At 71.6% G+C, this 56,108-nt stretch carries 50 protein-coding genes, 1 tRNA gene and 2 pseudogenes (1 of these 53 running past the window's edge); 15 read left to right on the top strand and 38 right to left on the bottom strand.

What is annotated here, in order from left to right:
- The 9 genes from SCWH03_RS12625 to ribA form a co-directional block, all read right to left on the bottom strand.
- Positions 1-975: the 5' portion of a magnesium and cobalt transport protein CorA gene (locus SCWH03_RS12625; RefSeq protein WP_173264279.1), read on the bottom strand. It extends 186 nt beyond the left edge of the window; the window shows 975 of its 1,161 coding nt (coding positions 1-975); it begins with the start codon at positions 973-975; its stop codon lies off the left edge, out of view.
- A 325-nt stretch (positions 976-1,300) separates the two neighbouring features.
- The gene (locus SCWH03_RS12620) at positions 1,301-1,852 is read right to left on the bottom strand and encodes a DoxX family protein (protein ID WP_173264278.1); all 552 of its coding nucleotides are present in this window, start codon (positions 1,850-1,852) and stop codon (positions 1,301-1,303) included.
- Positions 1,853-2,177: 325 nt separating this feature from the next.
- The gene (gene pstB, locus SCWH03_RS12615) at positions 2,178-3,029 is read right to left on the bottom strand and encodes a phosphate ABC transporter ATP-binding protein PstB (protein ID WP_254076719.1); all 852 of its coding nucleotides are present in this window, start codon (positions 3,027-3,029) and stop codon (positions 2,178-2,180) included.
- A 43-nt stretch (positions 3,030-3,072) separates the two neighbouring features.
- Entirely contained in the window at positions 3,073-3,972 is a 900-nt protein-coding gene (gene pstA / locus SCWH03_RS12610; RefSeq protein ID WP_173264277.1) for a phosphate ABC transporter permease PstA, read from the bottom strand.
- A complete protein-coding gene (gene pstC, locus SCWH03_RS12605; RefSeq protein ID WP_173264276.1) occupies positions 3,969-4,919 on the bottom strand; it encodes a phosphate ABC transporter permease subunit PstC in 951 nt (316 codons plus the stop codon). Before pstC ends, pstA begins: the two co-directional genes overlap by 4 nt.
- Positions 4,916-5,896 carry a PstS family phosphate ABC transporter substrate-binding protein gene (locus tag SCWH03_RS12600; protein WP_173264275.1) on the bottom strand — a complete coding sequence of 327 codons (981 nt, stop codon included), beginning with the start codon at positions 5,894-5,896 and terminating at the stop codon, positions 4,916-4,918. Before SCWH03_RS12600 ends, pstC begins: the two co-directional genes overlap by 4 nt.
- A 742-nt stretch (positions 5,897-6,638) precedes the next feature.
- The gene (locus SCWH03_RS12595; RefSeq protein WP_254076745.1) at positions 6,639-6,839 is read right to left on the bottom strand and encodes a hypothetical protein; all 201 of its coding nucleotides are present in this window, start codon (positions 6,837-6,839) and stop codon (positions 6,639-6,641) included.
- 53 nt (positions 6,840-6,892) lie between these two features.
- Positions 6,893-7,246: an ArsR/SmtB family transcription factor gene (locus SCWH03_RS12590; RefSeq protein WP_173264508.1), complete on the bottom strand. Its 354-nt coding sequence runs from the start codon at positions 7,244-7,246 to the stop codon at positions 6,893-6,895.
- A gap of 212 nt (positions 7,247-7,458) precedes the next feature.
- Complete coding sequence (gene ribA / locus SCWH03_RS12585) at positions 7,459-8,103, bottom strand: GTP cyclohydrolase II (RefSeq protein ID WP_173264507.1); 645 nt, start codon at positions 8,101-8,103, stop codon at positions 7,459-7,461.
- Between the two features lie 164 nt (positions 8,104-8,267).
- On the opposite strand from ribA, the gene SCWH03_RS12580 reads away from it, so the two are divergent.
- A complete protein-coding gene (locus tag SCWH03_RS12580) occupies positions 8,268-9,041 on the top strand; it encodes a creatininase family protein (protein ID WP_173264273.1) in 774 nt (257 codons plus the stop codon).
- Positions 9,038-9,961: a RibD family protein gene (locus tag SCWH03_RS29010; protein WP_254076718.1), complete on the top strand. Its 924-nt coding sequence runs from the start codon at positions 9,038-9,040 to the stop codon at positions 9,959-9,961. Before SCWH03_RS12580 ends, SCWH03_RS29010 begins: the two co-directional genes overlap by 4 nt.
- Positions 9,962-10,003: 42 nt before the next feature.
- Here the strand turns inward: SCWH03_RS29010 and SCWH03_RS12575 are convergent.
- The 5 genes and pseudogenes from SCWH03_RS12575 to SCWH03_RS12555 form a co-directional block, all read right to left on the bottom strand.
- Positions 10,004-10,816: pseudogene (locus SCWH03_RS12575) on the bottom strand (lysylphosphatidylglycerol synthase transmembrane domain-containing protein); the annotation flags it as partial.
- Between the two features lie 464 nt (positions 10,817-11,280).
- Entirely contained in the window at positions 11,281-12,300 is a 1,020-nt protein-coding gene (locus tag SCWH03_RS12570; protein WP_173264272.1) for a class I SAM-dependent methyltransferase, read from the bottom strand.
- Positions 12,297-13,607, bottom strand: coding sequence for a glycosyltransferase family 4 protein (locus SCWH03_RS12565; protein ID WP_173264271.1), 1,311 nt, complete (start codon positions 13,605-13,607; stop codon positions 12,297-12,299). Before SCWH03_RS12565 ends, SCWH03_RS12570 begins: the two co-directional genes overlap by 4 nt.
- Positions 13,604-14,002, bottom strand: a complete 399-nt coding sequence (locus SCWH03_RS12560; RefSeq protein WP_173264270.1) for a 6-pyruvoyl trahydropterin synthase family protein — start codon at positions 14,000-14,002, stop codon at positions 13,604-13,606. Before SCWH03_RS12560 ends, SCWH03_RS12565 begins: the two co-directional genes overlap by 4 nt.
- 137 nt (positions 14,003-14,139) lie before the next feature.
- Positions 14,140-15,120, bottom strand: a complete 981-nt coding sequence (locus SCWH03_RS12555) for a zinc-dependent alcohol dehydrogenase (RefSeq protein ID WP_173264269.1) — start codon at positions 15,118-15,120, stop codon at positions 14,140-14,142.
- Between the two features lie 116 nt (positions 15,121-15,236).
- Here SCWH03_RS12555 and SCWH03_RS12550 point away from each other — a divergent pair, with 116 nt between their 5' ends.
- The gene (locus tag SCWH03_RS12550) at positions 15,237-16,028 is read left to right on the top strand and encodes a CDP-alcohol phosphatidyltransferase family protein (protein WP_173264268.1); all 792 of its coding nucleotides are present in this window, start codon (positions 15,237-15,239) and stop codon (positions 16,026-16,028) included.
- A gap of 758 nt (positions 16,029-16,786) precedes the next feature.
- On the opposite strand, the gene SCWH03_RS12545 is transcribed toward SCWH03_RS12550, so the two are convergent.
- Positions 16,787-19,090, bottom strand: coding sequence for a sulfatase (locus tag SCWH03_RS12545; protein ID WP_308788866.1), 2,304 nt, complete (start codon positions 19,088-19,090; stop codon positions 16,787-16,789).
- 798 nt (positions 19,091-19,888) lie between these two features.
- On the opposite strand from SCWH03_RS12545, the gene SCWH03_RS12540 reads away from it, so the two are divergent.
- Complete coding sequence (locus SCWH03_RS12540; RefSeq protein ID WP_173264267.1) at positions 19,889-20,719, top strand: histidine phosphatase family protein; 831 nt, start codon at positions 19,889-19,891, stop codon at positions 20,717-20,719.
- A 243-nt stretch (positions 20,720-20,962) separates the two neighbouring features.
- Here SCWH03_RS12540 and SCWH03_RS12535 read toward each other — a convergent pair whose 3' ends face one another.
- Entirely contained in the window at positions 20,963-21,949 is a 987-nt protein-coding gene (locus SCWH03_RS12535) for a serine hydrolase (RefSeq protein ID WP_254076717.1), read from the bottom strand.
- 397 nt (positions 21,950-22,346) lie between these two features.
- Here SCWH03_RS12535 and SCWH03_RS12530 point away from each other — a divergent pair, with 397 nt between their 5' ends.
- A complete protein-coding gene (locus SCWH03_RS12530) occupies positions 22,347-22,673 on the top strand; it encodes a carboxymuconolactone decarboxylase family protein (RefSeq protein ID WP_173264266.1) in 327 nt (108 codons plus the stop codon).
- Between the two features lie 184 nt (positions 22,674-22,857).
- Here SCWH03_RS12530 and SCWH03_RS12525 read toward each other — a convergent pair whose 3' ends face one another.
- Positions 22,858-23,847, bottom strand: a complete 990-nt coding sequence (locus SCWH03_RS12525; RefSeq protein ID WP_173264265.1) for a hypothetical protein — start codon at positions 23,845-23,847, stop codon at positions 22,858-22,860.
- Positions 23,848-24,420: 573 nt separating this feature from the next.
- Here SCWH03_RS12525 and SCWH03_RS12520 point away from each other — a divergent pair.
- The gene (locus SCWH03_RS12520; RefSeq protein ID WP_173264264.1) at positions 24,421-25,881 is read left to right on the top strand and encodes a glycosyltransferase family 39 protein; all 1,461 of its coding nucleotides are present in this window, start codon (positions 24,421-24,423) and stop codon (positions 25,879-25,881) included.
- 299 nt (positions 25,882-26,180) lie between these two features.
- Here SCWH03_RS12520 and SCWH03_RS29005 read toward each other — a convergent pair whose 3' ends face one another.
- Positions 26,181-26,834: a hypothetical protein gene (locus SCWH03_RS29005; protein ID WP_254076716.1), complete on the bottom strand. Its 654-nt coding sequence runs from the start codon at positions 26,832-26,834 to the stop codon at positions 26,181-26,183.
- A gap of 154 nt (positions 26,835-26,988) precedes the next feature.
- Here SCWH03_RS29005 and SCWH03_RS12505 point away from each other — a divergent pair, with 154 nt between their 5' ends.
- Positions 26,989-28,311 carry an IS701 family transposase gene (locus tag SCWH03_RS12505; RefSeq protein WP_443098660.1) on the top strand — a complete coding sequence of 441 codons (1,323 nt, stop codon included), beginning with the start codon at positions 26,989-26,991 and terminating at the stop codon, positions 28,309-28,311.
- A 204-nt stretch (positions 28,312-28,515) separates the two neighbouring features.
- On the opposite strand, the gene SCWH03_RS12500 is transcribed toward SCWH03_RS12505, so the two are convergent.
- The 13 genes from SCWH03_RS12500 to SCWH03_RS12440 all read right to left on the bottom strand — a co-directional run bounded on the left by SCWH03_RS12500 (position 28,516) and on the right by SCWH03_RS12440 (position 41,409).
- Complete coding sequence (locus SCWH03_RS12500) at positions 28,516-28,821, bottom strand: transposase (protein ID WP_254076715.1); 306 nt, start codon at positions 28,819-28,821, stop codon at positions 28,516-28,518.
- A 91-nt stretch (positions 28,822-28,912) separates the two neighbouring features.
- On the bottom strand, positions 28,913-29,554 hold the full coding sequence (locus tag SCWH03_RS12495) for a hemerythrin domain-containing protein (protein ID WP_173264261.1): 642 nt from the start codon (positions 29,552-29,554) through the stop codon (positions 28,913-28,915).
- Between the two features lie 65 nt (positions 29,555-29,619).
- Positions 29,620-29,769 (bottom strand): hypothetical protein, encoded by a 150-nt coding sequence (locus SCWH03_RS12490; RefSeq protein ID WP_173264260.1) that lies wholly within the window; start codon positions 29,767-29,769, stop codon positions 29,620-29,622.
- Positions 29,766-31,412 (bottom strand): transposase, encoded by a 1,647-nt coding sequence (locus SCWH03_RS12485; RefSeq protein WP_254076714.1) that lies wholly within the window; start codon positions 31,410-31,412, stop codon positions 29,766-29,768. Before SCWH03_RS12485 ends, SCWH03_RS12490 begins: the two co-directional genes overlap by 4 nt.
- A 159-nt stretch (positions 31,413-31,571) precedes the next feature.
- Positions 31,572-32,675, bottom strand: coding sequence for an RNA-guided endonuclease TnpB family protein (locus tag SCWH03_RS29000; RefSeq protein ID WP_254076713.1), 1,104 nt, complete (start codon positions 32,673-32,675; stop codon positions 31,572-31,574).
- Between the two features lie 62 nt (positions 32,676-32,737).
- Positions 32,738-34,381: an AMP-binding protein gene (locus tag SCWH03_RS12475; protein WP_173264258.1), complete on the bottom strand. Its 1,644-nt coding sequence runs from the start codon at positions 34,379-34,381 to the stop codon at positions 32,738-32,740.
- Positions 34,382-34,383: 2 nt separating this feature from the next.
- Positions 34,384-35,394, bottom strand: a complete 1,011-nt coding sequence (locus SCWH03_RS12470) for an acyl-CoA desaturase (RefSeq protein WP_173264257.1) — start codon at positions 35,392-35,394, stop codon at positions 34,384-34,386.
- Between the two features lie 60 nt (positions 35,395-35,454).
- Positions 35,455-36,924: an MFS transporter gene (locus tag SCWH03_RS12465; protein WP_173264256.1), complete on the bottom strand. Its 1,470-nt coding sequence runs from the start codon at positions 36,922-36,924 to the stop codon at positions 35,455-35,457.
- 73 nt (positions 36,925-36,997) lie between these two features.
- On the bottom strand, positions 36,998-37,912 hold the full coding sequence (locus SCWH03_RS12460; RefSeq protein ID WP_173264255.1) for an SDR family NAD(P)-dependent oxidoreductase: 915 nt from the start codon (positions 37,910-37,912) through the stop codon (positions 36,998-37,000).
- Between the two features lie 11 nt (positions 37,913-37,923).
- Positions 37,924-38,943 (bottom strand): SDR family oxidoreductase, encoded by a 1,020-nt coding sequence (locus tag SCWH03_RS12455; protein ID WP_173264254.1) that lies wholly within the window; start codon positions 38,941-38,943, stop codon positions 37,924-37,926.
- Positions 38,940-40,265: an NAD(P)/FAD-dependent oxidoreductase gene (locus SCWH03_RS12450; protein ID WP_173264253.1), complete on the bottom strand. Its 1,326-nt coding sequence runs from the start codon at positions 40,263-40,265 to the stop codon at positions 38,940-38,942. Before SCWH03_RS12450 ends, SCWH03_RS12455 begins: the two co-directional genes overlap by 4 nt.
- Positions 40,265-41,161 carry an SAM-dependent methyltransferase gene (locus SCWH03_RS12445; protein WP_173264252.1) on the bottom strand — a complete coding sequence of 299 codons (897 nt, stop codon included), beginning with the start codon at positions 41,159-41,161 and terminating at the stop codon, positions 40,265-40,267. Before SCWH03_RS12445 ends, SCWH03_RS12450 begins: the two co-directional genes overlap by 1 nt.
- A complete protein-coding gene (locus SCWH03_RS12440) occupies positions 41,158-41,409 on the bottom strand; it encodes an acyl carrier protein (RefSeq protein WP_173264251.1) in 252 nt (83 codons plus the stop codon). The genes SCWH03_RS12445 and SCWH03_RS12440 overlap by 4 nt, the downstream gene beginning before the upstream one ends.
- Positions 41,410-41,657: 248 nt before the next feature.
- On the opposite strand from SCWH03_RS12440, the gene SCWH03_RS12435 reads away from it, so the two are divergent.
- Genes SCWH03_RS12435 through SCWH03_RS12425 form a run of 3 tightly spaced genes read left to right on the top strand, consistent with a single transcriptional unit; the run spans position 41,658 to position 45,072 of the window.
- Positions 41,658-43,349, top strand: coding sequence for a thiamine pyrophosphate-binding protein (locus SCWH03_RS12435; RefSeq protein ID WP_173264250.1), 1,692 nt, complete (start codon positions 41,658-41,660; stop codon positions 43,347-43,349).
- A gap of 29 nt (positions 43,350-43,378) precedes the next feature.
- A complete protein-coding gene (locus SCWH03_RS12430) occupies positions 43,379-44,050 on the top strand; it encodes an SRPBCC family protein (protein ID WP_173264249.1) in 672 nt (223 codons plus the stop codon).
- Positions 44,047-45,072, top strand: a complete 1,026-nt coding sequence (locus SCWH03_RS12425; protein ID WP_173264248.1) for a 3-oxoacyl-ACP synthase III family protein — start codon at positions 44,047-44,049, stop codon at positions 45,070-45,072. Before SCWH03_RS12430 ends, SCWH03_RS12425 begins: the two co-directional genes overlap by 4 nt.
- 84 nt (positions 45,073-45,156) lie before the next feature.
- On the opposite strand, the pseudogene SCWH03_RS28995 reads toward SCWH03_RS12425, so the two are convergent.
- Positions 45,157-45,600, bottom strand: a pseudogene (locus SCWH03_RS28995) (transposase); the annotation flags it as partial.
- Between SCWH03_RS28995 and SCWH03_RS28990 the strand changes: the two are divergent.
- Both SCWH03_RS28990 and SCWH03_RS12415 read left to right on the top strand, forming a co-directional pair.
- Entirely contained in the window at positions 45,568-45,990 is a 423-nt protein-coding gene (locus tag SCWH03_RS28990; protein WP_308788865.1) for an FAD-dependent oxidoreductase, read from the top strand. The pseudogene SCWH03_RS28995 and the gene SCWH03_RS28990 sit on opposite strands and share 33 nt — an antisense overlap.
- Before the next feature lie 67 nt (positions 45,991-46,057).
- Positions 46,058-46,555: a hypothetical protein gene (locus tag SCWH03_RS12415; RefSeq protein WP_173264246.1), complete on the top strand. Its 498-nt coding sequence runs from the start codon at positions 46,058-46,060 to the stop codon at positions 46,553-46,555.
- 16 nt (positions 46,556-46,571) lie between these two features.
- Here SCWH03_RS12415 and SCWH03_RS12410 read toward each other — a convergent pair whose 3' ends face one another.
- The 5 genes from SCWH03_RS12410 to SCWH03_RS12390 form a co-directional block, all read right to left on the bottom strand.
- Positions 46,572-47,318, bottom strand: a complete 747-nt coding sequence (locus SCWH03_RS12410) for a 4'-phosphopantetheinyl transferase family protein (protein WP_173264245.1) — start codon at positions 47,316-47,318, stop codon at positions 46,572-46,574.
- The gene (locus SCWH03_RS12405; RefSeq protein ID WP_173264244.1) at positions 47,315-49,702 is read right to left on the bottom strand and encodes a helix-turn-helix transcriptional regulator; all 2,388 of its coding nucleotides are present in this window, start codon (positions 49,700-49,702) and stop codon (positions 47,315-47,317) included. Before SCWH03_RS12405 ends, SCWH03_RS12410 begins: the two co-directional genes overlap by 4 nt.
- A complete protein-coding gene (locus tag SCWH03_RS12400; protein ID WP_254076711.1) occupies positions 49,699-50,475 on the bottom strand; it encodes a thioesterase II family protein in 777 nt (258 codons plus the stop codon). Before SCWH03_RS12400 ends, SCWH03_RS12405 begins: the two co-directional genes overlap by 4 nt.
- Before the next feature lie 23 nt (positions 50,476-50,498).
- Positions 50,499-50,921 carry an ester cyclase gene (locus tag SCWH03_RS12395; RefSeq protein WP_173264243.1) on the bottom strand — a complete coding sequence of 141 codons (423 nt, stop codon included), beginning with the start codon at positions 50,919-50,921 and terminating at the stop codon, positions 50,499-50,501.
- A 1,136-nt stretch (positions 50,922-52,057) separates the two neighbouring features.
- Positions 52,058-52,131 (bottom strand) — tRNA-Gly (locus tag SCWH03_RS12390).
- A gap of 402 nt (positions 52,132-52,533) precedes the next feature.
- Here SCWH03_RS12390 and SCWH03_RS12385 point away from each other — a divergent pair.
- From SCWH03_RS12385 to SCWH03_RS12375, 3 genes are all read left to right on the top strand, one after another.
- Complete coding sequence (locus SCWH03_RS12385; protein ID WP_254076710.1) at positions 52,534-52,743, top strand: hypothetical protein; 210 nt, start codon at positions 52,534-52,536, stop codon at positions 52,741-52,743.
- Positions 52,744-53,135: 392 nt separating this feature from the next.
- Positions 53,136-53,711 (top strand): dCTP deaminase, encoded by a 576-nt coding sequence (dcd, locus tag SCWH03_RS12380; protein WP_173264242.1) that lies wholly within the window; start codon positions 53,136-53,138, stop codon positions 53,709-53,711.
- A gap of 318 nt (positions 53,712-54,029) precedes the next feature.
- A complete protein-coding gene (locus SCWH03_RS12375; RefSeq protein ID WP_173264241.1) occupies positions 54,030-54,848 on the top strand; it encodes an SAM-dependent methyltransferase in 819 nt (272 codons plus the stop codon).
- Positions 54,849-55,064: 216 nt separating this feature from the next.
- On the opposite strand, the gene SCWH03_RS12370 is transcribed toward SCWH03_RS12375, so the two are convergent.
- Complete coding sequence (locus SCWH03_RS12370) at positions 55,065-56,024, bottom strand: Yip1 family protein (protein WP_173264240.1); 960 nt, start codon at positions 56,022-56,024, stop codon at positions 55,065-55,067.
- Positions 56,025-56,108 lie beyond the last annotated feature (84 nt).

The raw sequence follows: 56,108 nt of genomic DNA, 5'->3' as shown, positions 1-56,108 counted from the left end.
CTCGTTGCTCTGGGCGTGGCCGGCCTCGGCGAGCATCTTCATCTCCTCGTTCTGCGCCTGCGAGACGAGGGTCGCGTTGACGGTGAGGATGTCGCCGAGCGCCTGGCGGAAACCGTTGACCCGCTCGGCCACGGTGGTGGCGTGGTCCGCGACGTCCCGGAGATAGCGCTGGAGCTCCTCGTCCGTGCCGTACTTCTGGAAGCCCGCCTGCAGCCCGTTCATGATCGTCAGCAGTGGCCGGGTGGCCCGCTGGAAGTCGACGACCTCGCGGGACAGCTCGTAGATCCGCCGGGACACCCTGGGGTCGCCGCCGAAGACCTCGGTCTCGATCTCGTCGATGTCGTGCAGCAGGCCCGCGATCACCGGGGCGTAGCCGTCCACGACCGCGTCCAGGATGGCGTACAGCACCGCCTCGGGGCCGAGGGCCAGCAGCTCCGGGTCGGCCTCCAGCCGCCGTCGGACGACCGCCAGGTCCGGGGTCTGGCTGTGCCGTACGGTCAGGACGAACTCCGGGCCGACGAAGACGTGGATCTCGCCGAAGTCGACCTCCTCGGCCTCGTCCAGATAGCGGGCCGGGCGCAGCACGACGAACAGCGTCTTGCCGTATCGCTCCAGCTTGGGGCGCTGATGGGCGACGATGGCGTCCTCGACGGCCAGTTCGTGCAGCCCGAACTGCCCGGCAGCCTCCCAGAGCTGGGCCGGAGAGGGCCGGAACAGCCCGATCCAGGCCATCGTGCCCGGCTCTCCGGGAAGCCGGTGGTAGATCTCCGCCAGCGACGCCGGCGTCTCCACCCGGCGCCCGTCGCGGTACAGGGCGGCGTCCACGAGGCTGCGTTCCAGCGGGGCGCGGTCCGGGGACCCGTGCTCCGCCCGCGGATCCATCGACTGCTCGGGAACGGGGTCGACCTGCCGGGCGGGCCCGGCCCGCAGCGGCCATCTGGCCGCCCGCGGCGCGCGCGGACGCTTGTCGGACATCGTCTGCACCTCGTCCTGCGGGATCGCTCGACCGCCGCATCCCTGGGCGATACGGCATGAACAGCCTAATTCGCGGCCGACGTGACCGCGATCACGGAGATGCGGGGCGGGGCGATCCCACCGGTTCCGGGTGCGGCCGCGGGCTCCGCGGTGGAGCGGGCGCGCGATCCCGCGGCCGGGGCGGGGCCGCCGTGGCCGCGGGGTGCGGCCGCGCTCCGGACCCGGCGGCGGTCCGGTGGGGGCGCGGTGCAGATGCGGGCCCCGCCGTCCGCCGCGGCCGGTGGCCCCCCGCCGTCCGCCGCGGCCGCCGGCGCGGCGGCACCGGCTACCTCAGCGCCAGGACGACGAACGCCCCGGCCAGCCCCAGCACCAGGGCGAACCCCGCGGGGGCCCAGCCGCCGTCCCGCCAGGGCAAGCGCGCGTCGAGCGACAGCCGCAGCGGTCCCACCGCGGCGACGGTGAGCGCGCCGGCGGCCAGGACCATCGGATAGACGAAGGCGGTGCCCGCGGCGGGCCACAGGCTGATCTCCGGGGCGAGCGCCATGGCGCCGGCCATGACCCCGATGCAGGCGGCCGCCGAGAGCGGGGTGAGCAGGCCGGCGGCAAGGCCCAGGCCGCCCAGCAGCTCGGCTGCCCCGGCCAGGCCCGCGTAGAAGACGCCGGGGTCCCAGCCGAACTGGGAGAAGCCCCGGCCCGCACCGTCCAGGCCCCGGCCGTCGAACCAGCCGAACAGCTTCCGGGCCCCGTGCCCGGCCAGGATCAGGCCGACGGCCAGCCGGAGCAGCAGCATGCCCGCGTCGGCCGCGCCCACCGCGGGGCGCGCCGGGCGCCCTCCGGGATCCTCGGGACGCCGGACACCTCCGGTCGGGAGTTTCATGGCGGTGTCACCTCCTGGGCCGATGCCGCGGCTCCCCGGGGGCCGCGGGTCGCCGGGGCCGCGGGTCGCCGGGGCAGCGGGTCGCCGGGGCGGTCGGGTGGAAAGCGGTCGTGGGCGCGCACCGGCGCATTCGCGCCTCACTGTCGATACTGCCCCTCCCCGCGGAGGTCGGCCACGTGCCGCGTGCCCGGCGTCCACCCGCGGACACCGGGCGCCGCGCACGGTCACGCTGTGCGCGGGAAGGGCACGGCACGCCGGGGACGGCGGCCATGAGCGTCCGCCGTCGGCCCGCCGGCGGGGAACCGCCGTGTATCAGCGCCGGCGGTCAGCCGAAGCGGCCCGAGATGTAGTCCTCCGTGCGATGGTCGGACGGGTTGCTGAAGAGCGTGCCCGTCTCGTCGAGCTCGATCAGCCTGCCATGGCGCACCCCGTCCCGGTCGATCTCCGAGCCGAAGAACGCGGTCCGCTCCGACACCCGCGCCGCCTGCTGCATGTTGTGGGTGACGACGACGATGGTGAACTGCTGGGCCAGGCGCTCCATGAGGTCCTCGATCTTCGCCGTGGCGATCGGGTCCAGGGAGGAGCAGGGCTCGTCCATCAGGATCACCTCCGGCTCGACGGCGATGGTGCGGGCGATGCACAGCCGCTGCTGCTGCCCGCCCGAGAGCGCAAGCGCCGAGGTCCTGAGCTTGTCCTTGACCTCGTCCCACAGCGCCGCGTGGGTCAGCGTCTCCTCGACGAGGTCGTCCAGGTTCCCCCTGAAGCCGCCGACCCGGGGACCGTAGGCGATGTTGTCGTAGACGGACTTGGGGAACGGGTTGGGTTTCTGGAAGACCATGCCGATGCGGCGGCGTACCTCGATGGGGTCGACCTCCCGGCTGTAGAGGTCCTCGTTGTGGTAGCGGACCTTGCCGACCACGCGGGCGTCCGGCAGCAGGTCGTTCATCCGGTTGAAGCAGCGCAGCACGGTGGACTTGCCGCAGCCCGAGGGCCCGATCATCGCCGTGATCTGGCGGGCCCCGATGTTCATGTTGACGTCGCGTACGGCCTCGTGGCCGCCGTAGAACACGGACAGGCCACCGACCTCGAAGACCGTCTCGGAGGGCGGTGGGGCGGCGAGGTGGGCCGGCAGCGGCGGAGGGGTGCCGCCGGGTCCGTGGCGGGAGGGTGGGTTCATGGGGCTTCCTCGTGGGGGCCGGGGTCCTTCGGTGGCGGGGCGCTCACCAGCGGTGGGTGAAGTGGTTGCGCAGCCAGATCGCCAGCGAGTTCATCAGCAGCAGGATCACCAGCAGGACGACGATGGCGGCGGAGGCGAGCGCGGTGAACTCGGCGCGGGACTGGCTGATCCAGTTGAAGATCTGGATCGGCAGCACCGTGAACTGGCTGTGCACACCGGTCGGGTTGAAGGTGATGAAGGTCAGTCCGCCGAGCAGCAGCAGCGGCGCGGCCTCCCCGATGGCGCGGGACAGCGCGAGGATGGAGCCGGTCGCCATGCCGGGCACGGCGGCCGGCAGTACCTGGCGCCGGATGGTCTGCCACCGGGTGGCGCCCAGCGAGAGCGAGGCCTGGCGGATGGACTGGGGGACCGCCCGGATCGCCTCCCTGGAGGAGATGATCACGATGGGCAGTACCAGCAGGGACAGCGTCAGCGAGGCGGTGAGCACGGTCTGGCCGAAGCCCAGTCCTCGGGAGATCACACCGAGGCCGAGGATTCCGTAGACGATGGAGGGGACGGCCGCCAGGTTCTGGATGTTGATCTCGATCGCCCGGTTCCACCACCGGTCCCGGTCGGCGTACTCCTCCAGATAGACCGCGGTGAGCACACCGGTCGGCAGGCAGTACAGGGCGGTGAGGGAGATGACCCAGACCGTGCCCGTGATCGCGGACCGGGCGCCGGCGCGGGACGGGTCGATGATGTCCGGGAAGTTGGTCCACAGCTTCGCGTCCAACCGGGGCCAGCCCTCGACCACCACATACGTGAGCAGGCCCGCCAGGAAGAGCACTCCGACGGCCAGCGAAGCCCGGAGGCCGAGCCGGAAGAACCGCTCGCGCAGCGGTGTGCCCCGCCCGGCGAGGCGGGGGACACCGGGCGGGTCGGAGGTGACCGCGGTGGGGATCATTCGTACACCTCCCGGTAGCGGCGCACCAGGCGGATGCTGATCAGGTTCATCACCAGGGTGAGGGCGAAGAGCAGCAGGCCCACGGCGAAGATCGTCTGGTAGCCGGTGGAGCCGGTGGGCAGGTCGCCGATGCCGGCCGCGGCGATGAACGCGGTCATCGTCTGCATGCCCTCGAGCGGGTTGAGGGTGAGGTTCGGCCGGCCGCCGGCCGCGATGGCCACGATCATCGTCTCCCCGATGGCGCGGGAGATCCCGAGGACGACGGCGGCGACGATGCCGGAGAGGGCCGCGGGGAACACGACCCTGGTGGAGACCTGCATACGGGAGGAGCCCAGCGCGTAGGCGCCGTCGCGCAGCGGGCGGGGCACCGCGGCCATGGAGTCCTCGGCGAGCGAGGCGATGGTCGGGATGATCATGATGCCCATGACGAAGCCGGCCGAGAGGGCGTTGAAGACCTCCGGTGGGTCGCCGCCCGGCCAGCTCCGCTGGAGGAACGGGGTGATGGCCCTGAGCGCGAAGAAGCCGTAGACCACGGTCGGGATGCCGGCGAGGACCTCCAGCACCGGCTTGAAGACCCCGCGGACCCGGTGACCGGCGTACTCGCTGAGGTACACGGCCGCCCCCAGCCCCAGCGGCACGGCCACGAGCAGGGCGATGACCGTGATCACCAGTGTGGCCGTCACCAGTGGCAGGACGCCGAACCGCGGCGGCTCGAACAGCGGGGACCAGTCGGTGCCGGTGATGAACGCCCCGAAGTCCACCTTGCCGAAGAACTCCACGGCCGGCGGGATGAGCGCGACGACGATACCGATCGTGGTCAGTACCGAGACGAGTGCGGCGGCCACGAGCAGGACCCTGACCGCGCGCTCGGACCAGCGCGACTGCGAGCGCCGCAGGAAGCCGGGGCTGCCGGGAGCGGTCCGGCGGCGCTGCGGCCGGGCGGTCACGGCGTGCGCTCCTCGCGCAGCCTCGCGAGATCCCGCCGCAGCTCTGCCTCCTGGCCGGGGCCGAGCGGGACGAACTGGGCGGCCCTGGCGATGTCGGCGCTGTCGTCGACGTAGGCCTCGACGAACGCCTCGACCTCCCTGCGGTCGAGGGCGGCGGCGCTGGGGTAGATGAGGAGGGGCCGTGACAGGGGCCGGTAGGTGCCGTTCTGGACGGTGGTCCGGGTGGGCGCGACACAGCCGTTCCCGCCGTCGATCTCCAGGAGTCGCAGTTCGTCCTTGTTCTCCTCGTAGTACGACAGGCCGAAGTAGCCCATGCCGCCCTCGGAGCCTGAGACGCCCCGCACGGTGACGTTGTCGTCCTCGCTCGGGGAGTAGTCGGTCCGGGAGCGGCCCTCCCCGCCGTTGACGGCGTGGGTGAAGTAGTCGAAGGTGCCGGAGTCGGGGCCGGGGCCGAACAGCTCCAGTGCGACATCGGGGAAGGCGGCGTCGACCTGGTTCCAGTTGTCGACCCGGGAGCCCGGCTCCCAGATCCGGTGCAGCTGCTCGACGGTGAGGCAGTCGGCGAAGTCGTTGTCCTTGCTCACCACGACGGACAGCCCGTCGTTGGCGATCCGCAGCTCCCCGTATGCCACGCCCTTCTCCGCGCAGTGGGCCTGCTCCTCGGCGGTGATCTTCCGCGAGGCGTCGGCGATGTCGGTCTCGCCGTTGCAGAGCTTCTCGAAGCCGCCTCCGGTCCCTGAGGTGCCGACGGTGATCCGCACGCCGGGGTGGTGCTGCTGGAAGAGCTGGGCGGCCGCCGTGGAGAGCGGGGCCACCGTGCTGGAGCCGTCCACCCTGACCGTGCCAGAGAGCCCGTCGCCTCCGGTGCCGGTGCCGGTGCCGGCGTCGGCACCGCCGCACGCGCCCGCTGCCGCCACGGCGGCTGCGGAGAGGAGTGCGCATGCCGCGGCTCGGCGCGGGGAACGGGGAATGTTCACGTCAGCTCTCGTCCTCGTCTGCGCACTCGCCGGTCGTCCGTGCCGTAGCCCGTCCAGTGGCCGCCAGAAGCGACAAAATACCCCATAAGGTTACGAACAGCCAGGGGTTCCCGCGACTGCCGGCAGCTGACTGCTGGTGCTGGGGCAGGTGTGGGGGCAGGTGTGGGTGTGGGGGTGGCATCAGGGGCGGCGCCGAGGCGCGTCCGGGAGGGGAGGGCGGGCGACGGCTGAGACCGGCGGATCGGCGATCGGCGATTCGGCGATCTGCGTGGTGGGCGTGGGCGGTGTGTGGCGTGCGGTGCGCGGAGCCGGGGCGTCGTGGCTCAGGTCGTCCCTCACGGGACATGGCCGGGATCCGCCGCTCCCGGGGGTGGCGTCCGTCGGTGCGGGTGCGGGTGCGGGTGCGGGTGCGGGTGCGGTGGGGCTCCGGCAGCCCTGCGGGCCCCGGCCGGTGCCGGTGGCCCCGGAGGTGGTGTCCGTGGGGCGCGGTGCCGCCGGTCCCGGTGGTCCCGCGGCCCCGACAACCCCGGTGGTGCCGGTGGTGCCGCCGGTCCCGGTGGTCCCGCGGCCCCGACAACCCCGGTGGTGCCGGTGGTCCCGGCGGGGCCGGAGGTGGCGTTCCGTTCGCGCGGTGCGGTTCCGGTGCTCCTGCCGGCCCCGGGGCGGCGTTCGGCGGCGTGGTGCCGGTGGTCCCGCTGCTCCCGGGGGCGGCGCCCTGGCGGTACCTTCCGGCTGGTCCGCGTTACTCCACGGAGCGCATCATGTTCTCCATCGAGGTGATCGAGGCCCGCGTCGTCGTCAGCTCCTCCAGGGTGCGCCGATGCAGTTCGACGTTGTCCTCAAGCAGTTCGGCGTACCTGGCCGCGAGCTGCTTGTACTGCTCCTCACGGGCCGCGAGCATCCTGGCCCGCCAGGTCGCGGCGACCTGCCACGCGACGACCATCAGGAAGAGGAAGACGCCGCCGGCGCCGATCGCTCCTGGCCAGTCCGTGTAGTTCACTTCGCCGACTCCTTCATGTGCTTCTCCTCCTGGGTGATGGTCGCGGCCGCTCGTACGACCGCTTCCGGGGTGAGGCCGATGGCGAACGGGGTGACCTCGACGTACTTCACGGCCTTGCCGTCCGCCGCCTGTTCGAGCGAGCCGGTGACGAGCCCGGCGGCCTCCAGTCGCTGCAGGTGCATATGCAGCAGGGGCCGTCCGATGCCCAGCCGGCGGGCGAGGCTGCTGACGTAGTCGCGGCCGCCCTCGGCGAGCGTCGCGACGATCCGCAGCCGGTGCGGGTTGCCGAGCGCCGCGAGGATCCGCAGCAGTTCGTCCCCGGTCGGGTGTGGGGCCGTGCCTCCGGTCATCACGTCCTCTCGCGGCTGCCTGTCAGCCAAAGCTGACACCTCAAGGGCGTGTGAGTAAAGGAGATCCGGCACATCTCAGGGGCGGAGGAGGGAGATCTCAGGGATGCCTCGGGGTGGCGGGGGTGACGAGAAGGCCCCTGGAATCCGGCGCTTCGGCGGATTCCAGGGGCCTTCCGGCCGGCGCGGGACACGGCCCGCCGGGCCGTCCCCGATCAGGACTGGTCCGCCGTGCGGTCCAGCGGCGGGTGGTCGAGGTGGGGAAGGAGGTGGCCCATGCGCTCCCGCTTGGCCCGCAGATAGACGATGTTCTCCTCGCGGGGCGGCGTCAGCAGCGGCACCCGCTCGCTCACCGCGATGCCGTGCCGCAGCAGCGCCTCCCGCTTCAGCGGGTTGTTCGACATCAGACGTACCGACCTGACGCCGAGGTCGTGCAGCATGTCCGCGGCGACGCCGTAGTCACGGGAGTCGACGGGGAGGCCGAGTGCGAGGTTCGCCTCGACGGTGTCCATACCCTCCGCCTGGAGCTGCATCGCCTGGAGCTTGGCGAGCAGGCCGATACCGCGTCCCTCGTGGCCCTGGAGGTACACCAGGACGCCGCGGCCTTCGCTCACGATCGCACGCAGCGCCGCGGACAGCTGGTCGCCGCACTCGCAATGGCGCGACCCGAAGGCGTCGCCGGTCAGGCACTCCGAATGCAGCCGGGTGAGGACGTCCTCTCCCGTGATGTCGCCGTATACCAGCGCGACCTGCTCGTCACCCCGAATGCGATCCAGGTAGCCGATGGCGCGGAAAACACCGTATGTGGTGGACAGTTGGACAGTTGCCATGCGCTCGGTGTTCTTGGCGTGAGCATCCATGTGGAGAGTGACATCGCTGTCTGTCATGGCCGGATCCTATCGGGTAGCCTCTGGCGGGAGTTGTCTTCACTGTGGAGATCTCGGCTGACGGGTTTTCGAAACCGGTTCGGATCGGCCGTATCCCAGGGAACGCGAAAAGTACAGGGAAGGAAAGGGGAGGGAACATGACCGATCCGCAGGAAAGGCCGCCGGAACAAGGACCGTTGCCGTGGGACAGCTCCGGTGACGCGGGTGCCCGGCGGGCCGGCGTCGCGGTCCTGCCAATCGGCAGCTACGAGCAGCACGGCCCGTATCTCCCGCTGGCCACCGACACGTTGATCGCCTGTGCGATCGCGCGGGAGGTCGCGGCCGCGTACCCGGTCCTCCGGTTGCCGCCGCTGACCTTCTCCTGTTCGCACGAGCACTCCGCCTGGCCGGGGACCGTCAGCATTTCCGCCATGACGCTCGGTGCCGTGGTGCGGGACATCGCCGAATCGCTCCGGCGGTCCGGCGTCCCGAATCTCGTACTGGTCAACGGGCACGGCGGAAACTATGTGCTGCGCAACGTGGTTCAGGAATCCCTCGGTACCGGTACCCGTATGGCGCTTTTCCCGGGTTCGGCCGACTGGGGTGCCGCCCGAGAAAGCGCAGGCGTGGAAACACCGTCGCACAGCGATATGCACGCGGGTGAGGTGGAGACATCGATTCTTCTGCATGACAGTCCCGAACTCGTCCGCCCCGGTCATATGACCTCCGATTTCCTCGCCGACGGCCGGGAGCATTTGCTCACCGTCGGTCTGCGCCCCTACACGGATACCGGTGTGGTCGGCCGGCCTTCCCTGGCATCGGCCGAGAAGGGCAAGGAGTTGCTCGCCTCTCTCACCGGCTCCTTCGGCGCGTACTTCTCGCTGCTGGGAGCGGAACGTTCCGCCGACCCGGACGGGGAGGGGGCCCGGTGAGCGGCCTTCCCACCGGCCGGCCGGCCGGCGCACTGGACGCGCGGAGCGCCTGGCAGCGGCTGCTGACCGTACGGACCGGGGCCCAGGCCGAGGCCGCAGGACTGCGCCCCGACGGGCACGGCCGCTACCGGTGGAGGGAGTCCGCCTCCGCCTCCGCCGAGGCGGACCTCCTCGCCGAGCGCTATCTGCCGCTCTGCCTGGCCGGCCCCCGCTTCGCCTTCGCCCAACTCGGCCAGAGCCTCGACGGGTTCATCGCGACCCGCGAGGGCGACGCCGACTACGTCACCGGCCCCGAGGACCGCGAACACCTGCACCGGCTGCGGGCGCTCTCCGACGCGGTGGTCGTCGGCGCAGGGACCGCCGTCGCCGACGACCCCCGGCTGACGGTCCGCGCCTGCGCCGGCCCGGACCCGGTACGGGTGGTCCTCGATCCGCACGGCCGGGTCCCGTCCGCACGGCGGCTGTTCACCGACGGCGCGGCCCCCACTCTCTGGGTGGTCGGCGCGGGCAGCGTCCCCGGGCGGGCCGGTGCGGACGGCACGGCGGACGCGGGTGTGGACGTGCTGGTCCTCCCCGACACCGCGGCGTTCGCCCCCCGCCGCCTGGTGCACGAACTCGCGCGCCGGGGCCTGGGCCGGGTACTCGTCGAGGGCGGCGGGGTGACCGTGTCCCGCTTCCTGCACGAGGGCGCCCTGGACCGGCTGTACATCACCGTGGCGCCGGTACTGATCGGCGACGGGGTGCCGGGCCTCGCCTTCCCCGGCCCGGACGCCATGCGGGACGCGCTCCGGCCGCCCGTGCGCCGTGCCTTCCTCGGCGACGACACCCTCTACGAACTCGACCTGCGCGCCCCGCGGTCCGGCGAGCCACTGGACGGCGAGCACGACGGCACCGGGAAGCGCGGCGGCGAAGGCCAGTAGCCCGTAGGTCACGGCAGTGCTCAGCCCCTGGGCACTGCCCAGGCCCGCGGCTCCGAAGGCCCAGGCGGTGACGCCCTCCCTGGGCCCCCAGCCGCCCACGTTCAGCGGCAGCGCCATCGCGAGCAGCGCCAGCACCATCAGCGGCAGCAGCTCGGTCGCCGCGGCTCTCGAGCCCGCGGCCCTGGCGGCGAGGAGGAACATGCCGAGATGCCCCGCAAGCACCGCGACGGACGAGATCAGCACGCCGGGACCGTGGCGCCGGCCGAGGTACGCCTCCCGCACCTCGGCCAGCGTGCCGCGGACCGCGCGGCCCCACCGGGAGGCCGCGGGACCTCCGCGGCGCCGCATGGCGACCACGGTCACCACGGTCACCAACAAGGCCGCTGCCGCGAGGGCCGCGGCAGGACCGGGCACCGCTGCGAACTCCAGGAGAGCGCCGCCCGCCCGGTCCAGCGGCCGGGACGGGTGCGCCACCAGCAGGGCGGCGCCGGCGGCCACCAGGACCGCCTGCCCGGCCACCCGTTCGAGGACGACCGCGCGCACCCCCCGGCCCATGGCCCCCGCGCTCCGCCCGTGCCGCACCGCCCGGTGCACATCGCCGGCCACTCCACCGGGCAGCGCGGCGTTCAGGAACAGGGAGCGGTAGTAGTCGGCGACGGCGGTACCGAGCGGGAGCCGGATGTCCAGCGCCCGTGCCACCAGGCACCATCGCCAGGCGCTCAGCACCGTGGTGAACAGGCCGATGCCGAGAGCGGCCAGCAGCGTGGCCGCGTCGATGCCGCGCATCCCGGCCACGAACGCGCTGGTGCCCTGCCACCACAGCGTCGCAGCGACCAGTGCGACCCCGGCGAGCATGCCCAGGCGTCCCCTGAGCGCTCTGGCAGCGAGGTGCCATGGGGCCGCGAGGGGGCGCCGGGCCGCGAGGCTCCCTGAGGTCGCGAGGCGGCGCCCGGTCGGGAGGAGGCGGCGTCGCGCCGGGAGGCGGTGCCCGGTCGTGAGCCGGTGTTCGGCCGTGTGACGGCGCCCTGCGGTGAGCCGGCTCTTGACCGCCGGGTGCTCGGTCGCCGAGGACTTGACCGCCGAGGGCCTGATCGAGGGCCTGATCGAGGGCCTGATCGAGGGAAGCCCGATCGCGGGCAGCCCGTTTGTGTGGTGTCCCGGGGCCGGCCGGTGCTGCCGCTCGGCCCCGAGCCGCGGTCCGGCCCCCGGGTGGCGTCCGGTGCCGAGGCCCCATCCGGTCATGGAGCGCCATCCGGTCATGGGGGCCGCCCCTGCCGCGGGGGGACGGCCTACCGCCGGGTGCGCCGGGTGCCGCGCGGTCACGGGGCGCCGCCGGTCCGCCCGGGCAGCGCCAGAACATCGCTGTGATGCACGGCCACGCGCAACTCCCCCGCCTCGCACGCCTCCAGCCGACGCCGCAGATAGGCGCCGGACCGGTCGGCGAGGTCCGGGCGCTGCTCGCACGCCGCGCCGACCCAGCCCCGCAGCCACTCCGCCGTCAGCCGCCGCGACAACCGTCCGTTCGGCGCGACGCCGCCACCGCCCGCGACTCCCGGGTCCGCGGCGGCCCCCGGAGTTCCGGGAGCTGCGGGAGCTGCGGGAGTTGCGGGGGTCCCGGCGGCGGGCTCGCCCGTCCAGCTGCCGAGCCGCCACGGACTGGTCTCCACCCGCACGGTCATGCCCTGGCGGGCGAAGGCGACCGAGGCCGCGGCGACCGCGTCCGGCCCGAGCAGCCGGCGGCCGTGCTCCTCCCGGCGCTGGTGCGCGTTGAAGGCGTCGGTGATCTCGTCGTCCATCGGGTCCGCCGGGGTGAGGTCCACCCGCCCCACGACCGACAGCGCGAGCAGTGCCGGGCAGCCGGCTCCGGCGCAGGCGGCGACCAGCCCGTCCAGCTCCTCCCTGGTGAGCAGGTCCAGCAGCGCGGACGCCGTGACCAGCGAGGTTCCCATGAGCCGTTCCGCCGTGAGCCGGGAGACGTCCCCGCGTTCCGTCGTGACCGTGACGGGGCTTCCGTCCGCGGCTCTGCGGGGCAGCCGGGAGGAGGCGAGTTCGAGCAGCCGGGGGTCGTGGTCGTGCAGGATCCAGTGCTGGCGGCCGCCCAGCCGGGGCGCCAGCCAGCGCCCCATCGAACCGGTGCCGCAGCCGAGATCCCGGATCACCAGCGGGGTGACCCGGTGGTGCCGTTGTGCAGAAGCGGCGCCGGGGCGCCGTTCCTGCGCCGCGCCGGGGAGATGGAGCCGCAGCGGCTCCAGGAGTTCGGGGGCGCGGGCCGCCGCATCGGCGGCCTCCCGGAGCGCCAGCCACTCCGGTGCGAAACGCGTGACATCGGTCGTACTCACACGGCCTCCAGGGGATTGTTCCGGAGCTGTTCCAGTGCTCTGGCCAGGTTCCGGGAGGTCGTTTCCCAGCCGGCCAGTGCGGTACGCCGCCGTCGCGCGGCCGTCTTGGAGCGGTGCCGCTCACCGGGCTCGGTGAGCCAGCGCCGCAGTGCCGCGGCGAGTGCCGCCGGGTCCCCCGGCGGCACCAGGGTGCCGGGCACGCTGCCGTCGGGCGCCCGCCCCACGGCTTCCGGGAGTCCGCCGGCGGCCGTTGCCACCACGGGGACCCCGCGGGCGAGCGCCTCGGTGGCGACCATTCCGTACGTCTCGGTGTGCGAGGCGAGTACGAGGAGGTCCGCGGCCGCGTAGCTCGCGTTCAGGGCGGGCCCGGACCGGGGACCGGCGAGGTGCACCCGTTCGCCGAGGCCGTGTTCGCCGATCAGCTCCCGGAGCCTGGCGGCATAGGCGGGGGCGTGGCCCGTCCCGCCGACGAGTTCGCATGTCCAGGGTAGTCCGGCGAGGGACGCCAGAGCCTCGATGAGGAGGTGCTGCCCCTTGCGCGGCGTCACGGAGGCCACGCAGAGCAGCCGGGGAGCACTACCGTCGCGGGCCGCACCGCTCCGCGCCTCACTTTTCCGCATGTCACTTTTCCGCATGTCACTTTTCCGCGTGTCACCGTTCCGGGCGGGGCCGTTCCGGGCGGCACCCGGTCCGGGGAGGGCGGGTGCCCCCGTCGCCGTCCCGGGTGCCAGCGGTGCGGGATCCGCGCCGGGAGCGGCGGCGTGCACCCGGCGCGGGTCGAGCCCGTGGTGCTCCACGAGCCGCCGCGCCGCCCACTCGCCGGGAGCCACGACCACCGCGGCGGCGCGCAGTGTCGTGCGCTCCGCTGCGTCCAGCTCCGCGGCCACGGCCGGGGCGAGGCCGGTCTCGTCCCCCAGCGGCAGGTGCACCAGCACCGCCAGCCGCAGCCGGTCGGCCTCGGGCACGACGACGTCGGGAACCCCGCACGCGACGAGCCCGTCCAGGAGGACCAGGCTGCCGTCCGCCGACTCGCGCAGGCCCCGCGCCAGTTCGGACCGCGGCCCGGCGCCGGGCCGCGGCCACGCGCCCGCGACGGCGTGCTCGTGGACCTGCCAGCCGATCCTGGGCAGCTCGCGGCACATCCGCCGGTCGTAGATGTTTCCGCCGCTCGGCGAGGTCGGGTCGTCCACGCCCCCCGGCATGACGAACCGGACGGCCCGGTCGGCCCGGACGGCCCGGACGTCCCGGTCGGGCCCATCGGCGGTGGTGCGGTGCCGGGAGCGGGCGCCCACGGCGTCCGCACTCACAGATCCCGCTCGTAACTCGCCCACGCGATGTGCGACTCGTGCAGCGTGACCGAGATCCCGGCCAGTCCGCGCGCGCCCTCGCCGAGTGCCCCCGCGTGCACCCGGTCCGCGAGCCGGTCGGCGATGACCCTGGCCAGGAACTCGGTCGAGGTGTTGGTCCCGGCGAACTCGGGCAGCTCGTCCAGATTGCGATAGGTGAACTCGCTCACCACATGACCCAGTTCGGTGGTGGCGAGGCCGATGTCGACGACGAGATTGTCGGCGTCCAGCTCGGCGCGGCGGAAGGAGGCGTCCACGAGGTAGGTCGCTCCGTGCAGACGCTGTGCGGGTCCGAAGACCTCGCCCTGGAAGCTGTGAGCGATCATCAGGTGCTCACGGACGGTGACGCTGAACAACGGCGGTGACCTCCCGGTCCTACGGCTCGGCCACCGACGGGCGGCCGTGTCCATCAGTACGGCCGGAGAGTACTGCGTGTTCAGGGGCGCAGGTCGTTCCGATGCCCGCGGGGTCCGGGGGGCGTCAGCCGCCTCCGCTACGGGGCGCCGTACACCACCCGGTGGCACAGGCCGGGGAGTTCGCCCGCGGCGATCCGGGACAGCACCGAGGGCAGTTCCTCGAAGGCGCACTCGCCGGTGATCAGCGCGTCGAACACGGGGTCGGCGAGCAGTTCGAGCGAGAGCGCCAGCCGGTCGGCGTAGCTGCGGCGGGAACGGCGGGCCTCGGCCACCCGCCCGACCTGGCTGCCGCGCAGGACCAGCCGGCCGGAGTGGAAGGCCTCGCCGAGCGGCACGCTGACCCGGCGGTCGCCGTACCAGCTCAGTTCCAGCACCGTGCCCTCCGGCGCGAGCAGTTCCAGCGAACGGGTCAGCCCGGCCTCGGTCGCGCTGGCGTGGACGGCGAGGTCGCAGCCGCCGAGAGCTTCCTCCGGGAGGGCGAAACCGACGCCCAGTGCCTCGGCCAGGGCGGCTCGCGCCGGGTTCGGGTCGACCAGCTGCACCCGCACGCCCGGATACCGGGCGAGCAGGGCGGCGACCGAGCCGCCCACCATGCCGGCGCCGACGACCGCGATCCGGTCGCCCACCAGGGGCGCGGCGTCCCACAGGGCGTTGACGGCGGTCTCCACCGTCCCCGCAAGTACCGCCCGTCCGGCGGGCACCGTGTCCGGCACCGGGGTGACCGCGTGCGCCGGAACGACGTAGCGGCTCTGGTGCGGATGGAGGCAGAACACCGTCCGGCCGAGCAGGTCGGCCGGTCCCTCCTCGACGACACCGACGCTGAGATAGCCGTACTTGACCGGCCCGGGGAACTCGCCCTCCTGGAACGGCGCCCGCATCGCCGTGTACTGGCCCTTCGGTACCCCGCCGCGGAAGACGAGGCTCTCCGTACCGCGGCTCACCCCGGAGCAGAGGCTGCGCACGACCACGTCGCCCTCGCCGGGCTCCGCCAGCCGGACTTTGCGAATCTCGCCCCGACCCGGGGAATTGAGCCAGAAAGCGCGTGCGACGCGCTCCATCCGCGACCTCCCGCTGAACACTCACGCGACGGATTACGTTCTGAAAATCATGAGAACCGCGCACACCGTACGCGGCGCTCGTCGACTCTGTCACACGTCCGGAGGGTGGTACCGCGGTGGCCCTGATCGGCACATACGAGGTTCGGCTGCTGCGTCCGGAGACGGCGGCGGGCGCGGGCGGGCTGGCCGTCCTGCTGGTCCTGCTGGACGCGGCGACCGGACTGGGCGCCGCCGGCTGGCTCGCGGGCGGGGTGTTCACGGTCGGAATGTGGGCGCTGCTGACGCGTGCCCTGCACCGGTCGTGGCCACCGGAGCCGTTCGGCCCCGCGAACACGGTCACGCTGGTCAGGACGGCGCTCGCCGGCGGGGTGGCCGCGCTGGTCGCGGAGTCCTCCGCGAGCGGGCCCCGGACCGCCGCGCTGGTCGCGCTGACCGCGGTGGCGCTGGTCCTCGACGCGGTCGACGGCCGGGTCGCCCGGCGCACCGGCACGGAGTCCGCGCTCGGCGCGCGCTTCGACATGGAGGCCGACGCCTTTCTCATCCTGGTGCTCAGCGTTCATGTGGCGCTCTCCCTGGGCGCCTGGGTGCTGGCCATCGGCGCGATGCGGTACGTGTTCGTCGCCGCGGCGCGGATGCTGCCGTGGCTGAACGGCCCGCTGCCCCCGAGCACGGCCCGCAAGACCGTGGCCGCCCTCCAGGGCGTCGTCCTGCTCGCCGCCGCCACCGGCCTTCTGCCGCCCGTCGCCGCCCTGCTGCTCGTCCTCGGCGCGCTGGGGGCCCTCGTCTGGTCCTTCGGCCGTGACATCCGGGGCCTGTGGTACGTCGGGACCCGCGAGGGCGGCCCGGTCGCGGGCACCTTCCGGCACCGCTCGGCGGTGGTCCGGGGGCGGGCGCGCGAGGGGGTCTGATCCGTCGGCCGGGTGAGGGGGTGGCGGGCGCGGGGGGCCTGCCACCCCCTCACCGTGCCGCTCGGCGAGGCCCGGCCGCCGGCGTTCCGGCTTGTCGTACCGGCCTGTCGTACCGGCCTGTCGTGCCGGCTTTTCGCGTGGGCCTTGCGCGTGGGCCTTGCGCGTCGGCCGCGGACCGGCGGATCCGACGGAAGTCTGCGGCGCGGTACCGCGTCCGGACATCAGCCCTGCGGCGTGCAGATGCGTGCCCGTGTCCGGTCTCTCGCGCACGGGCACGCGCACGCGCAGCCGACCGTCCCGGCCAGGGGCGGGCGCGGGACGGTCGGTGCGCGGAGCACGGTGAGCGGGCAGGGTCCTGGAGGTGGTGCCCCGGGCTGTGTCCGGTCCGGCAGGGACGGGCGCTCCGACCGCCCCGCTCGCCGCCGATCCACGACGGGTGCGTTCCCGGCGGGGGCCCGGCGCAGACACGGTCCCCCGGGCCCGGTGATTCCCCCGGGCACGCCTGCTCCCAGGGGGCCGGCAGGCAGCGCCCGGTCCGTGTCCCGGATGCCCGGCACGCGGGCGTGCGTGCCTGCGGGGTCACCCATCCGTGAACGCCCGAGCCCGGACGCGGTGTGCGGACGGGCCCGGGTCCGGTCGTGTCCCCTGCGTGTCCGAGCGGCGCTGCAACCGGGAACCGGCGGGGACCCGCGGGTGGGGACCCGCGAGTCTCCGCGGGTGGGATCGGCGGGGACCCGTGCCCGTACCGGCGGAGTGGCTCAGCCTCCCGCCGGTGCCACCGTCGCCGCCGCCGACCGGTCCCCGTACGCGGACAGGAACCTGTCGCGGAAGGCGTCCATGGGCCAGACCGGGGCGTCCGGACCGGGCTTGAGCCCGGGCTGCCAGCCCCAGCCGGCTATCCGGTCCAGCACGGCCGGATCGCGGGCGAGGATCGTGGCGGGCACGTCCCGGCCGAGTCTGTCCCCGGTGACCGTGGACACCGGCTGATGGTCGCCGAGGAACACGAGCACGGTGTTCTCGCCGCCGTACTCCTCCACGTACGAAAGGAGGCTCGTCAGCGAGTACTCGATGGCACGCCCGTACTCCGTGCGGACCCGCGACGGGTCCTTCCACACCTCCCCGGGGTCCTCGCCCTCCTCCTTCACCGAGTCGTACACCGACCCGTCGCCGATCTCGTCCCAGCCGAGCGTCCTCGGGAGCGGAGCCCACGGGTTGTGGCTCGAGGCGAGCATGATCTCCGCCATCATCGGGCCGCGACCCGGCTTTCCGTGCTCCAGCCGTTCGAACGCGGACAGGCTGTACTGGTCAGGCACCGGAGTCCAGCTGAACTTCGGTCCCTTGTAGCCCATGCTGCGCGAGTCGTAGACATGGTCGAGGCCGTAGAACTTCCCCTCGGGCCAGGACCGGGTCACGCCGGGCATGATGCCGACCGTGCGCCAGGCCCCCGTCTTCCGGAAGGCTTCGGTGAGCGTCATCCGGTCGCCGGAGGTGAGGGTGCGGTACCGCTGCTGGTTCTTGATCCACAGGCCCGAGTTGAAGGTGGAGTGCGCCAGCCAGCTCCCGCCACCGTACGTCGGGGAGGTGAGGAACCCGCTCCGGGAGGACCAGCCGGCGCCGCGAAGCCGGCGGTCGGTGTCCGCGAGCAGCGCGGAGACCGACGGGGCGATCTCCGGGTCCTCGAGCGCGCTGCGCCCGTAGCTCTCGATGAAAGCGAAGATCACGTCCTTCCCGCGCAGCCCGGTGAGCAGCCGGTCCGCCGGCAGGTCGGCGAAGTCGTCGTCGGCGGCCACCCGGGCGAACTCCTCCTTGTCCCGCAGCCCGGCACGCACCTGCTGCACCCGGTCCTGGAGGAACTCGGCCGAACTGTCCGCCGCGACGGGCACGGCCGTGTTCCGCACGCCCAGCGCGGCGCACACGACCCACACGGTCCCCAGCACGAGCGTGCCCCCCACAGCCGCGGCACTGTGACGTGCCAGGACACGGTTCAGCCGGACGGCCGCCCAGGTCGTGAGGCAGAGCACCAGGACGACGAGGAGGAGGGCTCCGACCACGACGCCGATCGCGCCCGCGGAGCCGACGGAGTCCTTGAGGAACGACTGGCCGTAGTCCAGGAGAACCCAGTCGAGCACGAGGTCGAAGGGCCGTTTGTAGACGCCGTCGAACCCCAGGTCGAGCAGCTTGAGCACGGCCATCAGGCCGAGACCCACGCCCGCGAGCGCCGGTATGGCGCGCCTCAGCCGGCCGGGCCCGCCCGGCCCCAGGAGCAGGAGTACGGCGACGCCGAAGATCCCTTCCACCGGTATGCGCAGGAACACGGGCGCCGTGAGATGCCCGAGCTTGGACGGCAGCAGCAGCGCGGCGGCCACGACCGCGGCTGCCAGGGCGGTGGCGCCATGGCGGAGGACACGCGCAGCGACCGGGAGCCGGCTCCGCCAGCCGCCGGGCTCGGCGACCGCGGCACGGTCGCCTTCACCGTCGGGGCGGGGGCGTCCCTCCGGCGCGCCGTGCGTCCCGCCGTCCGTCCCAGCGTCCGTACCGCGGTCCGTACCGCCGTGTGTCTCGGCATCGGCCCGTCCGTTCTCGGCATCGGCCCTGCCGTCCGTCCCTCCGTCCGTCCCGGCATGGGCCCCGACTTCGTGGCGGGGACGCCTCTCCGGTGTGCTGCCGGTGCCGGTGCCGGTGCCGTGCGTGCCGCCGTCGCTCCCGCCGTCGCGAGGGGTGCCCTGGTCGCTGTCCCGGTCGCCGTCCTGACGGGGATCGCGAGTGACGGACTGCCGGTCCCCGTCCTGGCCGCCGCCCCGGCTTTCGTCCTGACTGCCGCTCGACCGGTGCGCGGCCGTCTCCGCCGCGGGGCCGCTGTTCGGACGGCCTTCCCGGGGGCCCTCCAGCGACCCGACGGGCGCGGGCCGACCGGCGGCTTCACCGCCGCTTCCCTTGCCGCGTTCCGTGCCACAAGCTGTGCCGCCGGCAGCGCCACCATCGGTGCCGCCGCCAGGCGGGGTCTCCGCGGCCGGGGCCGCGGCCTGGGCCGGCAGCCGGCCAGAACGTGTCCAGAGCGCCACCCGAAGGTCCTTCCGCGCAGGGCCGTTGATCGGCATGACGGCAGAGGCCGCCACGCCCGCGACTACCTGTACGGATCGACGACGGCATCAGTTCAAGTGCACGGGTGACCGGGGACACAGCGCCTCGCGCCCGCCGGTTCCGCAGCGCGCTTCAGCCCGGCTCCCCGGACTGCGCGCTCACCGGGGCAGCCCGTGGTCCGGGCCTCCCCGGACCGCTCCCGCCACCTCCCCCGCCGCGCGGCTGCTCCGGGCCGTGGTCCGGGGCACGGCCCGGAGCACGGGCAAACCGCCGTCTCCACGGTGGTACGGCCACCTCCTCCGTCCCTCCGTCCCTCCGCCCCACCGTCCCTCCGTCCCTCCGTCCCTCCGCCCCTCCGCCCCACCGTCCCACCGTCCCTCCGCTCAGTGCCACTGCACCTCCTCCGCCCCTCCCCCTGTCCCCTCCATCCGTGCACCACCCCGACCGGCCACTCGGCGGGGGAGGTCCGGACATCTGCCGGATGGCCGGCCCAGGCGGCTTTGGCCGACGCTGGAGCGCATGAGGGCCGACGCACAGCAGGCCGTGCCGCCCGCCGCAGCCGCGGTGGACGGCTCCCGTACGTCCCCGCCGCCGGCGAGCCGGATTCTCGGGATCGCCCCCGTCCGGCCCCGCGTGGTCCCGGGCATGCCCGGGACCACCACGGGTGAGGTCGCGACCGCTCGCGTACCGGCTGTGCCCGTCCGGGCACCCCTGCCGGTCGGCTGACCGGCGGCAGGAGCCCGGTACACCCCGCCGGGCCCGGAAGGAGGTCCATCGCCATGACGGTCCGCCTGACATTCCTCTGCGCGGCCGCGGGGATCCGCGAGGCCGCGGGGGACAGACTCCGAGGCGCGCGGAACACTGTTCTCGGCGACGGGCTGCCGAGCGAGCGCGTCCTGCGGGAAGCGGGCGCCGCCAGAGCGGCCATGCCCCCGTACCTGCCCTCCCTGCGGGCGCCGTCGATGCGCTGCGCGGCCGTGGCTACCGCCCTCGGCCTGAAGCCCGAGGTCGAGCCCGTGCTGCGCGATCTCGACTACGGCGCCTGGCGGGGCCGCACCGTCGAGGAGGTGGCGACCGCCGATCCCGACGGCTTCTCGGCCTGGCTCCGGGACCCGGACGCCACGCCGCACGGCGGTGAGTCCGTACGCGGGCTGTGCCGCCGTACCGCCGACTGGCTGGAGAACCTCCCGGCCGATGCCGGGCACGCCCTGGTGATCGCCGAGGAGGCGGTCGTCCGGACCCTGCTCGTGCACGCGCTCTCGGCCCCGGCTCGGGCCTTCTGGCGCGTCGACGCCCCCGCACTCTGCACGATCTCGTCCCTCGCGCACGACGGCCGCCAAGCCGTCCGCTCCGGCCGCAACCCCGGCCGCAACCCCGGCCGCTTGTCCGGCCGTGCCCCCGGCCGTATGTCCGGCCGCGCTCCCGTCCCGTGCCCTCCCGGCCCGGGCGCCTGGGGCGTCTCCGGCGTGGCGGACGTCTCCGCCGTCGTCCGGTATGTCGGGGCCGCGCGGGCGACGGAGGCGAGGAGCACGGCCCGCGCCTCGCGGCGCGGGATCGTCTCCGGGGCGCGTTCCCGCACCGACCGGACGGACGTGGGCGCCGCCGGATGAGCCGGACAGCCGGGGCAACACGGTGGTTGAGGCAACACGGTGTTTGGCAACACGGCGGCCGGGCCCGAGGCCGGGGCGACACGTCAGCGGCTCCGTGCTCGGCTGCTCGGCAGCCAGGCGCAGCGGACACGGAGAGTGGCGGCTGCCGCCCTCCGCCGCGTGCCCGGCGGGCGGCCCGAGGCCGCGGTGGCGACAGCCGCGACTGCCGCCCGTACCCGCCGAACGGCACTCACGGGCGGCTGTTCACGCCTGGTGGACCTCGATCGCCTCCGCCGGGTGCAGATCGCGGTGAATCGCCCTGGCCACCCGCTCGATGGTCTCCATGCCGTAGTCGCACCCCGCTTCCGGTGAAGCACCCTCGGGCGCTCTGTTGTTCTCGGTCATCACCACGAGCCCGTAGTCGTAGGAACGTCCGGTGACCGCACTTATGCTGTGGACCTTCCAGTCCCCTCGGTCCCAGGAACTCCCGGCCCCCTTCTCGGACCGCTGCAGCCATCCGTTCTTGACCTGCACGACGGCGTCGGACGGAGCACCCGACGGCGTCCCCCAGCGCTGGTCCTCCTGCACCTCCCGCATCAGCCGCAGAACGTAGGCGCGTTCCGTCGAGCCGAGCACGGACCCGTCCGCACCCGTCAGAAGCTGAAGCACCTTCGCCTGCTCGCGTGCGGTGATCTGCGTCAGCCCCATGAAGCCGGCGTCGTTCAGGCTGGTGTCCTCCAGCCCCGCCCTGTCGAGGAACTCCTGGATCCTCTCCCTCCCCAGCAGGTCCCACAGGGCGTACGTGGCATCGTTGTCCGAGTTCACGATCATCTCCCTTGCCAGGGACCTCTCCTCCCCGGTCAGAGCGAGGCCGGTGCCCCTGGCCAGGAGCAAGGCCCCGAGGACGATGGGTTTGACCGTGCTGGCGGAGTCGTAGTGCACATCGGCGCGGTAGGTGCACGAGGTACGGGAGCTGCGGTCGTAGAGCGCGATCGAGACCCGACTCGACCGTCTCTCCAGCGACGTCACCATGTGCCGGACGAGTGTCTGGGCAAGTCCGGGCCGACCGGAGGTGCATTCGACGGTTCGGCCCTTGAGCCGCTGGGTCGCGTGCTCCGTTCTCGGGGTGTGCGGGGGGCCGGACTGCGGGGCGAGCGGGAGCACCGGGTTGAGGGCGACTGCGAGGACAACGGCGGTGAACAAGACCAGCGATGCGGTCCTGCCGCGTGTCAACTCTGCTCCTCCCCGCATCGATCGCTCCCTCTCTTCCGTGTCTCTCCGGGCCGCTCCGTGTCCGTTCCCGCCTCTCCGCGAGTGCGGACACGGCACCGCGGGCCGTCGTCCGGCTCTCCGGAGGAACCATCCGGTGCCGGCGCGGGCATCCCACTGACCACCGCCTGTGCGCCGACGCTACAAGCGGGTACCGGGCCCTGCCTGCCGGACCGGCCAATAGGTGTACGGCGCCCTCCCCGCCCGCCCGTGCGGATCCGGTGGTGGTCCCCGCCTGCCCGGAGAATCCCCGACGAGCGCGCCGCGGGAAACCGACTTACGGTCGAGCAGGGGCTGCGCGCACATGACGCGGAGTGCTGCCGCGCTTGTGACCAGCCGATCCTCGTCATGTCACGACACCGTCAGGAGACGACCTGCCATGGCCACTGCATCCGAAACCCCGGTACTGGACACCCTCGCCGCGATGACCGTCGACTCGATCGAGCGGTGCGGGCTGACGCCGGACATGCTGATGCTCACCCGCATCGCCGCTCTCGCCGCCTCGGACGCTCCGCCGATCTCCTACGTCGCTCACATCGACCCGGCCCTTCAGTCCGGTATGACCGCCGAGCAGTTGCAGGACGTTCTGGTCGCCATCGCTCCCATCGTGGGCACGGCACGGGTCATGACGGCCGCCGGGAACATCGCCAAGGCGCTCAGCATCGAGATCGCCGTCGCCGAGGCCACCGCCGCGGCCGAGGCGTAGCGGCACAGCGAGGTTCCAACGCCGGCCCCGGCCCTCTGCCCCTGGCCTGCCCGGTGCCGCTGGCCCGGCCCGGCGCCCCCGGCCCGGTGCCCGGTGCCCCCGGCTCCACCGTTCGCGCCCGGCGTCGTGTCCGGGCGCGAACGGTTGTCGTCCGATCGCCGGACAGCAGGCCCCGCTCAGCGGTTCAGCCGGCCGCGCGCAGGGGCTCCCCGCCGAGGCGATCGCGGCAGTTTCGGCAGTGTCCGGGCTCCTGGGCGCGGAAGGCCCGTTCACAGCCGTCGCAGGTCTGGAAGGGCGGGACGGCGGGGCGTTCGCCCGGAGGCGGTTGCGGTCCCTGGGGCGGCATGGGGAGCGGGGTCTCCCGGAGGCGGAAGGCGAGGACGTTCGCCGGGCGGGAGCGGAAGCGGTCGGGGAGCCGTACCGTCAGCAGTTCGGTGATCTGCCCGGGTCCGACGCCTGCCGCGAGCCACTCGGCGACGGCAGGGGCCAGGCGGGCGGCCTCCCGGACGGACAGGACGAGCCGGGGGTCGACCCGGCGCAGGGCGGTCAGTACGGCGACCGCCGCAGGGTTCGCGTCGGCGAGTGCGGGTGCGGGCGGCCCGGCGGTGCCGGTCGGTGCGGGTGCGGGTGCGGGTGCGGGTGCGGTGGCCGCGTCGGCGGGTGCGGGCGCAGGCTCCTCGGCCGTGTCGTGTCCGGGAGCGGGTGCAGACGCCCGCATCGGCGTGGCGGCAGGGGGCGGGGCGACCGGGATGGCCGCCGGGCCCCCTGGCCGAGGCGGTTCCGGTGGGCCACCGGGGTCGCCGCCTGGGTCGCTGCCTGGGTCGCCGCCGGGTACGTCGTAGAAGTACGTTCGGGTACGCACCTGCCCGGAGGGGGACCTCTCGCGGCGGCGCTCCAGATAGCCGGCGGCTTCGAGCTCCCGGAGCGCTCGCGAGATGAGGATCTCGCCCTCGCTGAAGTGGTCGCAGAGGGTGGCGATGGTCACCGAGGAACCGTCGCGGAGGGAGGCGATGTAGGCCGCGACGCCGACCGTGATGGCGCTACCGGGTCGCTGGGCCAGGGAGTTGGAGAGGACCGTGAAGCCGGCGGTCAGCCGGGTGCGGACGTGGATCACGCCGGAGGCCGGAGTTCCGGCATCGGCGCGCCGGGGCGCGTTAGACTGGGGGTCAGCCATCGGGAAGGTCCTGCTTCCTGATCGGTGAGGCCCTCGTTCGGGATGCCCGTCCCGGCCGGGGGCCGTATCTGTTTGCGGTTGTCGCGGCGAACGTAACGGCCCGTGACCCGTGCCTGCAAGCCGGTCACTCGCACGGGTGACGCCCGCCTTCCCGGTGCCGGGAGGGGTGGGTGGGCGGGTGGTTCTTTCCCCGGTTCTTTCAGGAGGCCGGTGGCCGGCCGGGCACCCGCCGACGAGGGCCCGGTGAGCCCGCGCGGCGGACGCCGGCCGGGAACCGGTCGCCTCAGCGACGGTCGTGCGCGGCCTTCAGCCCGCCTGTGGAGGAGCCCCGGGAAGGTGCGGACCGCCGATCCCCTGCGGCGTTGTCCCAGTCCAGCGTAGTTTTCTTCGCTGTGAATGATCCCCTTGTGTGTGGCTCGATGTGCCGAGCCGCCACCTCCCCCGCCGTCGGTGATCCTTGCGCATAAGATCACCCAGGCGCGGTCGTTCTGCCCGTCACCGGATTCACGCCGAGCACCGCAAGGTGCGGACGACTGCGGGGATGTGCCGACCGGGGGGCGACCGATTGTGGGGATGTTGATCCGCCTCCGCCCTCAGCGGAGTGCTCTCGTCTGGCTTGTCCCTTTCCTGTGGACCGTGGTGCTCGGTTTGTGGGGCCTGTCGAGGGAGGGCAGTGTCTGGCGTGACGAAGCCGCCACCTGGCAGGTCGCCCTCCGGCCGACGAGGGACATAGCGCGCATGCTGGAACACGTCGATGCCGTCCACGCCCTCTACTACCTGTTCATGCACGCGCTGTTCGAGGGATTCGGCCCTTCGACCACCGTGTTGCGGCTGCCCTCCGCGCTCGCGGTCGCCGCGGGAGCGGCGTGCGTGGCGGAAATCGGGCGGCGGCTCTGCGGGAATCCGGTCGGGCTGGGCGGAGGCATGGCGTTCGGGCTTGTTCCCTCCGTGCAGTTCCACCTTCAGGAGGGCCGTCCGTACGCGCTGGTGGCGGCGGGCGCAGGGCTCTCGACGCTGCTCCTCGTGTCGATACTGCAGACAGGAGCGAACCGTCGGGGTCGCTGGACCGCCTACGGCTGCACGGTCCTGGTGTGCGGCCTGCTGAACTGGCTCTCGTTGCTGACACTGCCCGCGCACCTGGCGACCCTGGTATGGGCACGGGCGGAGCGCGGGACATGGGTTCGCTGGGCCGCTGCATCCACGGCGGCAACGGCAGGGGTGACGCCACTGATCCTCTTCAGCCGTACCCAGTCCGGGCAGGTCTCCTGGATACCGCCGCTGACCTGGCACATGCTGATCGGGCCGGCGGTACTGCTGGCCCTCGCCGGCGTCGGCACCCTGCTGGACCGGCCCCGGGCGCGACGGCTGTCGGCAGCGGCCGTCGGCCTTCCCCTGCTCGCGGTCCCGCAAATCGGCCTCATCGGGCTCTCGCTGTTCAAGCCGCTCTTCGTGGACCGGTATGTGCTCTTCAGCCTGCTGGGCCTGGCCCTGATGCTCGGTGTCGTACTCGGCGCGCTGGTCGGGGCGGTGCAGCGCCGGTCGCGGAGCGCCGCGCGCTGGGTCGTTCCCGTCGCGATCGCCGTCGCCTCTGCGGCCCTGCTGCCGCAGGCGCTCGCGAAACGCTCGCCGCACAGCCGGGTGGACGACGTCCTGGCGGCCGCGCAGCGGGTGGAGCGGTGGGAGAGGCCCGGTGACGCCGTGCTGTTCGTCCCCGCGGCGCGGCGGGACACCAAGCTGGTCTCCCCGCAGGCGTTCACGGGCCTGCGGGACATCGCCCTGGAGGACACACCGGAACGCTCCGGGACGCTGAAGGGGGTGGAGTGGGATGCCGCCCGCATACGGGCCGAGATACTCGCCCGGCAGCGCGTCATCCTCGTCACCGACGCGGAAGACGTCTCCAGGCCGCCGAGTTCGGCGCGGGACAGGGCCAAGATGTCCACGCTCCGGGAGCACTTCCGGCCGGTGGACGACGAGCAGGTCCGCGGCAGGAGGGTGGTCGTGTACGAGAGGTGCACCCCCGGCCGGCCGTCATGACGTCGGGCGGCAGCGCCGTGGCGCCGTGCAATCCACGGCATCTGGCACGGATGTGGCACGGAACGCAGAGACGGGTCCAGACAACAAGCAAGGCCCAGGTCGATGACCTGGGCCTCAGCCGTGGAACGGGTGACGAGAATCGAACTCGCGCTCTGGGCTGGGGAATCAACGGCGCTTGGGCACGCGTGTGCTGCCTGGCCTGCTGGAACGTGCGCTGAAGGCTGCCTGGATGTTCCGCGGGTGCATGGAAGGCTCCGGTCGCCGAGAACGCAGGAGCCGGCCTTGTCGCCGGAGCGGAGTCAGTGGTCGGAGGACAGGCTCGCGTCCGGTGCGACGGCGGAGGGCGGGTGACTGGGGCCGTTGAGGAGCGGGGCGGCCTGCTCACGAAGCGCCCAGGCCGGGCCCACCAGCCCGGCGACAGCCAGAACCGCGAGCGCGATGCCCCCGCCTTCGGGGCGTAAGGAGAGCGGCGGGGCTTTTCGGGCGTGGCGTCGTCGAGCCCCGGTCATGGGGTGCCGCCGAGGGCACGATCGTGCGCGTCGATGAGGCGGCTGGGTCTGCACGTGCAGCCGCTCCAGTTCCACCGAGGTGAGGATGAGCGCGCCATCGAGGGTCGAGCCGTCATCGAAACGGAACTCGATGGGAACCGATCCCTGCCGGGCGCGCCGGTCGTAGATCGCGTCCCGTCCGGCCAAGAGTGTGGCGTGGGTGGCCTTCACCGGCACGGGCCCGAGCGCCCGCCCGTCGGCGGGTGCGGACCACGGGGCCCCGCCCCCGGGCGGGCGCAGGTGGTACGTCGTAGCGGAGCCCTCACCAGGGGGAGCGACCACGACCCCGACACGGCCATCACGAGCGCTGTCCGTGGCGAGGTCGCCGAGCCGTGGAACGAAGGGCGCTGCCGTACCTAACTCGGTTTCCTGCGAGGGAAGATGGGAAGAAAGTCGTCGCGTCATGCCCCGAAGTTAGGGGCAGCTCGACTTTCGACGTTCTGACTAAGCGTCAGCTTCGTTCCTCGCGCGGGTGACGTGTGGCCATCGGCGCGGCCGGGAGGCAGACGCGAAGGAAGCATCGGCGGTGCTTGTGCCGCCTGCTGTGAGGGACCCGCCGATGCTTCCGGATGCGACCGTACCCGTCTCTCTGCTCGCTGTGTTGGGCGTTTTGCGCGGCTGTTTCACCTCGCCGACGTTCTCCACGTTCGCCGCGCTGGTCACGGGGCTGGTCGCGAACACCGGCCGGGGCACGGTCACCGGGATGCTGCTGGGCGCGAACTTGACGCGTTGCTGGTCTCATGACCGGGCGCACTCCTTCTTCGCCCGCGCGAGCTGGGACCCGCAGACGCTGGGTGCGTCGCTGTCCCACCTGGTGGTGCGCTCACTGGTGCCCGACGGCAGTCCGCTGACGGTGGTGGTGGACGACACGCTGTTCAAACGGTGCGGGAAGAAGGTCTTCGGCGCCGCCCGGCAGCACGACGGCTCCGCCGCGGGCCGGGACGGGATCGGCTACGGCACCTGCTTCGTCGTCCTCGGCCTGGTCGTGGACCTGCCGTTCCTGGCCCGTCCGGTGTGCCTGCCGGTGGCCGCCCGGCTGCACCGCCCCAAAGGCGAGCGGACCAAGGTCGAACTGGCCGCATCCATGATCCGGTTCCTGGCCGCCTGCCACTTCGGCCGGCGCATCGACGTGGTCGCGGATGCCGCCTACCACGGCAAGGCACTGCGTGACCTGCCCCCATCGGTCACCTTCACCACCCGGCTGCCGGCGAACGCCGTCCTCTACGACCTCGCTCCGCCTCCCACCGGACGGCGCGGACGGCCCCGCCTGAAGGGCGACAGGCTCGGCACCCCGGCCGAGCTGGCCGCCGCCCTGACGTTCACCGCGCAGGCCGTGACCCGCTACAGCCGTACCGAGACTGTGTTCACCGCCGAGACCACCTGCCTGTGGTACGGGTCGCTGCACACCCGCACCGTGAAGGTGGTCCTGCTGCGTGAGGACGCCACCGACACCGGCTACGACCTGGCCCTGGTCAGCACCGAGCTGACCACCGAGGCCGCCGACCTGGTGATCCGGTACGCGTGGCGGTGGTCCATCGAGGTGACCTTCGCCGAGGCGCGTCAGGTGCTCGGGGTCGGCCAGGCGCGCAGCCGCACCCGACGCGCCGTCGAGCGCACCGTGCCCTTCGGCCTGTACTGCTACACCATCACCGTCATCTGGTACACGCTGCACGGCCACCACCCCCAGGACGCGGCCGAGCACCGGGCACGGGCCCCGTGGTACACCACCAAGACCCACCCGGCGTTCTCCGACATGACCGCCAAGCTCCGCCGGACGACCATCGCAGCCCGATTTATGCCCATCGACGCCGGTCAGCCCACCGATACCGAAATCCGCGCCGTCCAGGAGGCATGGGCCGCAGCCCGCACAGACCTGGGATGACGGTCGGTCAGAACGGCGAAAGTCGAGCCACGTACACCTTCTGGCCTTCTCTTGCCGGAATCGCGCCGTCTGGCAGTACCGACGCGTCCCGTCGTTGTCGGGGCTGCTTCCCACCCTCCCCGGCGTCCCCCGGATCAGGCTGCCCCCAGCTTCTATCGGACCGCTGCGACGGCCCGACGGTGGCGGTATCTCACCTCCACTCGGTCACAAAGAACTTCGTGGCGCACCCATGCATCGCTTGAAGACATCACGCTCCATCTCCAGCTCCGGATCCGCTTGTTCTGCTCCCCGATCTCCCAGCGCAGCCGCTCCAGCTCGGCCCGCTCGGCCTCCCGCACCCGACCGCCACCGCCACCGCGACACCCAGCTGTGCAGCGTGCCCGGGGTGATGCCGAGCTCCTCGGCGACCTCCTCGGCGACCTCCCCGGCCGGCCTCCCGGTCTCGACCACGATGCGCACCGCACCTTCACGGAACTCGGCGTCGTACGGCGGCTTCTTCTTGGACCCCATGAATCCCAACTTCCCCTGCAGTCATGAACTCCACGCTACGAGGGGATGGCCAAGACGGACGGGAAGCGGTGATGCCCTCACTGGGGTCCGCTCAGTAGTTCTCGCCGAACGCGGCCCGCTGCCGCTTCTCCAGCCAGCCCTTGAACAGCGCCGCCACCGGCGGGGCGGGCACCCCGCCCCGCTCGCCGGCGCCGGCCACGGAGGACAGCCAGGCCGGCATGAACTTCAGGGTCCAGCTCGGTGCCGTCTTGCGCATGTGCGTCGCGAACCCCTTCCAGACCTGCTTGCCCAGCACCGGCGCCAGCCGACCAGACAGCTCGCGCTCCTCGTCCCCGGCGTGTTTCGCCAGTTGATCGCGCACCCCCTCCGTCAGCTTCGCCAGCTCGGCCGCCACGCCGGGGTCCGTACCGAGCCGACGGCTGACGTCATGCCAGCTGTGCAGGACCTTCGACAACTCGTCGTGTTCGGTGGTCATCAGGGTGAGAGCCTCCTCGTCCGCTCCCAGCTGCCGAAGTCGCGGCCAGAGGAACTCGTCCTCCCCCTCGTGGTGGTGCTCGATCAGCTGGAACAGCTTGTCGATGTACTCCCGGAGCGCGACGACCCGTTCGGTGTCGGGCGACTGCGCCAGCCGCTCGGCGGTGCGGGCGACCCGGCCCAGGTCGCGCACCATCGCGCGGTGGGCCAGCAGCATGGTCTGGTGGGCAGGGGGCAGGGTGGCGAAGGACTGGGACATGCGGGTACTCCTTGAGGAATCAGCGTGGGCCCGGCGTGCAGGGCGCGATCGTATCCGCGCGCGCTTCACCAGGCGTCCTCCGGCGGGGACATGATGACGGTGTCCTCCCGTTCGGCGATGGAGCGTTCGGCGGTCTGCAGCGGAAGGACCTCCTGGGCGGAGAACCGGGCGTTGACTTCTCCCCCTCGTAAACGACCCCGTTGCTGATCTCTCATTTCGAGGGTCGGGCGAGGAGGTGGCATAAGTGGTTGGTGCGGGTGCGGGTGCGGGTGCGGTCGGGGCGGTGGCCTTGCTGCCAGGTGTCGATCCGGATGAGGTTGACGGCGGTGGCTGCGAGGCAGTGGCCCAGGTGGGTGGCGGGTGCGGTGCGGCTGGGGCGTGCGTCGGTGCGGTGGACGATCTGGGAGACCGTCGCCTCGATCCCGCCCCGCGGGCGGTAGCGTGCCCGCCAGGCGTCGGTGTCCTGCTCACGGCGGCGCTGCTGGAGCGCGGCTCGCTGGGCGGGTTCGCGCAACGTGAGTGCCCGTCCCCACTTGCTGTTGCCTGCTGTGGTGCGCGAGCGCAGCGGGCAGTCATGGCAGGCCGCGGCGTCGAAGCGGATCTGGACCAGGGGGACGCGGGTGCGGCGGCTGCTGCGGGTGTTCGCCCAGGAGATGCTGGTCTGCCCGGCCGGGCAGACCGCCTGACGCCGTGCGTCATCGGTCTGGAAGTCGTCATGGCCGAAGCGTTCGCGGCCGTCGCCCCCGGTGATTCGGCGGGCGGGGCCGACGAGGTCGATGCCGTGCTCCTGGCGGGCAGCGACCAGAGTGCCGGCCGTGACGTAACCGCTGTCGACGAGCTGCTCGCCGGGCAGCAGTTCCCGCCCGGCGAGGCGGGTGTGGATACCGGGCAGGGCCTGGCTGTCGTCCCCGTCGGCAGCGCTGGTGGTGGCGATGTCCGTGATCGGCCGGGGCGCGTCGTCGTCGCAGGTCTCGGTCAGGTGCAGGCAGTAGCCCGTCCAGCCGGTGGTCTTCTTGATGCCGTAGCGGGCGTCGGTGTCATAGGGGCTGGCCAGCCGCTGGTGTCCGGGCGGCAGGTCCTCGCACTCACGCACCCGCACGCCGCCCTCGTTGCGGTGGTACTGCTGCACCCAGGCCGGGCGCAGGGTCTGAAGGGCGGGGATACGGTGCAGCCAGTCGGGGGCACCCGGCCGCCAGGCGGCCGAAAGCAGGTGGAATCCGTCCTCGCCGACCTGGCGGAGCCAGCTGTCACGGTCCTGGCCGTCGGGCAGCCCGTGCCAGGAGTCCACGCACTGTCCGTACCGGCCCAGCCAGTCGGTCTCCCGTTCCGCCAGGGCCTGCTCCAGCCAGTCCGGAGCGGCAGCGGCGAGCGCCTCCAGCGCGGCCCGCAGGGTCTCGGCGACGAACTCCATCCGGTTCAGCAGACGGACGTCGGCGACCACCCGGGTCGTATCCGTGCGCTGGCGCCCACCCCGGCGCAGCAGCCCCTGGCCCGCAGCCGCCTCCAACACCGAGTCCAGGACACGCTCTTCGAGACCGTGCGCGACCAACCGGGCCCGGAACCGGGCCAGCATTGAGTGAACGAAGCCACTGTCGTCGAGGTCCAGGCCCAGCAGATACTTCCAGTCGATCGGCGCCCGCACGGCCTCGGCGGCCTGCCGGTCGGACAACCTCTCGGCGCACTGCATCACCGACACCATCGCCAGCACGCCCGGCGAAGCAGCAGGCCGCCCATCAGACGGGAACGCCTCCACGAACAGAACGTCGTCGAAGGCCTGCCCCAGACTGTCGCGCAGCCGGATGGCCAACGACCCCTTCGGGAAGGCCGCGCGAGCCACCTGCCGCGTCAGCTCCGGCACTTCTCCACCCGACCACGGCTCCAGCGACACCGGGACACCACCACCAATCCTGAGACTTCTCTCCACCCTCCCGCACACCCACCAGGCGTGAGAGGAGATTTGAGAGATCAGCAACGGGGTGGTAAACGAGGGGGGTTCCTCGCTCACTCTGTCTGGCCGTCAGCGACGGGCAGGGCTTACGAGATCGGCACTAGCCGGGTTGAGACCAGCCCGGACGAGCATGACGCGGGCGGAGTTCTTGTCCCGTGGGGACACGGTTCCGCACGCGGTGCACGTATACGTTCTTTCGGAGAGGGGGATGCGGTGCTTGGCTCTCGCCCCGCAGTGCGCGCAGTCCGTCGTGGTGTGCGCGGGGTTGACCAGGTGCACGGTGCGGCCGTGCTTGCGGGCCATCTCGACCAGTGCGGTCTTGGTGGCGCCGATGGCGGCGTCGGCGGCCTTGCGGGCCATGGTGGACTTGGCGAGGAGCTTCGGTCGGAAGTCCTCCACCGCCAGGGCATCGAAGTCACGGACAACCGATTTGGCCCATGTGCGGCCGGTGTCGGTCCGCTGCCGTGTGATCTTCTTCGACACCTTCGCCGCCGCCCGGCGCGCCTTCTTGTAGCCCTTGGTGCCGGGCCGGTTCTTCGGGGTGCGGCGCCGGGCCATCATCCGCTGACAGTGCGCGAGCTTCCGGGCGGCCGTCCTGCCATGCCGGGCGTGCGGCAGGTCGTGGGCGTCGGAGGTCGTGGCCGCGGTCTCCTTCACGCCCCAGTCGATGCCGATGACCGCGCCGGTCTCCGGCAGCGGCTCGGTCACCGCGGCCACGACGAAGCCGGCGTACCAGTCGGCGAGCTCCTCGACGGGCAGACCGGCACCGTCCAGCGGCAGGGTGACCGGGGTGCGGCCCACGGACGCGGCCGACATCGCGTACCCGGGGAAGGTCGTCTCGGTGGTGACGACGGACGCGCCGGGTTCCCGGAGAAAGGTAAGAGACGTCATCAGCACCAGCTCGTCGGTCCCGTTGCCGACCGCGACCATGTCCGGGGTGACGTCGAAGTGGGCGGCGAGGGCCTCGCGGAGCTGCCGAGGCCTCGCGGAGCTGCCGACAGTCGGCGTCCGGGTAGCGGTTGAGGTGGCGCGTCGACTCGTCGTGCACCGCGTCGACAGTGCCGGGGGCGGACGGTACGGGTTCTCGTTGAGGTGGAGCCTCAGGTGGTCCTCACCGTCCGCGATCTCGGTGTCGGCGAAGAAGCCTGGTGGCAGGGCCGGGCCCTGGGACATGATGAATCCTTTCTGTCGCGAGCCAGCCGTGCCCCTGCGTATGGCCGGTCGGCCCGCCCGGCTCAGTCGAGCCGGATGCGGGCGATGGTCTTCAGCGGGGAGTCGTCCTGGCCGAGGAGGCTCCGGCAGCGGAACCGCTGGATCTTGCCGCTGGGCGTCCGGGGCAGATGGCCGCGCTCCACGAACACGCACTCGGACAGGGCGATGCCCGACTTCCCCAGGGCCACCGTGGCGGCTCGGTTGGCGATCGCGTGGAAGTCATCACTGCGGCGGGCCGGTTCGAGGAGCATGACCAGCCGGGAGACCGGCGAGCCGGTCATCTCGACGAGCGCCGAGCAGCCCTTGCGGACCGTGCCAAGGCCCTCGACCGCCGACTCGATGTCCCCGGTGTGGACATTGCGTCCGCCGACCGAGATGAGGTCGTCGGCGCGGCCCACGACGAACACCTCACCGTCGTGGACGAACCCCAGGTCACCGGTGTGCAGTGCGCCGTCGCGGAACCGCTCGGCGGTGCGCCGCGGGTCTCCGTGGTACCGGCTGGCCAAGCTGGGGGTGGAGATCAACAGCTCCGACACCCGGCCGGTCCTGGCCTGCTGTACCCGGACGCCGGGCAGGGGAGGCCCATTGGACACGAGCCGGGTGGCGCCCGGCGTGTCCTCGGAGACCTCCACGATCCGGTTGTCGAGCAGGGCCGCGCCGTCGAAGTGACGCGCCGATGGCCGCTCGCCCAGCGGCGTGCTGGAGATGGCGAGCGTCGCCTCGGCCATGCCGTACGCGGGCATGAACGCCTCCGGGACCAGGCCGGAGGGGCGGAACGTCTCCACGGCGGCGTTCAAGGTGTCCCAGTCGACCCGCTCGGCACCCATCACGAACGCCTTCAGCCGCAGCGGCTTGGGCAGGGCCGTTCGGCCCTGCGCCCGGGTCGCCAGGTGCAGGGCGGTGTTCGTGCCGGCCGTCATCGTCGCGCCGAACTCGGACATGTCCCGGAACCAGGTACGCGGCGCCATGCCGAAGCGCTCGGGCGACGACAGGACGAAGTCGTGATCGAACGCCCAGGCGTGCAGCATCGTGCCGAAGACGCCCATGTCGTGCGAGAGCGGCAGCCAGGAAGCGATGGTCTCCTGCCCCGGCTGGCCGTCCGACAGCTCCCGCAGCATGTGCAGATGGGTGCCGACGGCGCGGACGCTCAGCTCGCAGCCCTTGGGCAGGCTCGTGCTGCCGGACGAATACTGGATGAACACGGTGTCCTCGTCACCGGGCGGCGACGGATCGATACGTCCTCCGCCGTACAACGATGTCCACGTGAGCATCGGCAGCCGGGCGGCGAGCCCGGCCGGGACCAGGCGCTTCAGGCTCTCGTCGACGAGCAGTACGGTCGGGTCGAGGCGCTCGCTGAGTACGGTCAGCTGGTTGCCGTACTCCTCCGGGGACTGCCCACGGGCCGACAGCGGGAACGAGGCGACGGCTCCCCCCGCCAGCCAGACCGCGAGCAGCCCGCGAACGGTGTGCGCCGAGTTGGTGAGGACGGTGGCGACCCGGGTGCCGGGCCGCACGCCGGCCTCGCGCAGGGTCGCCGCCATGCCGTGTGCTTGTACGACGACCTCGTGCCACGGCTGATGCGCGAAGCCGTCGCCGTCCCAGTGGTGAAGCGTGCCGTGGGACTCGCCCCGCAGGAGCAGGTCCCACAGTCCGCTGTCGGTCGCCATGTTCACTCCACGTCCACGAGGGAGATGCCCGAGCCTCCGCGGGCCCGCTCCGCCATCGGGACGATCTTCTGCTGGCTGACCAGGAGCTCCTGCCGGCTGAGCATGCTGCCTCTCACCCGGCTGATCCCGGCCTCCCGCATCGTCATGCGCTCGGGGTCGATCCGGATGATGTTCCAGGCCAGCCGGGTCTTCTCCAGGCTCCAGATGAAGATCGCGGAGAGGTCGACCTCATACCACTTCATACCGTGCCGGGCGGACCGCGGGAAGGCGTGGTGGTTGTTGTGCCAGGCCTCGCCGAACGAGGGGAGGGCCAGCCATGCGACGTTCCGGGACTCGTCTGTCGTGGAGAAGCGGCGCCTGCCGAAGTAGTGGCCGATCGAGTTGACCGCGTATGTCATGTGGTTGATCAGGAAGATCCGGACCAGGCCGCCCCACAGGATGCCGGTGAACAGCGCCTGGACGGAGCCGCCGGTCACCGTGAACGCGATCAGGCCGGGCAGCAGGATGCCGACGGCGACGACGGCCAGGAAGTTCTCGCTCAGCCGGCGGAGCGACTTCTCCCGGACCAGGTCTGGGCAGTAGCGGATCGGGTCGGAGCTGAGCTTCGAGTTGAACAGCCAGCCGAGGTGGGCATGCCACATGCCGGCGAGAGCGCCTTTGAAACCGGGCTCGAAGCCCAGGTGCGGGCTGTGCGGGTCCCCCTCCTTGTCGGCGACCCGGTGGTGCTTGCGGTGGTGGGCCGCCCAGATGATCGGCGGCCCCTGGCCCGCCATCACACCGGCCGTCGCGAGCCCCACCCGGATCGGCTTGTACGTCTCGAACGCGCGATGCGTCAGCATGCGGTGATAGCCGGTCGAGATACCGATGCCGGAGATCACGTACATGATGGCCGTCACCAGGACATCGGTCCATCCGAAGACGCTGTTCCATGCCAGCACCATGGCGACGCCGAGTGCGAGCAGTGGGACCATGGATACCGCGAGCATGTACCAGCGATGTTCCCTGCCGTCCATATCCCCTCTTCCCCTCAGTATTCAGGTGGTATTGCACCCGGCGTGACAGTCCGGGGAGTATCAGACGCCCGAGGTCCTCTCCGGGTCGAACTCCGTGCGCAGAGCAGGCAGGACCAGCGCGAGCAAGGCGGCGCAGGCACTGAGCACCGTGCCAACGAGGAACGCCGAGTGGAAACTCGCCAGCAGGGCGTCGGGCATCGCCTTGCCCGCGGCCATCTCGTCGTCCAGGCGGCTGCTGGCGAGTGCGGCCAGCACGGCGAGGCCGGTGGCGCCACCGATCTGCTGGCCCGTGTTGAGGACCCCGGAGGCCGCTCCGGAGTCCGACTTGGCCACGCCGCTCACCGCGGCCACCACCAGCGGCACCATCGCCAGCCCGTATCCGGCGGCGCACAGCAGCAGCGTGGGCAGGATGTCCGAAACGTACGAGGCCTTGGCGGGCGCGCCCATCAGCAGGCCGAGTCCGACGGTCGCCGTGGCCAGTCCGAGCAGGCACAGGACGCGGCTACCGAGCTTCGGCAGGAGTTGGATCGCGATACCCGAGAACACGGCCATGGTCACGCCGAACGGCGCCCACGAAAGCCCGGCCCGTAGGGGGGACCAACCCTGCAGGAGCTGCATGTACTGGGTCAGGAAGAAGAAGATCCCGTACAGACCGGATGCGGTGAGCAGCATCATCACGTTCGCCGCGGCAATCTGCCGGTTGGCGAAGATGCTCAGCCGAATCAAGGGCTGCGGGGTCTGCAGCTCCCTGAAGACGAAGCCGATCAGCAGCAGGACGGAGCCGATGAGGCCGGCGATGGTGGCGGTGGAGCCCCACGGGCGGTGACTGGTACTGATCACGGTGTAGACGAGCAGCAGCAGCGCGGACGTGATGAGCAAGGCGCCGGTGGTGTCGGTTGACGTCCCCTTGGCTGGAGCCACCCGGTCGGCCAAGGCGGGCCGCAGAACGAGCGCGAACAGCAGAATGCCGATCGGAATGTTGATGAAGAACACCCAGCGCCAGTCGATGGCGTCGGTGATGACACCGCCAAGAAGCACACCGGAGACTCCGGAGATGCCGGTGAGGCCGCCCCACACGCCGAGGGCCCTGCGTCGTTCCTTCGCCTCGGTAAATACGTTGATCAGGATGGACAGGGCGGCCGGACTGAGCAGTGCCGCGCCGAAGCCCTGAGCGCCTCGCGAGACGATCAGCATCTCGGACGTGGTGGCTAGACCGCAGGCCAGCGACGCCACGGTGAAGACACCGAGGCCGGTGAGGAACACCTTGCGTCGGCCGAAGAGGTCCGCGCACCGGCCACCGAGCACGAGGAAGCCACCGAACAGCAGCATGTACGCGTCGACGACCCAGGCCAGCGACGCCTGATCGAAGTCCAATGCCGTGCGGATCGTCGGCAGCGCCATCGCGACGACGGTGTCGTCGATGATGACCATGAACTGTGCGCCGCACGTCACGGCGAGCACCAGGCCTGCCGCCTTGCCCGTCGCTCCCGTCGTCCGGCCCGCAGTGGACGGGACTGCTCCCCTGCCCATGCCTACTCCTGTTCGCTGTTTCCCGTGGGGTGATCGTGCTGTGTGGCTGTGTGGCGCGCGGCCCGCAGGCAGGTCAGGAGGCGGTCCCCCGCGCCACGACTCTGTTCAGCCGGTCCATCCGCGTGGCAAGACTCATCCGGCCCTCCAGCCGGAAGGCTGACAGCCGCCGCCCGTCGACATCGGTGAAGCCGTACTCGTCGGCGAGACCGCCGACCGTGAGGACCTGGCCCGACCGTTCCCGCACCGTGGAGTCGGCCGCCAGGTGGGCGATGGCGCGGCCCACGTACTCGGGGGAGTGCGCCACTGCGGCCGGGCCGTCGCCCAGCGCGTCCCAGGCTGCCTCGACCCGCTCGGTACGGACGAAGCCGGGGTGCAGGGAGAGCGCCGCGACCCTCTTCTTGCGCAGGTCGGCCGCGAACGCCTTGCTCAACCGGTCGTTGGCGGCCTTGAAGACGTCGTACGCCGCCTGCCCGAGATAGGTGTCCCCCTCGGTGAAGCCGATGCCGACGATCAGCCCGTTCGGCCGCTCGAACATCATCGGGGTCAGCAGCCGCGTGATGTCGTACTGGGCGCGCAGCGACCCCTCGCACAGCTCGTACCGCCACATGGGCTGGTCCCAGTACGGCGCGTCGAACCGTACGTCGGCGGAGCGCTCGTACCCTGCCCAGGCGTTGTTCACCAGCAGGTCCAGGCCGCCGTGTTCGGCGCGGATCCGGTCGGCGAGGGCCTGGTTGTCCGCGTTCGAGCGGTGGTCGCAACGCACCGCGATGCCGGTGCCGCCCCGGGCGCCGACCTCGTCCGCGGTGTCGTCGACCGTGCCGGGCAGGCCCTCGGTGCGGCCCTCGCCACGGGTGCTGCGCCCGGTGACGTACACCGTGGCCCCGGCCTCACCGAGGGCCAGAGCTATGCCGCGGCCTACGCCACGGCTGGCACCAGTAACCACCGCGATGACGCTATCGAGCCTGGGGGGCTTGCACTCCTCGTTCACGTGCGTCCTCTCTAGCTGAGGTGGGCGGAGGCGTACTCAAGCGTCCGCAGGTAGGCGTCGGTGTCCTGGATGTGCGGAACGTCGTACCGCGCGCGCAGTTCGGGCATGGACGTCGGCAGAACACCACCGCTGCACCGCGTCACCTCACTGACATCCCGCAGCACCGACAGGTACGAGCGGGCCAGCGGAGGCAACCGGAGCAGCGCCTCGGGGTCGAGGGCGTCCGGGTCGGTGACCGGGATCGGGCCGAGGGTCCGCCCGAGGGCGGACGCGTGCTTGACGCACATCTCGACGGCCCGCTCCATGTCCATGGCCTCGTCGCCGTAGGTAACCCAGAACGAGCCCCCGTCGTCGCCCAGTTCGACAGCCCGCAACACGGCCTTCGCGAGCAGGTCCTGCGGCACGATATCGATCCGGTTGCCCTGGTGGACGGGGATGAACGGCGCCCGGCCACGGCAGATCCAGTCGGACATCAGCTGCACGATCTGGCCACGCGACGTCCAGCCGGTGGCCGAGTCACCGATCAGGTTGGTGGGCCGGAACACGGTGTACCGGACGCCGCTGTCGCGCAGCATCTGCTCGGAGCGCAGTTTGGAACGGACGTAGTTCATTGTCACGTTGGTGTCGCTGAGCTGGTGCGGGGCGTCCGTGAAGAGCGCGGCGACGAAAGCGGTGCTCATGAAGTGGACTGTGGCGCAGGCGTGTTCGGCGAACTCGATCACACGGCGGGTCCCGTCGACGTTGGCCGGCTTGTACCGCTCGTAGGGCAGCCCCCACTCGGTCAGCCCAGCCGAGTGGATGACGGTGTCGACGTCACGGGCCAGGGCCGCGTAGCTGTCCTCGTCAAGGCCGAAGCGGGGCCGCGTCAGGTCGGCGCCCAAGACCTCGTCATGGCCGGGCGGCAGGGCGGTGCCGCCCGGCCGGGCCATGGAGACGATCCGGACGGGCCGGCCGGGTGCCTCCCGTAGGACGGCCTGGCCGACGACGCCGGAGGCACCGGTCAACAGCACGGTGCAAGCCGGTTCGGTCATGCCCGGGACTCTTTCCACTCCATGAGCCTCGTGGTGGCGCGGGCGCCGACGTACAGCAGCGGATCCGGCGGGAAGCTGCGCTGCTTGCGGTGCTCGTCATCGACGTACAGCAGCCGTGTGTACTCGGAGTCCTTGCCCAGAACGAGGTCGCGCAGCACCTTTCCACCGGTGTGGGTGGCGGCGATACCGTTGCCGTTGAAGCCATAGCCGTAGAAGACGTCGGTGCCTGTGAGCCGCCCGAAGTGCGGGGCGTAGTCCCGGGTGACGTCGATGGTGCCGCCGTAGGCGTAGCTGAAATCCACATCGCCCCACATCGGGAAGAATCGGTGGAACTCATCGCGCAGCGCCCGGTAGGCGCGCTGGTCGTTCATCCTCCGTCGGCGCATGTCGCGTCCCATGAAGTAGAGGGCGGGGCCGCCGGCGAACATCAGCCGGTTGTCGGCCGTGAACCGGGCACAGGTCAGGAACGTCTTCGCCTCAACCATGCCCTCGCGGCCCGCCCAGGCGACCCGGTCGAGCTGCTCCTGGGTGAGCGGCTCGCTCACCATCGCGTAGCTCCAGATCGGCACCATCTTGTTCCGGAACGGCGCGAACGTGAACTGGTGCGCGTTCGCCGCGATGATCACCTTGTCAGCGGTCACCCGGCCGCCGGGCGTGACGACCGTGGGGCATGCCCCGGGCAGCACGCGCAGCACGGGTGTGTTCTCGTACACGGTGACGCCGCGCTCCTTGACGACCTTCGCCAGACCGCGGACCAGCTTGAACGGGTTCACCAGCGCTCCCCCGGTCCGCAGAGCGCCCAGCACGGCGGGGGAGCCGATGACGTCCTGTGCCTGCGCGGCCGTCAGGATCTCGGGCTGCTCCCTGCCGGCGATCCTGGATGCCAGTTCCCGATCCTGGCGCAGCCGGCGCAGCTGGGCCGTACCGGTAGCGACCATCAGGTAGTCGTTGGCCTCATATCCCGCATCGATCTCGTTACGGCGCAGGAATCGGCCGATTTCCAGAATGGACCGCCCCACGGCCTGCGACGCCTCCAGGGCGCGACGCGTGCCGAACTCCCGCACCAGTGCCTGGATGTCCTTGCCGATGGTCGGCGTGACGAATCCGTCGGCGCGGCCGGACGCCCCGTACCCGGAGTGCTGGGCCTCGACGACGCGGATGTCGAGCGCGGGCTCGGCCTCCTTGAGGAAGTAAGCGGCCCACAGGCCGGTGTATCCGCCGCCGACGATGGCGACATCGCAGTCAGTGGTGTCACGCAGCGGCGGTTCGGGGGTGACAGATTCGGTCTCGTGCCAGTAGACGACGTGCTTGCCTGTACCCACTACCGCCTCTTTTCGAGGATGATCCTCGACAACCCCAGGTGCCGGTTCTCGAAGTGCCGGACGCTCGCACCCAGGTACTTCTCGTAGTTGAGGACGTTCTGCTCGCCCGCCAGCCGTACTGCCGACTCGCGGTTCGCTGTAAGCCGACGCAGCCATTCGGCACATGTGCGGGCGTAGTGGTCCGGGTCGTTCCGCAGCGAGACGACGTCGAAGAGCTTCTCCGAGGACTCGACGATCTCGGAGAGCGCCGGGATCTCCGACTCCGGGAAGATGGTGTTGATGATGAACATGAGCTCACGCACGGTGGCCTTGTCCATCACGGTGTTGTTGCCCTTGATGTTGGTCTGGAGGGCGATCCGGCCGCGCGTCGGCAGCCATGCGGAGCACTGCTCGAAGAACTCCCGGTAGGCGGAGACCCGCTCCGCCCGGGACAGACCGGTGGTGGCGAAGTGCTCGAAGGCGCCGATGGAGATGATCGCGTCGTAGCCCTCGTCCGGCTGGTGGTCCCGCCAGTTCTCCACCCGGATCTCCGAACCCGGCAGCGCGACGTCGCGCATCAGTTTGGCCTGGCTGTCGCTGAGAGTGAGGCCGACGGCGTTCTCGACGCCGTAGATCCCGGTCAGCCGCTTCAACAGGCTTCCCCAGCCGCAGCCCACGTCCAGGACGCTCCGTGCGCCGGCCGCCTTGGCCCCCTCGATGAGGTAGTCCAGCTTGCGGGCCTGGGCGCTCTCCAGAGTCTCCTCGACACCGGACAGGCCGGTGCCGGAGTCGTCCCACAAGGCGCAGGTGTAGGTGAGGGAGCTGTCCAGCCACAGGGCGTAGAAGTCGTTGGAGACGTCGTAGTGGTGCCTGATCGCCTCCGCGGTGGCGCCCTGGTACACGGGGGCGGCGGTCATGCCGCCGCACCGGCGGACTTTGTGGCCTCCACCAGAGCGACCAGGTCACCGACGGTCTTGACGTTGGCCGCCTGGCTCGGATCGAACTCGATCTCGGCGTCGTCCTCGATGGTGTAGACGATGTCGGCGATCTGGAGGCTGGACAGACCGACGGAGTCGAAGGCCGTGGTCTCGTCCAGGGTCAGGCCCGCGGCCTTACTGCCGAGCTTCTTCTCTATGAGGGAGCAGACGGTCGCGACGGTGATCACGGTGATTTGCCTTTCGTTCGTCGATGGCCGAGAACCTACGACGCGGCGTGACGGAACACATGGCAGACCTGCATGGCAGATCCCTGCCGGTCGTCCGCCACCGCATATGGCAGATCACCGCCCCCGGGCGAGTCCCGGCTAGTGAGAACTAGCCGGTCAGTTCCTGTCCTCTGACATAACCATGTCACTTGCTCCCGGTCAGCGAGCGCCTTGTAATGGCCGAACTACCGTCTGACGAGGGGACGGCCATGAAGGATCCACCCCGCGTCGTCGACTTCATCGTGGAGTTCCTGCACCGGCAGGGAGTCGACCATGTGTTCGGAGTCGGCGGCGCCAACATCGAGGACCTCTACGACGCCCTGCACCATGCGCAGGCCGGCCCGCACGGCGTCGTGGCCAAGCACGAGTTCTCCGCGGCCACCATGGCGGACGGATACCACCGGGCCTCCCAGCGCGTACCCGTGATCGCCTCCACCTCGGGCGCCGGCGCGATGAACCTGGTACCCGGCATCGCCGAGCTCAGGGCCTCCTACGTACCGGCTCTCGTACTGATCGGGCAGCCGCAGACCGGTTTAGACGGACGCGGCTCCTTCCAGGAGACCAGTGGACTGGCCGGATCGATCGACGCCGCGCGGATGTTCGCCGAGTTGGCCGTGCACTGCGTACGCGTGGTCGATCCCGAATCAATCGTCCACGAACTGCCGCGGGCCCTCGCCGCGGCGACCGATCCTGTGACGCCCGGGCCCACGGTCCTCCTGCTGCCCAAGGACGTACAGCAGGCCGTGATCCCGCAGTGGCACTCGCCCGGGGCCGCCGAACCGGCCGCACCCCCGCTGTCGGAAGGCACCCGGCGCGCCCGTGCAGCGGACCTGCTGAGGGTGGCGTCAGGCCGCAAGGGCGGCGTCGTGGTGATCGCCGGCGAGCTGGTCGCCCGGGCCGATGCCCGTTCCCAACTGGCCCGCCTGGCACGGTCACTGGACGCCCAGGTCGCCGTCGTCCCGGATGCCAAGGACGTCTTCGACTCTCGCGACCCTCGCCACCTGGGCGTGGTCGGCGTGATCGGCCCCGCCGAGGTGCAGGAGGCAGTGGAGCGCGCGTCCGCCGTTCTCCTGGCCGGTACACGTCTGCCCCAGATGGCTGGAGCGGGCCTGCACGACCGCCTAAAGGGCGTACCGGTGGTGTGCGTCGACGCCCGCGATCCCTTCCTCGACGCACACGAGGAACTGGTGCAGCTCAAGGGGCCGATGGCCCAGGAACTGACTCTGCTGGCCCATGAGCTGGACAAGGACGGGGGTATGGCCCCGGCATCGCTGGCCCGGCGCCCCTCCACCGTGGGGACACTCCCGCCGGCCACCCCGCTGGACATGCGCCTCGCCGCACTCGTCGTCGCGTCCACCCTGCCCCACGGCGCGAACGTCGTGGCCGACGCGGGGAACACCGGGGCCGTCGCGATCCACCACATCGACGTCCCCGCGGGTGGCCGGTTCATCGCCGCGCTCGGCATGGGCGGCATGGGGCACAGCTTCGGGGCCGGGATCGGAGCCACGTTCGCGACCGGCCGCCGCACCTGCGTCATCGCCGGCGACGGGGCGTTCTTCATGCACGGCATGGAAGTGCACACCGCCATCGAACACGACCTGCCCGTCACGTTCGTCGTGCTCAACAACAACGCGCACGGCATGTGCGCCACTCGGGAGCAGCTGTTTTTCTCCGGTGACTACTCCTACAACGTTTTCCGCCCGGCCCGCATCGGCGACGGCGTCGCCGCCATGTTCCCCGGCCTGGCCACGGCGACGGTCCGTACCGCCGGAGAGCTGGGCGCGGCCCTGAACCGCGCCCACGCCACCACTTCGCCCGCGCTGATCTGTGTGGACGTCGACCCCAACGAAATACCGCCGTTCCGGCCCTTCCAGCAGCACTCGCTGGCCACCGGCCGCTAACGACCCGCCCGAGAAGGAGCAGTAACAGGATGACCACCTCCGCCAGCCAGCCGACCCCTCTCCACGGCTACGTCGCCCCCGACCCGATCCCGGCCGGCGTGAAGGACGTCCCCGACCTGCTGCGCTGGGAAACGACGCCGCGCGAACAGGCGATGGCCGTCGCCGCGCAGATGACGAAGGAGAGCTTCACCTACGACGAGGTGTACGGGCAGTTTGTCACCGTGCACCAGTACATAGACGCGCCGCCGCAGGCGGTCTACGAGTACCTCACCGACATCCGCAACCTCAACGAGTACACGTACAGCACCCGCGACTTCGCGCCCACCGACGTCCCCAGCGTCTACCAGGGCCGGGACGTCCTGCTCGACAGCGAGACCAAGATCTTCATGCGGATCGACGGCGACCCGAACGCGCTGACCGTGGACATGCGGTGCGCCTGGGACCAGGGCCAGGAACTGTGGATGAACTACCTCCACCGGATCGTCCCGGCCCAGACCGTCCTCGACAAGCCCGGCTCGGTCGTCATCTGGACCAACTGCCGCCACCCCTACTACGACAAGAACCCGCATCCGGAGCTGGCGACCACGCCCGAGCGCCCGTGGGTCGGCGACATGTGGCCCCTGTTCTACGCCGGCCACCAGGCGGAGATCGATAACCTGAAGAAGATCCTCGAACACCGCCACGGTGGCACCACCGCATGAGAGACGTCAGCCTTCTTGAACTCGCCTCCTACCTGCCGGGCGAACCGGTCGGCACCGAGTACTTCCAGCGGTACCGGGACGAGGACGCCGCACTCGCCGATCACACCATGTTCAAGGCCCCCAGCTTCCGCCACCAGGTGCCCCGCGACGAGACGCCCACCGAGATGATGGAGAAGGCCGCCCACGCCCTCGCCGAACGCATCGGGCAGGACGCGCTGCGCGGTGTCGACGCGGTCATCACCAACACGCTGCTGCCCGAGGTCCCGTTCACCGGACCCGGTGCCGAGGTCGCCCACCGGCTCAACATCAAGGCCGACTGGGTCATCGACGCGCACAACGGGGGCTGCGCCTCCTTCGTCCATCTGCTGCGGCTCGCGCGGGCCCTCATCGGCACCGGCCAGGCCACATCCGCGCTGCTGCTCAACGTGCAGAACAGCGCGGGCCCCGTGATGACCCAGTCCGAGGTGCGCCGCCTCCCCGAGGCGGTCATCCCCGGGGACGGCTGCGGGGCGGCGTTCGTGGCGGCCTCCGCCGAGTCACCGGTGCTCGGCATCAAGGCCGCCAACTACGGGGAGTTCACCCGGGACTGCGGCCTGACTCTGGACGACGGCCGCAAATACTGGGAGGCAGGAACCAGTCAGATGCACGTCGGGTTCACGCCGGGCCGAGTCAAGGAAATCGTCGAGCGGGGCAATCGGTTGGTGCCCGAGGTGGTCCTGAGGCTGTGCGAGGAGCTCGGCCTCAAGACCGACGACATCGACGTGCTGATCACCAACCAGCCCAACCGGATGTTTCTGGATCAGTGGCGGCAACGGCTGTCCATAGGCCCGGAGCGTCACCTGGACACCTTCGACCGCTTCGGGAACCTTTTCGGCGCTGCTGTCCCCATTACCCTGGATCACGGCATCCGCGAGGGCCGGATCAAGGACGACAGCCTGCTCACGCTGGCGGGCTTCGCCCACGCCGGGGACTTCGCGGGCGCCGCGGCGGTGCGCTGGCGGTCGGGAGGCGCCCGGGCGTAGAGCACGGCAACTTGCCTGGCAGGCAACCGAAGGAGGTTCCCAATGATGCTGTCAAGCCGTTGTGAGGGGCTCGTGGGAGCTTCGTCACGCCGCGGCGGCAGCTGGTCCCGGCAGGCGGGCGTCGAAGGTTCGGCCGTCGCGTATGAGGGCCCAGAGGACGTTCAGCAGACGCCTGGCGAGGGCCAGGATCGCCTGCTTGTGGGACCTTCCTTCATCGCGCTTGCGCCGGTAGAACGCCTTGGAGATAGGGCAGTGCATGGCGGCGTCCTGGGCGGAAAGGTAGAACATCCGCAGGAGTCTTCGGCTGTAGCGGCGAGGCCGGCGGAGGTTGCCGCTGACCTTGCCCGAGCCCGGGGGGACCGGGGCGAGTCCAGCGACGCCCGCGAGCCGGTCAGGACTGCCGAAGACGGCCATGTCGCCGCCCGTGGCAGCGATGAACTCGGCGCCCAGCATGTCGCCGATCCCGGGCATGCTGGTGATCACCTTGGCCTCGGGATGCTCGCGAAGCCGGCCCTCCATCAGGGTTTCAAGCGCTACCAGAGCGGGCTCGCGGTCCTCCTCGGGGACGCCGCGCACGCCATGGTGCCGACCCTCGGCCAAGGGGCCACTATGGCGACCGAGGACAGCGTGGTGCTCACCCACCACGCGGCGCCGGAAGCCGACCTGACGGCCGCGCTCGCCCGGTACGAACATCAGCGCCGCCCTCGTACGACGGCCCTCGTCCGCCGTGCGGAACGGACGTCCCGGTTGATGTCCGTGAGCTCCCCGGCCGGACTCGCCCTCCGCGACAGCGCGATCAGGGCCATGTCCAAGGTCGTCCCCGCACTGATGCTGCGCGGCTTCGACGGCGTCACGGACTGGTACCCGCCGGTCACCCCACAGGACCCCCGGTCACATGGCACCCATGTGACCGGGTAGCAGCGGTCCGCATCGGCCATTCCCTTTGCGGCCAGCTCATTAACCCTTCAACGAAAGAGAGTTGACTGTGCGTAAGTTATCGACGGTCACCGCGCTCACTGCGGCCGGAATCCTCCTGGGCGGCCTCGCCGTCGCCGCGCCGGCCACAGCGGTCGAGTCCGCGGCCTCCCAGACGGTGACGGCGACCTACGACTGCGGCCCGTACGGCACCACAGACCTGACGATCGAGGCGTCCACCGGCAATGGTGTCGTCGCGGTCCGGATCTCCACCAGCGGCGGCGTCGCCCCTGCGGACATCCCGGCCGACTCCATCAGTGCAACGCTTCGCCTTGAGCGCTCCGCGGGCGGCACCGTCGCCTTCAGCGGAACCGCCAACGACGCGGCGGCGGCCGACCAGCCTGTCACCATCGGCCCCCTGACCGGTGTGGTGTCCGCGGGCGAGAGCCTCGATTCCTACATCCCGGGAGCGGGCTCGACCGAAGCCTCGCTCGACTTGAACGTGCTCGGCACCGCCAACACCTGCGACGCCGTCACCCAGCAGAGTCCGGGCCCGATCATCGTCTGACCCCGGGACCGTCGCGTCACTCGTCGGCCCGGCCGTCCTGAGGCGGCCGGGCCTCCGGCGCGTGGTGCGTGCTGACAGGCAGGCCGCACCGGGAGGGCAGGGCGAGCGCGGCGAGGCAGGCGGGCCCCACCGCGAGGTCGAACACCTCCCACGGCTCATCACCCCGGGGCGTTCGCCGTACCACGTCAGCCCGCACGCGGCCGGGCTGCACGTCCACCAGGGCGAGGTCCGTCCCGATCCCGACACCCCACCCTTTGACCACGGCCTCCTTGCGGACCCAACACCGAGTCAGCCTGTCGTCCCGCCGGGTGCCCACGGGGGCATCGCGCACATGAGCCCGTTCGCCGGGGCTTAGACAGCGCCGTACGACGGCGGGCACCTGGTGCGGCCCCCGCGCCTCAATGTCGACGCCCACCGGCACGCCGGGCGAGAGCGCGAGCACCCACCACGAATCCGACCGTGACACGCCGATCCGCCAGTCGCTGACGGGGTGCAGCAGCCGGGGCGGGCCATGACAGTCGTCGCCACACCCGGAACAAGGGTCATTGCCGAAGACCACGTCCTGCGCCGCCACTCCCAGCCACGCGGCCACGGTCCGTCGTACGGCGGCCCGGGCACCCGCATACCGCGCGCCCGCGACCGGGTCCTGGAAGGCGGCCAGGCGCCGGGCCTCCCGCGCGTCCAACAGGGCCAGGTCGGCGCGCGAGGCGACCTCCGGCACTCGGCCGACCCACACATGGACGCCGGCCCGGCCCCCGCTCACGCCGTGTTCCCCTGCACCATCCGCACGACGTGCACCCGTGACGCGCAGTCCAGTTTCTGCATCACCACCCGCAGGTGGTTGGTCACCGTCCACTCCGAGATGCCCAGCCGGCGGGCGATCTGCCGGTTGGTCAGCCCCTCCGCGACCAGCAGAGCGACCTCGTACTGGCGTGGTGTAAGCCCGTACGGCGCCTCCCCAGCCCTCGGACGCGACCGCTCGAACGCGGAAGGCGTCGCGAACAGCGCTGCTACCAGCGCGTCGTGCGGTGAGACCCCCTCGGCGTCGAACCGAAGCTGCCGCAGCAGGGCCGCGTCGACGCTCCCCGCCAGCTGCTCCTTGAGCACCCGCATGGTGACGCCGTCATCAGCGACGGCACCGTACCGCCTCCGAATGGCCTCCGCGTACACGAGTACCCGGGCCGCGGTGTGACGCTGCTCGTCGTCGTCACTCACGCCGATGGAGGTGACGGCCACGGTCTCCAGCACATCCGCGACCTGGTGAGGGTCCGCGACCCCCACCAGTAGGCGCGCGGCTTCGCAGGCACTCTCATACGCCTCCTGGTTCCGCCCGAGCACGCGCCGCACGCGGGCGAGTGCCGTGAGAAGGGAGGCATGGAGAGCCGCGTCCTCGGCGGTGTCCTCCAAGGCGCGGAGGAGAGGCTGCTCGGCCTCCGGGTCACCGCCGTCGGCCCGGAGCAGGGCCTGGCCGCGCCGGGCCAGGGCGGCGGTGCGGCGGTCCTCGTGGGCGTCGAGCCGTTGCACGGCCGAGCAGAGCAGCACGGCAGCGGCAGCCGACTCGCCCCGACTCCGCAGCAACTCCCCGGTGAACGCCGTCACCTGTGCCTGCACCGCAGGTAGCCCCGCCGCAGCGGCGGACGCCCGGTCGAGGTCCCGCTGCGCTCGGCGGTGGTCACCGTGCCCGAGTGCCCAGCGGACCACCACGATCAGCGCCTCGACCACGACCGCGCCCTGCCCGTCGCCCCGGTCGATGCCCTGCGCCTCGGCCAGGACCCCGCCCTGCGCCCCCGTTCCGTCGGCGCCCCGCGCCTCCGCCTCGACGGCGTTCCGCGCCGCTGCGGCGGACCAGGCTTCGGCAGCCCGCTCGATCGCGTCCGCTGCCTCCGGGGCCAGCCTCTGCCAGAGCAGGGGCCCCTCCAGGGCGCTCAGGAGGCGTAGTACGGCGATGTGGTCACCCCGCTCGGCCAGGTGGCGAGTGGCTTTGAGGATGTCGGGGAGGTGGGCCGCGACGGTGTGGACAACCTGATCGACATGGCGACCGGCTCGCAGGGCCGTGGCCGTGGTGACGGCGAAGGCGGACCAGTGGGCGGCATAGCGGTCCAGGGCGCCAGCCAGATCCGCGGCGCCGGACCCCGGTCGCCCGTGGTGGCAGCGGGCCATGTGAGTGAGGCGGAATTCCGGGTCGCCGTCCTGGCCAGGGGCGCTCAGGAGCAGGCTCCTCTGGACCAGTGAGTCGATCCCTGCCGCCGCCTCGGCGTGGTCGAGCCCCGTCACGCGCTGTACCGTCGGCAGGTCGATGTACGTCTCGAACACCGACAGGTGGCGCAGCATCGACAGGTCGCTCTCGGTCAGCGTCCCGGACGCCCAGGCCAGGGCGTCGGTCATGCTCCGGTGCCGCTCCGGTATGTCGCGCGGGCGGTTTCTGTTCGGGCTCTCGCCGCGCTTGAGGCGCTCTAGCAGGGCGCGGGGGCCCTCTGTGCCGGCTGCCTCCGCAGCCATCTCGATGGCCAGCGGAATCCCGTCCAGCGTGCGGCAGATATCGGTCACCGCCAACTGCCCCGGGCCGCCGTCCAGGCCCGCCCCGTGGTACGGCCGCATCCGGTCCGCGAAGATCGCCTCCGCGGGCGACCCCGCCCCGGTGGGCAGCGGGCCGACACGGACGATTCGCTCGGCCCGGATGTCCAGCCAGACGCGGCTGGTGAGGAGGACTCGCAGCTTTGGGCAGGACCGGAGCAGCGCAGCGATGTCCAAGGCGATGTCCGCCGCCACCCGGTCGCTGTTGTCCAGGATCAGCAGCAGCTCCCTCGCCCCGACACGCTCGGCGGCCTCGCGCGCGGTACCGGCACCGACCAGTGTCCACACCGCTCTGCCATCCGCCGCGTCGGCGAGGTCCGCCCACAGCACGGCCGTCGGCCCGGCGGCCTCGCGGGCCCAGGCGGTCACGGCCACGTGTGCCAAGTGGCTCTTACCCACGCCGGCGGGGCCGGCCAGCGTGAGCTGCCGTGACTGCTCCTGCCCCTGCGCCCGGTCCAGCCACTCTCGGACCAGGACCAGTTCACGCTCCCGCCCGTAGATCTCGCCGAAGCCCAGGTCGGGCGGCGCGGCGCCGCCCTGCCGTTGTGTGGAAAGCCTGCTGGTACTCCTCACGTCGTCGCCGCGCCGGACGTCCGGTACCGTGCTACCACTTCGGCAAGCCGCCCCAGCAGCTCGTCCGCGTGCGAGCGGACGAAGAAGTGCCCGCCCGGCATGGTTCTCAGCTCGCTGCCCCGCCCGCCGTGCGCCCGCCACGCCGCCATCTTCGGCAGTGGCACGAGATAGTCGTCCACGCCGGTGAACAGGTGCAGGGGCACCCGCAGCGGCTCGATGCCTGTCGGCTCCACCCACTCTGCGCACAGCCGCAGATCGTCTCGCACCAGCGGCATGTACGCCGCACGGAACCGCGACCGACGGGCAAGCTCCCAGGGGATGCCCCCCAGGTCGGCCAGGCTCGCGGCGAGCGTCTCGTCGTCGGCGTCCGGGTCGAGGATCCGGCTCGGTCGCACGTGCGGCGCGCGGTGCGAGCTGAGTACGAGCGCCCGCTGCAGCGGTGCACCCCGCCGCTGCCGGGCGAGGGCGAGGGCATGCGCGATGAACGCGCCCATGCTGTGCCCGTATAGGACGTACGGCCGGGTGAATACCTCGTCGAGGTGTTCGTCCAAGTCCGCTACAAGCGCATCGAGTTCAGCGAACCGTGGCTCGTGGGCACGCTCCTCACGCCCGGGCAAACGGATCGGCAAGACCCGCACCCCGGAACCGTTCGCGTCGAGCCGCTCCTGCCAGCGGGCGTAGGCGGACGCCCCGCCACCGGCGCACGGCAGACAGAACAGGTCCAGCTCAGCCCCGGGCTCCAGCGGCGTCGAGCACGTCAGGTACGGCGTCATCACATACGTCCCCCGGCCGCGCATCAGATCAGCTGCCGGGCGGCGACCGTATGGTCGTAGTACAGCGTCCCGTCGACGAGGGACTTCCCATCGAACTGAGAGACCACGGTCACGGGCAGCTGCATCCGCTGGCCCCGGTTCGATATGCCCTGCCAGTCGGCGGACTGCGTGCCGTTGAACCAACCCTCCAGAATGACCACGTCGGCGGTGTGATGGATCGATAGCACCTCGTGCTCAAGCTCCGGGAACGCGGCGAGCATCCCCTCGAAGTGGCGCCAGATCTCGTCGTCCCCAACGAGCGGCTGCTCACCGAACGGCACGATGCGGCACACGCCACGGGACCTGCCCACCGAGCGCAATACCATGGCAACAACCTGCTTGATGACAACGTCTTCGCGCTGTTTCCGCAGGCCGGTACATCCCTGATGATCGCTGTTTGTGCGCATACCACTTTCCCCCCGCTGCCTGCCGTCTTGCGTTCCGACCAGCGCACCGCTTCAGGACCGCGCCCATTGCGCACCACACGATGCGATGTAGAGGGCCTTTCCCTAACACCGCTCCTTGGGCGCTGAAGACTATAGCCGCACCTTCAGCACTTGATCAGTTTTGGTCCAGCTGGCTATTTCCCTGCTCTGCATCGACTCGCGAACGAGACCACGGGCACACTGGCTTCAGAAGTTTACGCTTTGGGGAATACCTGCCGCCCGCCCTGCACCCCTGCCCCGCACACAGCCGCCGACTCAGATCTATGAATCACCGTGCGAATTCAAGAGGTCTGACCAAACATGCCAGTCGCATCCCGCCTCAAAATAGGCCCCCGCTTTCCGCTTCCGGCTATCCGCCGGAAGCGGAACAGGAAGCTCCGCTACCTCCGCACCAATGCGGCTATCCAGCCGCCATTACGCGTCTATGATTCAAAGCTACACCCCCTCATCCGCGCAACCGAGATTCCGATCTTGGCCTAAACACGTAAGCGTCCCCCTCGACTTTCAACGTTCTGACTAATCGTCAGCCTTGTCCCTCGCGCGGGTGACGTGTGGCCATCGGCGCGGCCGGGAGGCAGACGCAATGCCACGCAGCGTAAGTTGATCAAACTGTTCGGGTGGCCTGCTCTGGCAGGTTGACCAGGCGTACGGTGGGTGGCCCAGCGTGGCGGACACCGCGGTCGTCGGGTCGTTTGGCCGCGAATCGGCTGCGTCGTACGCGTTTGACCTTGCGGGGGTAACTGCGGTGGCGGCGCCGGGGGTTGAGGTGGCGTTGGCGGGTGATCTCCCGCTGGATCTCGGTGACGGCGGCAGCCAGGTCCTCAGGGGGAAACGGCCGCCGGATCGGCGATCCGGCGGCGCACGATCCGCAGCGTGCGGGTGGGGCTGAGCCGGTCGGGGTCGAGCCCGGCCTCCGAGGCCGCCCGGCACATCAGGTCTCGCCTCGGGCTTCCTCCAGACCCCACCTCACGGTGGCGCCCTTGCCTCCGGCTCGGGGTTAGCACCACCTCCTCCCCCAGGGGACTTTCACCCCCAAGCAATCGCCCATGCTGGGCGCACACGACGAAGCCCCGGGCCGCTGGCCTGGGGCTTTCTCGTGGAGCGGGTGACGAGAATCGAACTCGCGCTCTGAGCTTGGGAAGCTCATGTTCTACCATTAAACTACACCCGCGTGGCAGTTCGGTTGATCACTGCCGCAGTGTTGCTTACTGTACCTCATTGAAGACCCCCGGTGCAGTGCGCCGAGGGTCCTTGTATTTCTCGGCCCGGGTGCCGCCGCGGATGCCGGGCCGTCGATTCGCCCGCGGCCGGCCGTCGCGGCGGCGGGTTCGCGCGGCCCCTCCCGGTCTGACCCGGCCCCTCCAGGCCCCGCCCGGCGCGGGCGGAGCCCTGTCGCGCGGACGCCGGAGCGGGCCCCGGAGCGGTGGGTTCCGGAGCATCCGCGGGGTGTCCGGAGTGGCTGCGGCACGGAGGGGGCGGGGCGTACCGTTGCGGGCGGAGTGCCGCGTGGAGCGCTGTCCCGTTGATCCCCTAATGTGGCGGTCTCGTCCATGCTTGTTGGGGAAGGGACTTGATGCAGCCGATGGACTCCAAGGACTCGATGGATCAGGGCGGTTCGCTCGCCCGCACCGTCGTCCGCTGTGCCGAGGGGCACGTTTTCACCACCTCGTCGTTCCCGATGCAGCAGCTCGGTGCCCGACGGATCGGCCCCGGGCGGCTCATCCGCTGTCCCCGGTGCGCGCGGTTGCGTCAGGCCGTCCCCGTGGCGCTGCAGAGGAGCTGACCGGAGAGCGCCGGCTCTGCGCAGGTGCCCGGCGCAGGTGCCGAAACCTCGCGGCTCGGCCTCGAGGAAGCCCGATTCCGTACGGGTGTGGCGTGCCCGGCGCGGCCCCTGCCGGGCGGCGCCGGGCACCACCGGCGCGGAGCGCGGTTGCGCCGGGGCCCGCGGGACGCCCGGCCGTCCCGCGGGCCTGCGGCTCGGCCCGTCGGGCCGGGGTGGTGGCCGCGGGAGGCCGAGGCGTCCGCGCGGGCCGGCGGCGATGGCCCGTACGGACGGGCCCGGCAGGACAGCGGGGCGGCGATCGCGGCACGGCGACGCGGGTGGCGAGGGTGGCGAGGGGGCGTCCGGGGCCGCCCGATTGGGGCGGGCCCGTGCGCTCTGCGTATCCTCGGGGCGTGCTTCTCTCAGACAAGGACATCCGGGCCGAGATCGACGCGGGGCGGGTGCGTATCGACCCGTTCGACGACTCGATGGTGCAGCCCTCGAGTATCGACGTGCGCCTCGACCGCTACTTCCGGGTGTTCGAGAACCACCGCTATCCCCACATCGACCCCGCCGTCGAGCAGGCCGACCTGACACGGCTGGTCGAGCCGGAGGGCGACGAGGCGTTCATCCTGCACCCCGGCGAGTTCGTGCTGGCGTCGACGCACGAGGTCATCACGCTGCCCGACGACATCGCCTCCCGGCTGGAGGGCAAGAGCTCCCTGGGCCGGCTCGGCCTGGTCACGCACTCCACGGCCGGCTTCATCGACCCCGGGTTCTCCGGGCACGTCACGTTGGAACTGTCCAACCTCGCCACCCTGCCCATCAAGCTGTGGCCGGGCATGAAGATCGGGCAGCTGTGCATGTTCCGGCTGAGTTCGCCCGCGGAGCACTCGTACGGTTCCGAGAAGTACGGATCCCGGTACCAGGGGCAGCGGGGCCCGACGGCCTCGCGGTCGTTCACGAACTTCCACCGCACGCAGGTGTGAGGCGGGGCCCCGCCCGGGGCAATGTGCTCGCCGCACACCGCGCCCGGCCGTACGCGGCGGATGGCTCACCGTGTGCGCCCGATGGTGCGGGCGGGGCGTGCGCGGCGGACGCGCTCCGTGTGTGAGGGGTGGCGTACCGTGTACGGCGGTATGCGGGACCGTGCCCCGCGAGCCGCCCGGTCGTGGGGCATGTCTGCGGTCGTCGGTGAAGTCCCCGGCAAGGCAGACGAGTTGGTTTCCGGCCAAGAGGTCGCGCCGCCGTGCCGTCGTCTACTCTGGTGGCCAGTCAGCCGATCCCCACGCAGAGAGGGCACCCTCGTGTCCGATGACGCACAAGCGGCCAGTGCCGAGATCCGGGCGCGGATCGACACGAGCAAGCCGCACTCCGCACGCTTCTGGAACTACTTCGTCGGCGGCAAGGACCACTACGAGATCGACCGCGAGGTCGGGGAGCAGATCAGGGACATCTTCCCCGGTCTCGTCGATGTGGCGCGCACCAGCCGCCACTTCCTCGGGCGCGCGGTGCGCCATCTCGCGGGGGAGCAGGGCGTCCGGCAGTTCCTCGACATCGGCACCGGTCTGCCGACGGCCGACAACACCCACGAGGTGGCGCAGCGGGTGGCCCCTGACGCGCGGATCGTGTACGTCGACAACGACCCGCTGGTCCTCACACACGCCCGTGCCCTGCTCACGAGCACTCCTGAGGGCGCGACGGCCTACATCGACGCCGACATGTACGATCCGGACGCCGTCCTGGAGGCGGCGGCCGAATGCCTGGACTTCTCCGAGCCCGTCGCCCTGGTGATCCTCAACACCCTCGGCCATGTCTCGGACTACGGCCGGGCCCGGGCGCTCGTCTCACGGCTGATGGACGGCCTGCCGTCCGGGAGCTTCCTGGTCATCAGCGACAGCACGGCCACGAGCCAGGGGATGATCGCCGCGTCGGAGGCGTACAACGCCAGCGGCGCCATCCCCTACTACGTGCGCGCCGTCGAGGAGATCGCCGGCTTCTTCGAGGGCCTGGACCTGGTCGAGCCCGGCATCGTGCAGGTCACCCGGTGGCGTCCGGACGCTGACGGCGCACAGGGCGAACCGGCGGATGTCGACGCCTACGGCGGGGTGGGCCGCAAGGCCTGACCGCCACGGCCCGGTGGCCGGGTGACCGCCCAGGCCCCCGGGCCCCGGACCGCCCGCGTGGTCCCGGTGGTCCGCCGGGACCGACGGCCCCCGCCGTCGGCGGCCGCGGTGTCCCCCGACGGCGTCCGCTCCCGGCAGGGGCCTCTTGCCCGTCCTGCGGTCGCCCGTCCCGAGCCCTTCGCCCTGCGGTCCGGTGCCCCGCGACCGCGGGGCCGGTCAGATGGTGCCGAGCTTGATGATCGCGAGCAGTGCGATCAGCTGCAGCGCCGAGGCACCCAGGGCCTTCGGCCACGGCAGCTCGTGCGACTTGCCCACCATGATCGTGAACAGCGCCGCCGCCCCGAGCCAGGTCACCCAGCCCACCATCTGCACCAGGGAGTTCTCACCGCCCAGGAAGAGGGCGACGAGCAGTCTCGGCGCGTCCGTGAGGGACATGATCAGCATGGACAGGCCCACCGTGGGCTGCCATGCGCCGTCGCCGCCGAGCTGCCGGGCCAGGGTGTGGGTGACCGCGCCGAGGACCAGACCGCCGAGGACGAAGCCGATGCCGGTGATGACGACGGACGTGAGGACGGTCGAGAACGGTGAGCTGATCGCCTCCTCGCGCGTCTGGTCGAATCCGAAGATCGCGAGCAGTCCGTAGAGGAACGTGACGCTCAGCGCGGGGCCCCAGACCGGGTAGTCGCGCATCCGCAGGAAGGTCGGGCCTGGGCGCAGCACGATGCCGCTGAGCAGTTCCTTCCAGTGCAGTCGCGGGCCGGACGGGACGGGTGCGGCGCCGGCGTGGTACGTCGAGCCCTCGCCGTAGGGGTCCTCGCCGATGCTGAAGGCCTGGGTGTGCCCGGGGTTGTCGGCGTACGGGTCGGGCCCGTGCCCCCCGCCCCGGTGACCGCCGGGCTGCTGGTGCTGGTGCTGGTGGTACGGGTCGCCGAAGTACTCGGGCTCGCCGTGCTGCGCCTGGCGCCCGTTCCCGTGGCCCGGTCCGCCCTGCCCTGCGCCGCGCTCCCCACCGGTGTTGCGGGGCCACTGCGCCTGCGCTTGGGGCGCGTACGAGGGCGGCGCCTGGCCTCCTCCGGGGTCGTACGGCTGTCCGTACGGTGGAGGGGGCGCCTGCTGCGGTTGTTGTTGCCGTGTGCGGTCGTTGTCCCGGCCGCGTCCGATCCTGAATCCAGCCACGCATTCGAACGTACCCGGTCCTGCTGTGTCCGGTGTCCGGGGCCGGGTAACCGGGGACCTTTGCTGCCGAGCTGTGACATCCCG

The organism is Streptomyces pacificus (genome assembly GCF_011766325.1).
Taxonomy (GTDB): domain Bacteria; phylum Actinomycetota; class Actinomycetes; order Streptomycetales; family Streptomycetaceae; genus Streptomyces; species Streptomyces pacificus.
The sequence above is the reverse complement of the archived record's forward strand: the minus strand, read 5'-3'. Positions and strand labels throughout refer to the sequence as shown.

What these genes read in the sequence shown, in the direction of transcription:
- SCWH03_RS28990 (WP_308788865.1), top strand. Translation starts at nt 45,568, where the DNA reads ATGCTCGCGAAGCCGGCCCTCCATCAGGGTTTCAAGCGCTACCAGAGC.
- SCWH03_RS12525 (WP_173264265.1), bottom strand. Translation starts at nt 23,847, where the DNA reads ATGGCTGACCCCCAGTCTAACGCGCCCCGGCGCGCCGATGCCGGAACT.
- SCWH03_RS12445 (WP_173264252.1), bottom strand. Translation starts at nt 41,161, where the DNA reads ATGACCGCCGCCCCCGTGTACCAGGGCGCCACCGCGGAGGCGATCAGG.
- SCWH03_RS29000 (WP_254076713.1), bottom strand. Translation starts at nt 32,675, where the DNA reads ATGTCCCAGGGCCCGGCCCTGCCACCAGGCTTCTTCGCCGACACCGAG.
- SCWH03_RS12490 (WP_173264260.1), bottom strand. Translation starts at nt 29,769, where the DNA reads ATGAGAGATCAGCAACGGGGTCGTTTACGAGGGGGAGAAGTCAACGCC.
- SCWH03_RS12505 (WP_443098660.1), top strand. Translation starts at nt 26,989, where the DNA reads ATGCTTCCGGATGCGACCGTACCCGTCTCTCTGCTCGCTGTGTTGGGC.
- SCWH03_RS12425 (WP_173264248.1), top strand. Translation starts at nt 44,047, where the DNA reads ATGAGAGACGTCAGCCTTCTTGAACTCGCCTCCTACCTGCCGGGCGAA.
- SCWH03_RS12385 (WP_254076710.1), top strand. Translation starts at nt 52,534, where the DNA reads ATGCAGCCGATGGACTCCAAGGACTCGATGGATCAGGGCGGTTCGCTC.
- SCWH03_RS12555 (WP_173264269.1), bottom strand. Translation starts at nt 15,120, where the DNA reads ATGGAGCGCGTCGCACGCGCTTTCTGGCTCAATTCCCCGGGTCGGGGC.
- SCWH03_RS12470 (WP_173264257.1), bottom strand. Translation starts at nt 35,394, where the DNA reads ATGGACGGCAGGGAACATCGCTGGTACATGCTCGCGGTATCCATGGTC.
- SCWH03_RS29005 (WP_254076716.1), bottom strand. Translation starts at nt 26,834, where the DNA reads ATGACGCGACGACTTTCTTCCCATCTTCCCTCGCAGGAAACCGAGTTA.
- SCWH03_RS12455 (WP_173264254.1), bottom strand. Translation starts at nt 38,943, where the DNA reads ATGACCGAACCGGCTTGCACCGTGCTGTTGACCGGTGCCTCCGGCGTC.
- SCWH03_RS12495 (WP_173264261.1), bottom strand. Translation starts at nt 29,554, where the DNA reads ATGTCCCAGTCCTTCGCCACCCTGCCCCCTGCCCACCAGACCATGCTG.
- SCWH03_RS12395 (WP_173264243.1), bottom strand. Translation starts at nt 50,921, where the DNA reads ATGCGCACAAACAGCGATCATCAGGGATGTACCGGCCTGCGGAAACAG.
- SCWH03_RS12435 (WP_173264250.1), top strand. Translation starts at nt 41,658, where the DNA reads ATGAAGGATCCACCCCGCGTCGTCGACTTCATCGTGGAGTTCCTGCAC.
- SCWH03_RS12475 (WP_173264258.1), bottom strand. Translation starts at nt 34,381, where the DNA reads ATGGCGACCGACAGCGGACTGTGGGACCTGCTCCTGCGGGGCGAGTCC.
- SCWH03_RS12500 (WP_254076715.1), bottom strand. Translation starts at nt 28,821, where the DNA reads ATGGGGTCCAAGAAGAAGCCGCCGTACGACGCCGAGTTCCGTGAAGGT.
- SCWH03_RS12400 (WP_254076711.1), bottom strand. Translation starts at nt 50,475, where the DNA reads ATGACGCCGTACCTGACGTGCTCGACGCCGCTGGAGCCCGGGGCTGAG.
- SCWH03_RS12590 (WP_173264508.1), bottom strand. Translation starts at nt 7,246, where the DNA reads ATGACCGGAGGCACGGCCCCACACCCGACCGGGGACGAACTGCTGCGG.
- pstB (WP_254076719.1), bottom strand. Translation starts at nt 3,029, where the DNA reads ATGAACCCACCCTCCCGCCACGGACCCGGCGGCACCCCTCCGCCGCTG.
- ribA (WP_173264507.1), bottom strand. Translation starts at nt 8,103, where the DNA reads ATGGATGCTCACGCCAAGAACACCGAGCGCATGGCAACTGTCCAACTG.
- SCWH03_RS12595 (WP_254076745.1), bottom strand. Translation starts at nt 6,839, where the DNA reads ATGGTCGTCGCGTGGCAGGTCGCCGCGACCTGGCGGGCCAGGATGCTC.
- SCWH03_RS12465 (WP_173264256.1), bottom strand. Translation starts at nt 36,924, where the DNA reads ATGGGCAGGGGAGCAGTCCCGTCCACTGCGGGCCGGACGACGGGAGCG.
- SCWH03_RS12530 (WP_173264266.1), top strand. Translation starts at nt 22,347, where the DNA reads ATGGCCACTGCATCCGAAACCCCGGTACTGGACACCCTCGCCGCGATG.
- SCWH03_RS12535 (WP_254076717.1), bottom strand. Translation starts at nt 21,949, where the DNA reads ATGCGGGGAGGAGCAGAGTTGACACGCGGCAGGACCGCATCGCTGGTC.
- SCWH03_RS12520 (WP_173264264.1), top strand. Translation starts at nt 24,421, where the DNA reads ATGTTGATCCGCCTCCGCCCTCAGCGGAGTGCTCTCGTCTGGCTTGTC.
- pstA (WP_173264277.1), bottom strand. Translation starts at nt 3,972, where the DNA reads ATGATCCCCACCGCGGTCACCTCCGACCCGCCCGGTGTCCCCCGCCTC.
- SCWH03_RS12620 (WP_173264278.1), bottom strand. Translation starts at nt 1,852, where the DNA reads ATGAAACTCCCGACCGGAGGTGTCCGGCGTCCCGAGGATCCCGGAGGG.
- SCWH03_RS12430 (WP_173264249.1), top strand. Translation starts at nt 43,379, where the DNA reads ATGACCACCTCCGCCAGCCAGCCGACCCCTCTCCACGGCTACGTCGCC.
- SCWH03_RS12540 (WP_173264267.1), top strand. Translation starts at nt 19,889, where the DNA reads ATGACGGTCCGCCTGACATTCCTCTGCGCGGCCGCGGGGATCCGCGAG.
- SCWH03_RS12580 (WP_173264273.1), top strand. Translation starts at nt 8,268, where the DNA reads ATGACCGATCCGCAGGAAAGGCCGCCGGAACAAGGACCGTTGCCGTGG.